The sequence below is a fragment of the Paraburkholderia sp. FW306-2-2C-D06C genome (assembly GCF_058781505.1).
On sequence record NZ_JBYSWU010000026.1, the window covers coordinates 1 to 54,092 of the forward strand.

The 54,092-nt window shown below is 64.6% G+C and carries 62 protein-coding genes and 1 pseudogene (1 of these 63 running past the window's edge); 25 read left to right on the top strand and 38 right to left on the bottom strand.

Annotated elements, in window-relative coordinates; translation table 11 throughout:
* Positions 1-229 precede the first annotated feature (229 nt).
* From AC3WLT_RS20120 to nifH, 21 genes and pseudogenes are all read right to left on the bottom strand, one after another.
* Positions 230-436 carry a hypothetical protein gene (locus AC3WLT_RS20120; RefSeq protein WP_492593449.1) on the bottom strand — a complete coding sequence of 69 codons (207 nt, stop codon included), beginning with the start codon at positions 434-436 and terminating at the stop codon, positions 230-232.
* Positions 437-609: 173 nt separating this feature from the next.
* A complete protein-coding gene (locus tag AC3WLT_RS20125; protein WP_492593450.1) occupies positions 610-1,014 on the bottom strand; it encodes a type II toxin-antitoxin system HicB family antitoxin in 405 nt (134 codons plus the stop codon).
* A gap of 43 nt (positions 1,015-1,057) precedes the next feature.
* Positions 1,058-1,333: a hypothetical protein gene (locus tag AC3WLT_RS20130; protein ID WP_492593546.1), complete on the bottom strand. Its 276-nt coding sequence runs from the start codon at positions 1,331-1,333 to the stop codon at positions 1,058-1,060.
* 427 nt (positions 1,334-1,760) lie between these two features.
* Positions 1,761-2,324, bottom strand: a pseudogene (locus AC3WLT_RS20135) (TOBE domain-containing protein); the annotation flags it as partial.
* Positions 2,325-2,341: 17 nt separating this feature from the next.
* A complete protein-coding gene (locus AC3WLT_RS20140; protein WP_492593451.1) occupies positions 2,342-3,133 on the bottom strand; it encodes an ATP-binding cassette domain-containing protein in 792 nt (263 codons plus the stop codon).
* A gap of 12 nt (positions 3,134-3,145) precedes the next feature.
* A complete protein-coding gene (gene modA, locus AC3WLT_RS20145; RefSeq protein ID WP_492593452.1) occupies positions 3,146-3,895 on the bottom strand; it encodes a molybdate ABC transporter substrate-binding protein in 750 nt (249 codons plus the stop codon).
* 19 nt (positions 3,896-3,914) lie between these two features.
* Positions 3,915-4,589 (bottom strand): molybdate ABC transporter permease subunit, encoded by a 675-nt coding sequence (gene modB / locus AC3WLT_RS20150; protein ID WP_492593453.1) that lies wholly within the window; start codon positions 4,587-4,589, stop codon positions 3,915-3,917.
* Between the two features lie 85 nt (positions 4,590-4,674).
* Positions 4,675-5,667: an LLM class flavin-dependent oxidoreductase gene (locus AC3WLT_RS20155; RefSeq protein WP_492593454.1), complete on the bottom strand. Its 993-nt coding sequence runs from the start codon at positions 5,665-5,667 to the stop codon at positions 4,675-4,677.
* Between the two features lie 102 nt (positions 5,668-5,769).
* Complete coding sequence (locus AC3WLT_RS20160) at positions 5,770-6,402, bottom strand: globin family protein (protein WP_492593455.1); 633 nt, start codon at positions 6,400-6,402, stop codon at positions 5,770-5,772.
* Between the two features lie 161 nt (positions 6,403-6,563).
* Complete coding sequence (locus tag AC3WLT_RS20165) at positions 6,564-7,142, bottom strand: nitrogen fixation protein NifQ (RefSeq protein WP_492593456.1); 579 nt, start codon at positions 7,140-7,142, stop codon at positions 6,564-6,566.
* 11 nt (positions 7,143-7,153) lie between these two features.
* Complete coding sequence (gene fdxB / locus AC3WLT_RS20170) at positions 7,154-7,459, bottom strand: ferredoxin III, nif-specific (protein ID WP_492593457.1); 306 nt, start codon at positions 7,457-7,459, stop codon at positions 7,154-7,156.
* Between the two features lie 27 nt (positions 7,460-7,486).
* A complete protein-coding gene (locus AC3WLT_RS20175) occupies positions 7,487-7,687 on the bottom strand; it encodes a CCE_0567 family metalloprotein (protein ID WP_492593458.1) in 201 nt (66 codons plus the stop codon).
* A gap of 46 nt (positions 7,688-7,733) precedes the next feature.
* Positions 7,734-8,231 (bottom strand): NifX-associated nitrogen fixation protein, encoded by a 498-nt coding sequence (locus AC3WLT_RS20180; RefSeq protein ID WP_492593459.1) that lies wholly within the window; start codon positions 8,229-8,231, stop codon positions 7,734-7,736.
* The gene (gene nifX / locus AC3WLT_RS20185) at positions 8,224-8,637 is read right to left on the bottom strand and encodes a nitrogen fixation protein NifX (RefSeq protein WP_492593460.1); all 414 of its coding nucleotides are present in this window, start codon (positions 8,635-8,637) and stop codon (positions 8,224-8,226) included. Before nifX ends, AC3WLT_RS20180 begins: the two co-directional genes overlap by 8 nt.
* Positions 8,638-8,659: 22 nt before the next feature.
* Positions 8,660-10,051, bottom strand: coding sequence for a nitrogenase iron-molybdenum cofactor biosynthesis protein NifN (gene nifN, locus AC3WLT_RS20190; protein WP_492593461.1), 1,392 nt, complete (start codon positions 10,049-10,051; stop codon positions 8,660-8,662).
* Positions 10,052-10,075: 24 nt separating this feature from the next.
* Positions 10,076-11,557, bottom strand: a complete 1,482-nt coding sequence (nifE, locus tag AC3WLT_RS20195) for a nitrogenase iron-molybdenum cofactor biosynthesis protein NifE (protein WP_492593462.1) — start codon at positions 11,555-11,557, stop codon at positions 10,076-10,078.
* Between the two features lie 165 nt (positions 11,558-11,722).
* Positions 11,723-12,205 (bottom strand): hypothetical protein, encoded by a 483-nt coding sequence (locus tag AC3WLT_RS20200; protein ID WP_492593463.1) that lies wholly within the window; start codon positions 12,203-12,205, stop codon positions 11,723-11,725.
* Between the two features lie 78 nt (positions 12,206-12,283).
* Positions 12,284-12,631 carry a hypothetical protein gene (locus AC3WLT_RS20205; protein WP_492593464.1) on the bottom strand — a complete coding sequence of 116 codons (348 nt, stop codon included), beginning with the start codon at positions 12,629-12,631 and terminating at the stop codon, positions 12,284-12,286.
* 16 nt (positions 12,632-12,647) lie between these two features.
* On the bottom strand, positions 12,648-14,207 hold the full coding sequence (gene nifK / locus AC3WLT_RS20210) for a nitrogenase molybdenum-iron protein subunit beta (RefSeq protein WP_492593465.1): 1,560 nt from the start codon (positions 14,205-14,207) through the stop codon (positions 12,648-12,650).
* Between the two features lie 92 nt (positions 14,208-14,299).
* The gene (nifD, locus tag AC3WLT_RS20215; RefSeq protein WP_492593466.1) at positions 14,300-15,763 is read right to left on the bottom strand and encodes a nitrogenase molybdenum-iron protein alpha chain; all 1,464 of its coding nucleotides are present in this window, start codon (positions 15,761-15,763) and stop codon (positions 14,300-14,302) included.
* Between the two features lie 103 nt (positions 15,764-15,866).
* A complete protein-coding gene (gene nifH, locus AC3WLT_RS20220; RefSeq protein WP_492593467.1) occupies positions 15,867-16,748 on the bottom strand; it encodes a nitrogenase iron protein in 882 nt (293 codons plus the stop codon).
* A 433-nt stretch (positions 16,749-17,181) separates the two neighbouring features.
* Here nifH and AC3WLT_RS20225 point away from each other — a divergent pair, with 433 nt between their 5' ends.
* The 6 genes from AC3WLT_RS20225 to AC3WLT_RS20250 all read left to right on the top strand — a co-directional run bounded on the left by AC3WLT_RS20225 (position 17,182) and on the right by AC3WLT_RS20250 (position 20,445).
* Positions 17,182-17,601: a group II truncated hemoglobin gene (locus AC3WLT_RS20225; RefSeq protein WP_492593468.1), complete on the top strand. Its 420-nt coding sequence runs from the start codon at positions 17,182-17,184 to the stop codon at positions 17,599-17,601.
* A 36-nt stretch (positions 17,602-17,637) separates the two neighbouring features.
* On the top strand, positions 17,638-18,246 hold the full coding sequence (locus tag AC3WLT_RS20230) for a hypothetical protein (protein WP_492593469.1): 609 nt from the start codon (positions 17,638-17,640) through the stop codon (positions 18,244-18,246).
* 76 nt (positions 18,247-18,322) lie between these two features.
* Complete coding sequence (locus AC3WLT_RS20235) at positions 18,323-18,886, top strand: ankyrin repeat domain-containing protein (RefSeq protein ID WP_492593547.1); 564 nt, start codon at positions 18,323-18,325, stop codon at positions 18,884-18,886.
* Between the two features lie 75 nt (positions 18,887-18,961).
* The gene (locus AC3WLT_RS20240) at positions 18,962-19,729 is read left to right on the top strand and encodes an ankyrin repeat domain-containing protein (RefSeq protein WP_492593470.1); all 768 of its coding nucleotides are present in this window, start codon (positions 18,962-18,964) and stop codon (positions 19,727-19,729) included.
* Between the two features lie 11 nt (positions 19,730-19,740).
* On the top strand, positions 19,741-20,190 hold the full coding sequence (locus AC3WLT_RS20245; protein WP_492593471.1) for an ArsC/Spx/MgsR family protein: 450 nt from the start codon (positions 19,741-19,743) through the stop codon (positions 20,188-20,190).
* 18 nt (positions 20,191-20,208) lie between these two features.
* Positions 20,209-20,445, top strand: a complete 237-nt coding sequence (locus AC3WLT_RS20250; protein ID WP_492593472.1) for an FmdB family zinc ribbon protein — start codon at positions 20,209-20,211, stop codon at positions 20,443-20,445.
* A 156-nt stretch (positions 20,446-20,601) separates the two neighbouring features.
* Here the strand turns inward: AC3WLT_RS20250 and AC3WLT_RS20255 are convergent, their stop codons facing one another.
* The 15 genes from AC3WLT_RS20255 to nifA all read right to left on the bottom strand — a co-directional run bounded on the left by AC3WLT_RS20255 (position 20,602) and on the right by nifA (position 30,705).
* On the bottom strand, positions 20,602-20,976 hold the full coding sequence (locus tag AC3WLT_RS20255; RefSeq protein ID WP_492593473.1) for a ribonuclease HepT family protein: 375 nt from the start codon (positions 20,974-20,976) through the stop codon (positions 20,602-20,604).
* Positions 20,973-21,188 (bottom strand): NAD(P)-binding protein, encoded by a 216-nt coding sequence (locus tag AC3WLT_RS20260; protein WP_492593474.1) that lies wholly within the window; start codon positions 21,186-21,188, stop codon positions 20,973-20,975. Before AC3WLT_RS20260 ends, AC3WLT_RS20255 begins: the two co-directional genes overlap by 4 nt.
* Before the next feature lie 8 nt (positions 21,189-21,196).
* Positions 21,197-21,493 (bottom strand): 2Fe-2S iron-sulfur cluster-binding protein, encoded by a 297-nt coding sequence (locus AC3WLT_RS20265; RefSeq protein ID WP_492593475.1) that lies wholly within the window; start codon positions 21,491-21,493, stop codon positions 21,197-21,199.
* A gap of 56 nt (positions 21,494-21,549) precedes the next feature.
* Entirely contained in the window at positions 21,550-22,392 is an 843-nt protein-coding gene (locus AC3WLT_RS20270; RefSeq protein ID WP_492593476.1) for an SIR2 family NAD-dependent protein deacylase, read from the bottom strand.
* Between the two features lie 10 nt (positions 22,393-22,402).
* The gene (locus tag AC3WLT_RS20275) at positions 22,403-23,566 is read right to left on the bottom strand and encodes a DegT/DnrJ/EryC1/StrS family aminotransferase (protein WP_492593477.1); all 1,164 of its coding nucleotides are present in this window, start codon (positions 23,564-23,566) and stop codon (positions 22,403-22,405) included.
* Positions 23,553-23,831 carry a hypothetical protein gene (locus tag AC3WLT_RS20280; RefSeq protein ID WP_492593478.1) on the bottom strand — a complete coding sequence of 93 codons (279 nt, stop codon included), beginning with the start codon at positions 23,829-23,831 and terminating at the stop codon, positions 23,553-23,555. The genes AC3WLT_RS20275 and AC3WLT_RS20280 overlap by 14 nt, the downstream gene beginning before the upstream one ends.
* Before the next feature lie 84 nt (positions 23,832-23,915).
* Positions 23,916-24,134, bottom strand: coding sequence for a putative nitrogen fixation protein NifT (gene nifT, locus AC3WLT_RS20285; RefSeq protein ID WP_481362997.1), 219 nt, complete (start codon positions 24,132-24,134; stop codon positions 23,916-23,918).
* Positions 24,131-25,321 (bottom strand): cysteine desulfurase family protein, encoded by a 1,191-nt coding sequence (locus AC3WLT_RS20290; RefSeq protein ID WP_492593479.1) that lies wholly within the window; start codon positions 25,319-25,321, stop codon positions 24,131-24,133. Before AC3WLT_RS20290 ends, nifT begins: the two co-directional genes overlap by 4 nt.
* A 22-nt stretch (positions 25,322-25,343) precedes the next feature.
* Positions 25,344-25,715 (bottom strand): DUF3024 domain-containing protein, encoded by a 372-nt coding sequence (locus tag AC3WLT_RS20295; protein WP_492593480.1) that lies wholly within the window; start codon positions 25,713-25,715, stop codon positions 25,344-25,346.
* Positions 25,712-25,987 (bottom strand): nitrogen fixation protein NifZ, encoded by a 276-nt coding sequence (locus AC3WLT_RS20300; protein ID WP_492593481.1) that lies wholly within the window; start codon positions 25,985-25,987, stop codon positions 25,712-25,714. The genes AC3WLT_RS20295 and AC3WLT_RS20300 overlap by 4 nt, the downstream gene beginning before the upstream one ends.
* Entirely contained in the window at positions 25,984-26,364 is a 381-nt protein-coding gene (locus AC3WLT_RS20305; RefSeq protein WP_492593482.1) for a nitrogen fixation protein NifZ, read from the bottom strand. Before AC3WLT_RS20305 ends, AC3WLT_RS20300 begins: the two co-directional genes overlap by 4 nt.
* 131 nt (positions 26,365-26,495) lie before the next feature.
* On the bottom strand, positions 26,496-26,900 hold the full coding sequence (locus AC3WLT_RS20310) for a HesB/IscA family protein (protein WP_492593483.1): 405 nt from the start codon (positions 26,898-26,900) through the stop codon (positions 26,496-26,498).
* A 50-nt stretch (positions 26,901-26,950) separates the two neighbouring features.
* Positions 26,951-27,145: a 4Fe-4S binding protein gene (locus tag AC3WLT_RS20315; protein ID WP_007177249.1), complete on the bottom strand. Its 195-nt coding sequence runs from the start codon at positions 27,143-27,145 to the stop codon at positions 26,951-26,953.
* Between the two features lie 40 nt (positions 27,146-27,185).
* Positions 27,186-28,781: a nitrogenase cofactor biosynthesis protein NifB gene (gene nifB / locus AC3WLT_RS20320; protein ID WP_492593484.1), complete on the bottom strand. Its 1,596-nt coding sequence runs from the start codon at positions 28,779-28,781 to the stop codon at positions 27,186-27,188.
* Between the two features lie 205 nt (positions 28,782-28,986).
* Positions 28,987-30,705, bottom strand: coding sequence for a nif-specific transcriptional activator NifA (gene nifA, locus AC3WLT_RS20325; protein ID WP_492593485.1), 1,719 nt, complete (start codon positions 30,703-30,705; stop codon positions 28,987-28,989).
* 319 nt (positions 30,706-31,024) lie between these two features.
* Between nifA and AC3WLT_RS20330 the strand changes: the two genes are divergently transcribed.
* From AC3WLT_RS20330 to AC3WLT_RS20385, 12 genes are all read left to right on the top strand, one after another.
* Positions 31,025-32,275, top strand: a complete 1,251-nt coding sequence (locus AC3WLT_RS20330) for an IscS subfamily cysteine desulfurase (RefSeq protein ID WP_492593486.1) — start codon at positions 31,025-31,027, stop codon at positions 32,273-32,275.
* A 70-nt stretch (positions 32,276-32,345) separates the two neighbouring features.
* Positions 32,346-32,792, top strand: a complete 447-nt coding sequence (iscU, locus tag AC3WLT_RS20335) for a Fe-S cluster assembly scaffold IscU (protein ID WP_492593487.1) — start codon at positions 32,346-32,348, stop codon at positions 32,790-32,792.
* Between the two features lie 28 nt (positions 32,793-32,820).
* Complete coding sequence (gene erpA / locus AC3WLT_RS20340; protein WP_492593488.1) at positions 32,821-33,195, top strand: iron-sulfur cluster insertion protein ErpA; 375 nt, start codon at positions 32,821-32,823, stop codon at positions 33,193-33,195.
* A gap of 7 nt (positions 33,196-33,202) precedes the next feature.
* Positions 33,203-33,526 carry an iron-sulfur cluster assembly protein IscA gene (iscA, locus tag AC3WLT_RS20345; protein WP_492593489.1) on the top strand — a complete coding sequence of 108 codons (324 nt, stop codon included), beginning with the start codon at positions 33,203-33,205 and terminating at the stop codon, positions 33,524-33,526.
* A gap of 23 nt (positions 33,527-33,549) precedes the next feature.
* The gene (gene hscA, locus AC3WLT_RS20350) at positions 33,550-35,424 is read left to right on the top strand and encodes a Fe-S protein assembly chaperone HscA (RefSeq protein WP_492593490.1); all 1,875 of its coding nucleotides are present in this window, start codon (positions 33,550-33,552) and stop codon (positions 35,422-35,424) included.
* Positions 35,425-35,441: 17 nt separating this feature from the next.
* Positions 35,442-35,777, top strand: coding sequence for a 2Fe-2S iron-sulfur cluster-binding protein (locus tag AC3WLT_RS20355; protein WP_492593491.1), 336 nt, complete (start codon positions 35,442-35,444; stop codon positions 35,775-35,777).
* A gap of 272 nt (positions 35,778-36,049) precedes the next feature.
* Positions 36,050-37,186, top strand: a complete 1,137-nt coding sequence (gene nifV / locus AC3WLT_RS20360) for a homocitrate synthase (RefSeq protein WP_492593492.1) — start codon at positions 36,050-36,052, stop codon at positions 37,184-37,186.
* Positions 37,187-37,340: 154 nt separating this feature from the next.
* On the top strand, positions 37,341-37,679 hold the full coding sequence (nifW, locus tag AC3WLT_RS20365; protein WP_492593493.1) for a nitrogenase stabilizing/protective protein NifW: 339 nt from the start codon (positions 37,341-37,343) through the stop codon (positions 37,677-37,679).
* Positions 37,680-37,695: 16 nt separating this feature from the next.
* Positions 37,696-38,544: an electron transfer flavoprotein subunit beta/FixA family protein gene (locus AC3WLT_RS20370; RefSeq protein ID WP_492593494.1), complete on the top strand. Its 849-nt coding sequence runs from the start codon at positions 37,696-37,698 to the stop codon at positions 38,542-38,544.
* Entirely contained in the window at positions 38,541-39,644 is a 1,104-nt protein-coding gene (locus AC3WLT_RS20375; RefSeq protein WP_492593495.1) for an electron transfer flavoprotein subunit alpha/FixB family protein, read from the top strand. Before AC3WLT_RS20370 ends, AC3WLT_RS20375 begins: the two co-directional genes overlap by 4 nt.
* Positions 39,645-39,736: 92 nt before the next feature.
* Positions 39,737-41,047, top strand: a complete 1,311-nt coding sequence (locus tag AC3WLT_RS20380) for an FAD-dependent monooxygenase (protein WP_492593496.1) — start codon at positions 39,737-39,739, stop codon at positions 41,045-41,047.
* Positions 41,044-41,343, top strand: coding sequence for a ferredoxin family protein (locus AC3WLT_RS20385; RefSeq protein ID WP_492593497.1), 300 nt, complete (start codon positions 41,044-41,046; stop codon positions 41,341-41,343). The genes AC3WLT_RS20380 and AC3WLT_RS20385 overlap by 4 nt, the downstream gene beginning before the upstream one ends.
* 120 nt (positions 41,344-41,463) lie before the next feature.
* On the opposite strand, the gene AC3WLT_RS20390 is transcribed toward AC3WLT_RS20385, so the two are convergent.
* Complete coding sequence (locus AC3WLT_RS20390; protein ID WP_492593498.1) at positions 41,464-42,921, bottom strand: NCS1 family nucleobase:cation symporter-1; 1,458 nt, start codon at positions 42,919-42,921, stop codon at positions 41,464-41,466.
* Between the two features lie 654 nt (positions 42,922-43,575).
* Here AC3WLT_RS20390 and AC3WLT_RS20395 point away from each other — a divergent pair.
* The gene (locus tag AC3WLT_RS20395; protein WP_492593499.1) at positions 43,576-45,204 is read left to right on the top strand and encodes a hypothetical protein; all 1,629 of its coding nucleotides are present in this window, start codon (positions 43,576-43,578) and stop codon (positions 45,202-45,204) included.
* Positions 45,205-45,303: 99 nt separating this feature from the next.
* On the opposite strand, the gene gcvA is transcribed toward AC3WLT_RS20395, so the two are convergent.
* Entirely contained in the window at positions 45,304-46,197 is an 894-nt protein-coding gene (gene gcvA, locus AC3WLT_RS20400) for a transcriptional regulator GcvA (RefSeq protein WP_492593500.1), read from the bottom strand.
* Between the two features lie 203 nt (positions 46,198-46,400).
* Here gcvA and AC3WLT_RS20405 point away from each other — a divergent pair, with 203 nt between their 5' ends.
* The 6 genes from AC3WLT_RS20405 to tkt all read left to right on the top strand — a co-directional run.
* The gene (locus AC3WLT_RS20405; protein ID WP_492593501.1) at positions 46,401-47,246 is read left to right on the top strand and encodes a transketolase; all 846 of its coding nucleotides are present in this window, start codon (positions 46,401-46,403) and stop codon (positions 47,244-47,246) included.
* Positions 47,243-48,241: a transketolase family protein gene (locus AC3WLT_RS20410; RefSeq protein WP_492593502.1), complete on the top strand. Its 999-nt coding sequence runs from the start codon at positions 47,243-47,245 to the stop codon at positions 48,239-48,241. The genes AC3WLT_RS20405 and AC3WLT_RS20410 overlap by 4 nt, the downstream gene beginning before the upstream one ends.
* Before the next feature lie 66 nt (positions 48,242-48,307).
* Positions 48,308-49,072: an SDR family NAD(P)-dependent oxidoreductase gene (locus tag AC3WLT_RS20415; protein ID WP_492593503.1), complete on the top strand. Its 765-nt coding sequence runs from the start codon at positions 48,308-48,310 to the stop codon at positions 49,070-49,072.
* Positions 49,073-49,215: 143 nt separating this feature from the next.
* The gene (locus AC3WLT_RS20420) at positions 49,216-50,259 is read left to right on the top strand and encodes a TRAP transporter substrate-binding protein (protein WP_492593504.1); all 1,044 of its coding nucleotides are present in this window, start codon (positions 49,216-49,218) and stop codon (positions 50,257-50,259) included.
* Complete coding sequence (locus AC3WLT_RS20425) at positions 50,256-52,124, top strand: TRAP transporter large permease (RefSeq protein WP_492593505.1); 1,869 nt, start codon at positions 50,256-50,258, stop codon at positions 52,122-52,124. The genes AC3WLT_RS20420 and AC3WLT_RS20425 overlap by 4 nt, the downstream gene beginning before the upstream one ends.
* 105 nt (positions 52,125-52,229) lie before the next feature.
* Positions 52,230-54,092, top strand: the 5' portion of a protein-coding gene (gene tkt, locus AC3WLT_RS20430; protein WP_492593506.1) for a transketolase. It continues 126 nt past the right edge of the window; 1,863 of the gene's 1,989 nt are visible here — the first part of the coding sequence; the start codon lies at positions 52,230-52,232; the stop codon falls past the right edge of the window.

Consider the following 54,092-nt stretch of genomic DNA (forward strand, 5'->3'; position numbering starts at 1 on the left):
CACAGTTGCTTCGGTCATAGGACGTTGTTTCCGTTATCGTCTCATGACCTCGGCACACTAAAATTCTGACAGGCTCATCGTGAGCAGGCCCCATTCCGCTACTCCGGCACCATTGGACCCTCGTACCGGGACGATGCCGCGCCACCGCAAGAGAAACCGACGCTTCGCCGGTTCTTCCGCTTCCGCCGTCTCAGGGCGGAACAATATCTTCCTTATGAGTCACCGACGTTCAAGGTCGCATAAAGCCGCTTCCAGCACCCAGCCATTTTCTTGCGTGCCTGACCCATTGCTTCGGCGCTCTGTATTGAGGCCCTTCGACGACTTGCTTTTCATTTTCCGGGGCCACCGGCATGCCATCATCCGTCGCATTCGCTGCGGCCTCTCTCTGTCTTCTGCTTTCTGCCAGTTCTTCGGCATTTACCTGGTCATCAATCATGATGCACTCCTACTATGGAACAAACTGGTTCGCCAACAGGCAATTGGCGCCGCCCTCGATAGTCGGGACGACGCGACACATCGTAAGTTCGGGTTTGATTCTTGACGCCCGTCGTAGCGCGAGCGGTGTCATCCGTCCACGAACACCCACCGGGAAACCGGCGTACAGGACAATTACCTTTCGTATCGGTTCTCAAGTTCATGTACGACAGCCTGCGTCATGAACGTGGAGCGCGTCATGTGACGTTCTTTTGCTGCTGCATCGACTCGCTGCAGCAGACTCTCGAGCAGACTGAATTGAACGCCCACGGCTTTCGAGGTAACCCGCGCCAGATTGATCTCGGTGAACATCCAGATCCCTTGTCCGTCGTCCATGTCGAGCGTATGCAATTCCGACGTACTGCAGGTAGGAGCGGGTATGAGTTGCTCGCTGCGGTCGTACATCAATTCGATAACCTCCTGCGCGTTGCGTTTCAGTTCATCGAACGAATTGCCACGCGCAGCGGCGCGGGGAAAATCGGGAAAACTGGCGCGAAAGCCGGTATCGCCGTCGCGGTGCACATAAAGCGGATATTGCATGACCTGCTCCACTCAAGCGGTGGACTGACTGGCATTCGGTGTGTCAGAGTCCGCTCGCCTCAACCTTGCCATCGACGCGGTCCTTGCCGTATTGCATCGCGAGGTCGATGGCGTCTTCCGCGGTGGTGGGACTTACCGTGTCGAACAACGTTGCATAGCGCCGGGCCTTGACCTCGCTGGACGGAATGGTGTCGATTCGCACGATCGATGAGAACTGCCTTGGACCTTTGGCATACGGGTCACGATGCAGCGGGAATACCTGGTGAGAGTACGCACGTAGCTCGTACCCTCTGTATTCGATGGTGGGAATGGTCGTGATGACGCGCGCTCCTTAAGCGATACCGACCGTCATGGAACCATGCCTGTCCGGATGCGAAAAACGTACGGCCATGTACATCTGGATCACTTCACCATGCGCTCAATGCCGTCGAAAAGCAAACTAAATCTTGACGGCACAAAGGGGGAAGCCGGCGTCTTGCCGGCTTCCCCGCGACGACCTGCTCATGCAGGGCATCGTTTTCGTGCTTGCGCGTGAGCCGCGCGTCGCTATCGCCTACGCGATGTCGGGTGTGTCCCACCGACGCATCTTCAGTATTGCGGCGTTTCACCCGCATTTCCGGCAGAAATTCGTCGCGTGTCGTCAAGTGGCCTTTCACCCTCAGGCGTCGGCGGGCTCGCACAGAGGTGGAGAATATCCCCGCTTCGTTGACGACACAGCCTGCAGTTGCACGCGGACGTGCCGAAGCTCACGCCGACGCGACGGCCACCATCACCGAGTAGGCCTTGAATACCGCTGTTGCCTGCTGCCCAACAGCTAGCGCAAGCGCATCCACTGCATCGTTCGTCACGCTGGCCGTCAGATTCACACCGCCCGGAAGCGTCAGCACCACCAGCGACGACACCGCGCCGCGCTCGAGACGAGAAATCGTCCCGGCGAACTGGTTGCGCGCCGACAGCACGTAGCCGGCAAAATCGACCACCAGCACGACCGCCGAAGACTTGATCAGCGCAATCGCCTCCTTGCCCACGGTGAGCTTGAGACGATCGGCCGCAGCGGTGGTCATCGTCGCGACGATTTGCTGGCCGCCGGCGATCGTGACCGAGACCTGAGTGGTCACCGGCCCCGGCTCGATCGCATCGATCGTCCCGACAAACTGGTTGCGTGCGGTCGTTTTCATTGCCATTCTCCTGAGAAGGCCGGCCAGCGCCGGCAGTTGGTTAAGCCACGCGTCCTGCTCGCGCAGGAAGTTTCGATTGATGGTTCGGAGCTTACGCCAAACCCCCGGAAGATCGGCGGCAACCGGCGTCAGCGATCGATTCGCGTGCATTAGCCGTCGACCGGTGCCTGGAGCAGCGCACGCACGCGTCGTTCGCGCGCCGTGAGCGGCGCGGCATCCAGTTCCGGCTCCAACGAGCGGCGCATGATGTCGCGGCCTTCGCCGCTGCGCATGTCGACCTCGCGGACCACCTGGCCGTGCTCGACGACAAAGGCGACATCGGCGAGCGCAAGCACATCGTCGACATCGTGCGTGATCATCACGACGGGCATCTTCCAGCGCCTGAACACATCGGCGAGTTGTCCGCGCAAGTCATGGCGCAGCAGTGGGTTCAGCGCGGCAAAGGGCTCGTCCAGCAACAACAGCTCCGGCCCGCACGCGAGCGCACGGGCCAGCGCCACGCGCTGCTGCTGCCCGCCCGACAATACAGCCGGGCGGCTGCGCGCCAGTTGGGTGAGTTCGAAGCTCTGCAGCAGCGCGTCGACCCGCGCGGCGCGATCGCTCGACAGGCCGCGCCGCCACCAGTTTGTCAATCCGAAGGCCACGTTCTCGCGCACCGACAGATGCGGAAACAGCGCGTAGTGCTGGAACAGATAGCCTACGCCGCGCCGGTCCGGCGGCAGGTCGATACCGAGCGTCGAATCGAACAGCACGCGCCCGCCGACGCGCACATGTCCCCGGTCAGGCCGCAATAGCCCGGCGATCGCCTGCAGCGTGAGCGACTTGCCGGCGCCCGAAGCGCCATAGAGCGCCACCACCGGCGCTTCGGACGCGAAGCGAGTCGCCAGCGTAAAGCGGCGCGTGCGATCCGAAACGGTGGCGGTCAGATCGATGTCGATCATTCGCGAGCCTCGTCAGGATTTAACGAAGCCGTAGCGCGCCAGCACGTTCTGCGCTGCCGGGGTCGACAGATAGGCGATGAAATCTTTCGCGAGCGGCTGCTGGCGGCTCGCGCTGACCGTGATGACCGGATAGGTCACCGGCTCGTGACCCTCCACGGTCAGCGCGATCCGGACCTTGCCGGGCGCCAGCATGGCGTCCGTGCGGTAGACGAAGCCGGCCTCGGCCTCGCCACGCGACACGTAGTCGAGTACCTGACGCACGCTCTCTGCCTGCACGAACTTCGGCTCCAGCGCGCCCCACCGCCCAGCCCTTTCCAGAGCCTGCTGCGTGTAGCGCCCGACGGGCACGGTGGCCGGCTTGCCGAGCGCAATGCGCTTCACCGCGGGACTCGACAGATCGGCCAGCGTCTTCACGAGCGGCGCTCCCTCCACCGGTACGATCAGCACCACCGAATTGGCGGCGAAGTCCTGCTTCGTGCCCGCATCGAGCAGTTGAGCATCGATGCCACGCGCGACAGTTTCCTGATCCGCACTGGCGAATACATCGACGGGCGCGCCTTGCCTGATCTGCTGAAGCAATACGCCGGAGGCCGCGAAATTGAAGCGCACGGTCACGCCGGGATGGGTCGCCGCGAACTTCGCGCCGATCTCGTTGAACGCGTCGGTCAGGCTTGCGGCGGCGGAGACGGTAAGTTGCTGGGCCGAAGCGGGCAACGGCAGCGCTGCGAGCAGCGCGATAGCGAGGAAACGGACAAAGCGCATCGGAGGATTTCCCCGGTAGTCAGCGAAGGGAGAAGAAGCGGTTCGACGCAAGCATCACCGCGATGGACAGCACGGACGTCACCAGCACGAGCAGCAGTGCGGTGTGGTCCTGGCCGCTCTGCATCGCGTCGTAGATCGCCATCGAAAGAGTCTGGGTTTGCCGGGGAATGTCGCCGGCCACCATCAAGGTCGCGCCGAACTCGCCCATGGCGCGCGCAAACGCGAGCAGCGTGCCGGCCAGAATGCCGGGCCACGCGAGCGGCAACGTGACGCGAATGAATACCGACAGCGGCGACTGCCGAAGCGTGCGCGCCGCCGCTTCGAGCGTGGGGTCGACGCCGGCAAACGAAGCACTGGCCGACTTCAGCACCAGCGGCAACGCCACCACGGCCGCCGCCGCAACCGCGCCGTGCCAGTTGAACACGATCGTGTAGTCGAAGTGCTCGTCAAGCCATGCGCCGGCCACACTGCGCCGGCCCGCCGCGACCAGCAGGCCGTAGCCGATCACGGTCGGCGGCAACACCAGCGGCAACATGCACACGGCCTCGAGCACCGAGCTGCCGGGAAAGCGCCGGCGCGCAAATATCCAGCCGAGCGCAATGCCCGCGGCAAGCGCGAGCACGGTGGCGACCCCGGCCACTTTCAGCGACAGCAGCAACGGCGACCAGTCTATGTTTTGTAGGGAATCCGACATTGGCGACACGGTTCGTTGTGAAGTGAACGACATGACGCCTTGAACGCAAGATGCAGGCCAGTGCGCGGGCGTTCAAGCATGCGCGTTACCTGCGGCTCAGCCCCAGTTCCTCCGCGAACAACGCCAGTGCGGCTCGTGCCTTAGCCGGATCGTGCGTCGCCGGCTTGAGCAGCAGGCGGTGTGGTCCCAGCCGCTCGCTCAAGCGGCGCACCTGCGCCGCGCAATGCGCGGGGTCGCCGATCACCGCATTCGCGAGGATCACCTCTTCGCGCGCGTCAGCTGCGAACATCGGCGGTAACGCGCCGGCTTCGAACTGCACCTGCATCAGCCGGGGATAAGACCGCACGCATGCCACGCCGTGCTCGAGCGCATCACGCTGGTCAGGCTCGCAATGAAAGAAGCGCGCAATCGCAAACGGAAAATCGCCGCGCTGCGCACGCTGCGTCGCCACCTGGTCGGCGACGCGCGCCAGATCGGCCGACGGCGTCGCCATCAGCCCATATCCGTGCTCAGCGGCGAGGCGCAGCGAATCGGCGCTGAGGCTCGCCAGCCAGACCGGCACCGGCTGCTGCAGCGGACGCGGCTGCAACGCGACGTCGTTGCAATGGAAGAAGCGCCCGTCGAAGCTCGTCGCCGGCTCGCTCCATAAACGCTGTATCAACGCGAGCGCTTCGTGCATCCGCGCGCGTGCGTCATCTGCCGACGCGATCCCCGCAGCCCGGTACTGCACCGGAAACGGGCCGCCACGCGCTACGCCGAATTCGATGCGCCCTCCGCTCAGCAGATCGAGCGTGGCGATATCCTCGGCGACGCGCAGCGGGTCGTTCAGCGCCAGCAGCGATGCGCCGGTGCCGAGACGGATCGTCGAGGTACGGGCCGCGATGCCGGCAAGCAGCACCGTCAGCGCACTGCCGATCGCGTATGAACTGTAATGGTGCTCGGCGACCCACACATCGTGGTAGCCGAACGCTTCGGCCGCCATCGCATTACGCACGGTTTGCGTCAGCGCATCGCGCGCATCGCCGTCGGGGTTCTCGACATTGAGGAAAAGACCGTAGCGTTGTGTGGAATCCGACATAACAGCTTCTCTCGTGGGAAGACCGACATCAAAGGCAAGTTTTGCGCCCACCGCTCGCGATAGGTGAAATCACGGCGGCGACGACGACGGTTGGCATAGGCGTCATGGCGAGCGCCGCGTGGCATGGCCCGCAAGCGGCTCGCCCGCTGCCGGCGTGAGAAACCAGCTACGCACCGTGTCGTAGGGATAGCGCGTCAGGCCGGCGTGGCGCGCGTGCGGCGCCAGCAGATGCACGGACAGCGGCTCCGCCCAGCTCCAGAAGTCGGCGCGCAGCGCGGGCGGGAAAGCGACATCGTCGAACGCGTGCCACAGTTGCACCAGCCAGAGTTCGCGGCCCTCCTCGTCAAGCAGCAACGGCAGCCCGGAGCCCGCCTGCAGATGCGCATGCCGCTCGCTGTAATGCAGCGGCCCGCCGCAGGACTCGACCACGAAGTCGGCCACCCGCGATGCGACACAATCGAAGCAATGACCCGCACGCGCGAACAGCGGCGTCAGTCTGAGCCGCTGCATATGGTGTAGCACCAGATCGCGCAGCCCCGCTTCGTCGCAGATCGCGAGCAGCCGGTGCGGCGGTTGAGGCAGCGCGGGCACGCAGGCGGGCGGCAACGCCCGGGCGCGCGGCCCATGCTGCTGCGACTCCACCACGGGCCATTGCAGCGTCAGGTAGCAGGCCCGGGTGCAGGGTGTCCAGCGAGCGCGGGGCGCCTGGGACGCGGCAGGTCGGAACGAATCCATGAGTGTGTACGGTTTGTGGTTCGGTTTGTCGGTTGTATACCTGGATACATAACGATGGACATGCTTAAGCAAGTCCCACGCCTTCTCACTGCGAATCTGCCGAAGACGCCTGGCAAGCTGGACCCGCAACGTACCTGCCCGAAGGGTCCGGGCGGTTCTGTCTACTCGGCTCCAAAGCAAAGCCCGTGGTCCGTACAGACGCCACAACTGGGTGCCTTGCAGATGAGCAGACCCTCGCGTTCGCACAGTTGCTTGTAGAAGAACTTCTTCCACTTCATGTCTTGCGTATTCTTCGCCGCGAGCCGCGGAAACCAGTGGCCGATCAACGCGGACAACTCGCGCCGCGACGGCAGAAGCAGGTCTTGCCAAAGGTGGTTTTGTCCGAGGCTTGCGCAGGCCAAAGCATGGGCGACGCAGTTCGCCTCCTCTGCCGGGCCGGCGCGGGGATCGGCATGGTCGTTGAGCAACGCCACCAGATCTTCGAGTTCGTCGTCACGCGGCTCGACGCGACGCCCGCTCGCAGACCCAGCCCATGAGAGGCACGCAAGGCCGAGCGCCGGCCCCGCGCCCGGGAACCAGCGGGCAAGCATCCGGCGCGTCTGGTCGGCGTCCAGCCCGGGCATCGGCAGCACATCGACACCGTGGCGCTCGAACGCGCTCGACAGCACGCCGGCCAGTGCCAGCACGGTGGGATCGCCCGCCTCCACCGCGCACGCCATCAGGGTTGCATAGGCGTTCATCGCGGCATCGCTCAGAGCACGGCCGCCGCGTGCGTGTAGCACTTTTTCGGGCAGATCTTCGCGCACGCGGTGCAGCCGATGCACAGTTCCCGATGCGCGATCGTCATCACCTTCTTTTCGTACTCGTCGTCTTCGTCGTCGCCGTCCAGCGCGATATGCGCGCCGTCCTCGTCGAGCCCGACGAGTTCCAGCACGCCGCGTGGACAGACACGGAAACAGCGTCCACAACCAATGCATTTTTCTTCGTCGAGCGTGTTGACGAAGGTCGGCGTCCAGGTGGCGCCGCTCGGCAGCGTAACGCTGAAGGTATCGCTCATGGTGTGCCTCCGTGGTTACGCGCTGGTTCAGGCCGCTGCCGCAGCGGCAGCCTTGCGGGCTTCCATCAGCGCGGCATGGGCGTCGTGGCAACGCTGGGCGACAGCGAGAATGTTCTCCCAGTTGGTCGGCAGTTCCTCGGACAGGTCGTGCAGGTCCATCTTCGCCTGGGTGGCCTGCGCGTTGAGTTTCTTCAGGCGCGCCTTGAGTTCGTCAGCATCGGTACTCATCGTCATGTTCCCTTCAGGTTCCCTTCATGATCACTTCACGATTGCTTCAGGCGCCGTACTGTGCGACGGCGGGGTACGTCCTGATCATCTCGACCGCTTCGTCGAGAAACTTTCCGCCCGCCTCGGCGAGCTTCTCCAGCGAAGCGAAGCCAAACCGGTGCACGTCGCGCAACTGCTTGTTGACGACGACGAGCCGCCCCGCGATCAACACCATGCGGCCAAAGCCCTCGTGGCTCATCTTCATCATCGGCGAGACCATCTGGCCGGTCTGACGCTCGATCGCCACCGCAATCGCGCTGTAGAAAATCTCGAGCCGCCACAGCGTTTCGGGATCGGGGTCGCCCATGATCGGAATCGCGCGGCGTTCTTCCGGTGTGTGGATGTACGGCTTGAGCAGTTGCAGGTCGGACTTGCCGTCCCACGCGCCGTGGGTGTCCTGCGCGCGCAACTGCTTGACGAGCTGCTGCACGAACGGTGCCGCCAGCAGCGTGTCGTCGCTGGCCGTGCCCGGAACTGCAGATGATTCAGCGGTGGCTTCAGCCATGAGATACCCCGTCGTCTTCAAAGTCGTATACACGTTCGCCATCCTTCGCCAGCGCCTTGCGCAGCCACGGCGGCGGCGTGCCCTTCAACACCTGTTGCAGCTTGCCGAGGATCTCCTCGATGGACTCGGGCTGCGGCACCTTGATCGGGTGAATCTTCAGCGCGACCACGCGCGCCGCGCCCGAACCGCCGATCGCGGCGACGTACAGGATCGCGCAATCCTTGACGGCTTCGAGCTTGGGCGCGAGCTTGTCTTCGTCGCCGTCCTCTTCGAGCTTGCCGCCGAAGTCGAACGCCTCGACGAACCGGTAGCCGTGCGGCGTGACGTTGTAAGTGACGATGCTCTTCGCCCAGCCAAAATGCGCATCGACGTACTGCCTGTCCTGAGTGGCGAACGCGATCTTCATGCTGTGTGCTCCTTGAGGTGGATCAGGCGCCGGCCGCGACGACCGGAATGTTCACTTCCCGCGCCGGATCGCGCGCGGCCAGATCGATCGCGGCCTGCGGCAGCGGCCAGTCGCCCGGATGGTGATGCGGAATCTGCTCGATCATCAGATTGGCGATTTCGAAGATCAGGTTCATCGTGCCGCGGTAGCCGACGTAGCGGCGATGCGCGTTGCCCACCCGGTCGAACACCGGAAAGCCGATCCGCAACAACGGCTTTTGCAGATGCGCGGCCATCTGCCGGCCGTGCGAATGGGTGATCAGCAGGTCGCAGTCCGTCGCGGCGCGTTCCATGTCTTCGAGATCGCCGATCACGACCTGATCGGCGGGCAACAACGCGTGCGCGGGCGATCGCGTGGTGCTGATGCAGCAGCGCAATTGCGCGCCCATCTCATGCAGCAGGCTGCCGACCGCGAGCAGCAGATCGGGCTCCGCACCGATCGCGACCTTGATGCCGCCGGTGTAGAAATGGCCGTCGAGCATCGCATCGAGCAACTGGCTGCGCTGACGGCGGTATTTCGCGGGAACGGGCCGCCCGGAGCGCTGCGCGAGCAGTTGCAGCAGGCGGTCGTTGGGCTCCAGTCCGGTGAGCCGCTCGAACACTTCGAACGGGGTGCCGGCGATCGCGTGCAGTGCCCGCGCACCGTCGCGCGTCTGCTCGCCCACGCCGATCGTGAATGCCGATGCACCGGCGGCCCGGATCTGCTCGAGCGTGGTCCCACCCAGTGTGGTGCCGCGCCAGTCCGGCGCGATATGGCCGTCGAGCGAACCGGAAATGTCGGGCAGCACAATGACATCGAAGCCGAACGCTTCGACGATCTCGCGCAGTTCGTCGATGTCGCCAGGCGACAGATGGCTGCCGGGCAGCAGCGTGACCTGATTGGCCACCGTCGGCAACGGCTTGACCAGCGCGTTGACGATGCCGGTAATGGCATGCCGGTAGCCGTCTTCGAATGCGCCGACATAGTCGGGCGTCGACACGTAAACGATTTCGGTGTCGTCGAGTTCGGGCTTGCGCTTGCGCACCGTGACGAGATAGCCCTCGACGTCGTCGCCCTTGGTCTCGGTAAGACCCGTTGAACAGATCGCGATGATCTTCGGCGCGGCGCGCTTGCGGATGTTCAGCAGCGCGGCCTCGATGTTCTCGTAGCCGCCGAGCACAGTGGTGACTTCGTTCATGGCGGTGGTCTGCAGCGGGATCGCCTCCTTGAAGTGGCGCACCAGCAGCACGAGGCCAAACGAAGTGCAGCCCTGCGAGCCGTGCATCACCGGCATGCAGGCATCGAGCCCGAGAAAGGCGAGGCTCGCGCCCAGCGGCTGGCTCATCTTGAGCGGGTTGACCGCACAGGCTTTCTTTGATTCGACGACTTCGGCCATGGCATGTTCTCCGGATCGGGGGCGTCAGGCCGGCACGCCGGGTTCGAAGCTCATCGCCCACGCCGCCGCGCTCGACAGCGGGCGCGCAGCTTGCGCTTGCACCGCACCGAGCGTCTCGCCGTCGTCGCCCCACGGAGCCGGGATGCGCACCTGTTGCCACACCGGGTTGTAGATCGCGCGGTCGATCTCATGCACCAGTTCGACGATGCCCTCGTAGCCGCCATACGGGTGATGGCGCTCCTGATTGATGTCGAGCCACGGCATGCGCGCCTTCAGCGCGACGAACTGCGAGCGGCCGCCCGACAGCATGATGTCGGCGCGGGCGTCCTTGAGCATCGCGTACATCTCGCGCGGCGTCATGTCGTCGATCATGTGCGCGTCGTCGCCCATGATCTCCTTGATCTTGTCCTTGTCTTCCTTCGTGCTCTTCTTGATGCTGGTGCCGACGATTTCCAGCCCGGCTTCCTGAAGCGCGGCCACCACCGACCACGACTTCACGCCGCCCGTGATGAGCAGCACCCGCTTGCCGGTGAGGCGCGCCTTGTAGTGCGCGATACGCTCCCAGGCGCGTGCTTCCTCGACGGCGATCAGACGTTCGGTGCGCTCCAGCAGATCGTTTGGCGCGCCCTGCTGCACGAGCAGGCTGGCGATCTGGCGCAGCGTGTCGCTCATGTCGCCGATCCCATAGAACGAGCCCTCGAAGTAAGGGATGCCATAGCGCTGCTGCATCTTCGTCGCGATGTTGATCATCGACTTCGAGCAGACCATCATGTTGACCCTGGCGCGATGCGAACTGGCGATCTCGTGGTAGCGCCCATCGCCGGAGATGCACGAGAGGATGCGGATGCCCAGCGCGTCGAGCAGGGGCCTGGTCTGCCACAGTTCGCCCGACAGGTTGTACTCGCCGATGATGTTGATGTCGTACGGCGTCGTGTACTCGGGCTCTCGCGTGCCGATCACATAGTCGAGGATCGCCTCGCCGCCGAGCTTGTTACCCAGGTTCTTCGGCCCGGCGAAGCCTGGGGAATTGACCGGGATCACCGGCTTGCCGAATTTTTCGGTGGCGCGCTTGCAGACTGCCTCGATGTCGTCGCCGATCAGCGCGGTGACGCAGGTCTGATAGACGAACACGGCCGGCGGATCGTATTTCTCGATGATCTCGCGCACGCTCCTGAACAGCCGCTTCTCGCCGCCGTACACCACGTCGAGTTCGTTGATGTCGGTGGTGAAGCCGGTGCGATAGAGTTGCGAGCCGGACGAAGCGGCGTGCCGGTTGTCCCACGAGTTGCCTTCGCAGGCAATCGGCCCGTGCACGAGGTGCGCGACGTCCACCACCGGCTGCAATGCGATCTTCGCGCCGTCGAATGCGCACCCGCCTGCCGCGGCGCCCGGCGAAAGCTGCTTCGTGCAGCCCTTCTTGCGCTCCTTGTCGCTCTTGCCTTGATTCTTGTCGCAACCGGGTTCGTCGAATACTTCGGCGATCTTGGCATTGAGCGAAGCAGACATGACAGGCTCCTGATGGATGGACGTTTCTCTAGTGGCAAGTTCCATACCACCGGGGAATGTCCTCAAAACGGTTCAATTGGCCCTGAAGCACGCTGCTTGCGAGCATCGTCATGGCGGGTTTGAACGGTTTGCGACAGACGGTTTGCGACACAGACAACGGGCAGCTCAGTTATCGTCGGCCAGCACTTCCAGCGCCACCAGTTGCCCGTACAGTGCGCGCCGCGCCGGCCAGTTCGATTCGCCCGCGAGACGTGGGTCGGCGCCTTCGAACGCGCCGATCGCGTCACGGTCGTTCCAGTAGATCAAACAACGCCCGCCGCGCGCGGCCAGCGCAGCCGCCAGCGCATCGCGTTCAGACACCGGCTCGCGCCGGCACACGCCCCGGCCGAGCAGATAATCGGCGCGGTAGAGCAAGGTGTCCCAGCCATACTCGTCGCCCACCGCGCAGATCGACGGGTACGCTGCCCGTCCGTTTGCATCGGGAAGGTGATCGACCAGCGCGAGCAGTTCGCGCGGCGTTACCTCGTCGTAGATCTCGGCAGGGCTCAACGGGTCGGACGCCGCCACCTTGCGTGCAAAGTCGTCGTCATCGTAGGCGAACCACGCGCGCGGCGCTGCTGAGTCTGATTGCTCGACAACATAGATCACATCCCGCTCCCTCGCTGAGGTTCGTCAGACTGGCTGGCTGCATGCAGCGCAGCAACTTTGTTTTCAGCGGTGTCCCGGCTACTCCACACCCTCCGCCGCGGTCTTCGCCCACACCGCGCGGCGCAGTCGCTGCGCGATGCCGGCCGGGCTCGCGTCGAACTGCCGCTGAGCCGCCGACATCGCACCCTGCGCAATCGCAGTCTCCTCGTGCGTCAACGGCAACCGGCCGGCCACATGCGTGGCCCCCGGCACCGACTGGGCTATCACCTGCCGGTTCGGGTGTTCAAGCAGCGGAACGAGGTGGTCGGCCTCGCGCACGCCGGCCAGACAGACCCAGCCGTCGATGACCTCGACCTTGCGGCCGTCCTGCGTCATCTTGACCAGAACCGCATCTGCCGTGCCCGATGCATCTGCTATGTCTGTCATGGCCGTGCGCTCCTCGTCAGCGGATGATGTCGTAGCTGTAGTCGGTCTTCGCCGCGACGATCGTGTTGGCGTCGAGCGCCTCGAAGAACTCGTCCAGCAGCGTGACCAACACCCGCAACGCGCCTTCATAGCCCCAGGTCGGGAAGCGATGGTAGTGGTGGCGATCGAAGATCGGAAACACCATGCGTATCAGCGGCGTTTTGGTATCGCGCTCGAGATATTTGCCGTAGGTGTTGCCGATCAGGAAATCCACCGGCTCCGTGAACAGCAGCGAGCGCATGTGCCACAGATCGCGTTTCGGATACACCTTGCAGCCCGCGCCGTACGGCGACGCGTCGAACAGCGCCTGCACCTTCGCAGCCCAGCTTTCGTTGCCGTTGGTCGCCAGCACGTGCGCCGGCTCGGCACCGAGTTCGAGCAGGAACTGTGTGTAGCCCAGCATCTGGTCCGGGTCGCCGTAGAGTGCGAAGCGCTTGCCGTGCAGGTGAGCCTGGCTATCGGCCATCGCGTCGACGAGCTGGCCGCGCTCCTTCTCCAGTTGCGCCGGAATCGGCTTGCCGGTCACGCGCGAGATTTCCATCAGGAACTGGTCGGTGCCCGCCACGCCGACCGGCGCGTTCAGCACCACGACTTCCTGACCATGCTCGGCGATGAACTTGCTGGTCTTCTCGCAGCAGTATTCCTGGAACACGAAGGTCGCCTTCGCGTTCAATGCGCGCTCGACCTCCTCCTTGGTCGTGCCGCCTTCGTACATCCGGAACTCGCCGTCGGTCGGCGTATTCCATGTTTCGGACGGGTCGCAGATGAGGTTCACCTGCACGCCGAACAGATCGAAGATGCGGCGAATTTCCTTCATGTTGCCGACCACGTAGCCGTCGAACCCGCCGATGAAGTTGACGCTGTCATCGGGCACGCGCTCGAGCGGCGCCGTGGTGCCGGCCTTGCCGTCCCAGAAGTGCTTGAGGATGCCGAGCAGCGCGTTGTCGTAGCCGGTGACGTGGCTGCCGACGAAGGCCGGCGTGTGCGCGAACGGCACGTCGTAGTCTTCCGGCACGCTGCCCTTCTGCTTGCTGTTCTTGATGAACGCGTCGAGGTCGTCGCCGATCACTTCCGCCATGCAGGTCGTCGAGACCGCGATCATGTCGGGTTTGTACAGGTTGTACGCGTTGGCGAGGCCGTCGATCATGTTGTTCATGCCGCCGAACACTGCCGCGTCCTCGGTCATCGACGAGCTGACGCACGACGTCGGCTCCTTGAAGTGACGCGAGAAGTGCGAGCGGTAATAGGCGACGCAGCCCTGCGAGCCATGCACGAAACTCAGCGTCTTGTGAAAGCCGTTCGCGACGTACACCGCGCCGAGCGGCTGGCAAGCCTTGGCCGGGTTGACGGTGAGCGAGTCGCGCGCAAAATTCTTCTGCTTGTAGTCCTCGGTCCTGGTCCACTCGACGATCTGCTTGACCTGCTCGTCCGGATGGTTGAATTCGAAGTTTTCCTTTTTCGTGCGGAAAATTTCCTGGTACTCGGGCTCACGGAACAGCAGTTCGTGATCGAGAATCTTGTCTGCGGATTGGGGCATGGGATGCTCCTGATATGCAATTCAATGGCTTGCTGGCCGGTGATCGGGCCGCTGATCGGTGCGGTAGCCGGCGCTTTGCCGGCCGCCGGGGCTTAGGCGCTTTTCTTCCAGGGCGCCCTGGCGAGCCCCCACACCGGGCTGGAAATGGCCATGTCCATGTCGCGCGCGAAAATGGCGTAGCCGTCATAGCCGTGGTACGGGCCGGAATAATCCCAGCTATGCATCTGACGGAACGGCACGCCCATCTTCTGGAACACGTACTTTTCCTTGATGCCGGAGCCGACCAGGTCGGGCTGGATCTGCTCGACGAACTTCTCGAACTCGTAGCCGGTCACATCGTCGTAAATCAGCGTGCCGTCCTTCACGTAGTGCGTGGTGCGCTGATAGTCGTCGTTGTGGCCGAACTCGTAGCCGGTGCCGACCACGTGCATGCCGAGGTCTTCGTAAGCGCCGATCACATGGCGCGGACGCAGGCCGCCGACGAACAGCATCACCGTCTTGTCCTGCAGACGCGGCCTGAACTTCGCGTTCACCGCGTCGACCAGCGGACGATACCTGGCGATCACCTTCTCCGCATTGGCCTTGATCGTGTCGTCGAAATGGCTGGCGATTTCGCGCAGACTCTTCTCGATCATCGTCGGGCCGAAGAAGTTGTATTCGACCCAGGGAATGCCGTACTTCTCTTCCATGTGCCGGCTGATGTAGTTCATCGAGCGATAGCAGTGCAGCACGTTGAGCTTGGCCTTCGGCGTGTTCTCGAGCTCGGCGATCGAACCGTCGCCCGACCATTGCGCGATCACGCGCAGGCCGATTTCTTCGAGCAGAATCCGGCTCGACCACGCATCGCCGCCGATGTTGTAATCGCCGATGATCGCGACGTCATACGGCGTCGAAACAAAATCGGGACGCTTGTCCGGATCGGCCTTGTCGAACACCCAGTCGCGGATCGCATCGTTGGCGAGGTGGTGGCCCAGCGACTGGCTGACGCCGCGAAAACCCTCGCAGCGCACCGGCACGATGGTGTGCCCTTCATACTGCGCACTCTTCTTCTTCGAGACGGCCTCGATGTCGTCGCCGATCAGGCCGATCGGGCATTCGCTCTGGATCGAGATGCCCTTGTTCAGCGGAAACAGTTCCTGAATCTCGTCGATGATCTTGTCGAGCTTCTTGTCGCCGCCGAAGACGATGTCCTTTTCCTGGAAGTCCGAGGTGAACTGCATCGTCACGAAGGTGTCGATGCCGGTGGTGCCGATGTAGTAGTTGCGGCGCGCGGCCCACGAGTACTGGCCGCAACCGACCGGGCCGTGGCTGATGTGGATCATGTCCTTGATCGGCCCCCACACGACACCCTTCGAGCCGGCGTACGCGCAGCCGCGAATCGTCATCACGCCCGGCAATGACTTGATGTTGGATTTCACGCCACAGTCGGGCTTGCCGTCCTCGAAGGTGCCCAAATGCTTGGCGCGCCGTTTGGCCATCTTCTCCGGATAGGCCTTCAGCACTTCATCGATCAGGGCCTTGTTCGTGGCCTTGCGCTCTTCAACAGTGACGCTCATGGGAATGCTCCATAGGGTGAATATCAAACCCGGCAGCGGGTAGCAGGCACGGCCCGGGTCATCGCGTGAAGCAGAAACCCGGGCCGTGCGCAGCGGCGCCCGCTTAGGCAGTCAGCTCCGCCGCGGTCTTGCCGACTTGCGATTCGTCGATGGACTTCATGATTCCGTGTTCCATCAACAGGTCTTCCAGTTGATCCATCGTGATCGGCGTCGGGATCGTGCCGTTGCCCGCGTTGTTGTGCACCTTGGTGGCCAGCTGGCGGTACTCTTCCGCCTGTCTGGATTCCGGCGCGAACTCGATCACCGTCATGCGGCGCAGCTCGGCGTGCTGCACGATGTTGTCGCGCGGCACGAAGTGAATCAGCCTCGAACCGAGCATCTTCGCCAGCGCTTCGGCGAGTTCGAGTTCCTTGTCGGTCTGACGCTCGTTGCACACGAGGCCGCCCAGGCGCACGCCGCCGCTGTTCGCGTACTTCAGAATGCCCTTCGAAATGTTGTTGGCCGCGTACATGGCCATCATTTCACCGGACATCACGATGTAGATTTCCTGCGCCTTGTTTTCACGAATCGGCATGGCGAAGCCGCCGCACACCACGTCGCCGAGCACGTCGTACGACACGTAGTCCACGCCGTCATAGGCGCCGTTTTCTTCGAGGAAGTTAATCGAGGTGATCACGCCACGGCCCGCGCAGCCGACGCCCGGTTCCGGACCGCCGGACTCCACGCAACGGATGTCGCGGTAACCGATCTTCATCACGTCCTCGAGTTCGAGGTCCTCCACCGAGCCGGCTTCGGCCGCCAGCGACAGGATGGTGTCCTGCGCCTTGGCGTGCAGGATCAGGCGGGTCGAGTCCGCCTTGGGATCGCAGCCGACGATCAGGATCTTCTGGCCGAGTTCGGTCAGGGCTGCCAGGGTGTTCTGCGAGGTGGTCGACTTGCCGATGCCACCTTTACCGTAGAACGCGATTTGCCGAAGTTTGGACATTGCATTTCTCCATTCAGGAAGAAGGGTTGAAACCAGGGTTGCGTAACCGCGACCATGTCAGCCTGTCGTGCCTGTATGGGTCTTCTTATATCGAGTCACGCATCGGCCGGACCTGTGTCCGCGCTGGACCCCAAATGCAGCTTCCGTGCCATGTCGCCAGTGGTACTGCGCCGCGTCCGTGCCGCCGCGCTGCACGGTTCGTTCGGGACTTTTCCGGACGCCTGTTTTGTCTTGTCGGTTTCGCGACAAACCACGCGAACTTCGTCGCGAATCAAACCGTGCGGGCGCGTTTGTCGGGCGATTTCTGTCGCATTGGCCTGCATGCAGCCGGTCAATCGCCGCGTTTTCGCCTGGTGATGTCCCGGTGGTGGCCCGGTGATGGCCTGGTGATGGCCTGGATTCGGCCTGGTTCGGTTATTGCATTGATCGCACCATGGACACACCTGCCACCCACTCTTCGCTGCAAGCGCCACGCGCGACGCACTTCGACCGTCTAGGCGGCGAGCCCGCCGTCATCCGTCTGGTCGACAACTTCTATCGGCACATGGATACGCGGTCCGACGCGCAACGCATTCGCGCGATGCATCACCCGGACCTGTCGTCGACGAAGGCCGTGCTGGTGCTGTATCTGTGCGAATGGCTCGGCGGCGGCAAACGGTACTCGGCACAGCGCGGCCATCCACGGCTGCGCATGCGTCATGCGGCATTCGCGATCGGCAGCGCCGAACGCGATGCATGGCTGGCCTGCATGCGCGCCGCGCTCGACGAGACGGGTGTCGATCCGGCGCTGCGCGACGAACTGATGCAGGCGTTTTTCAAAACCGCCGACTGGATGCGCAACACGCAGACGTGAATCCCTCTTCAACGCTGTTTAACCCAAGGATCTGTGATGACCGAAACGCTCGCCCACAAGGAGATCGACGACACCGCGTTCGCCCGTCTCGAACGCGAAGGCCGTCTGCTCAACCCGGTGCTCAAGGGGCTGACGAACAAGTTCGGCCGGGTCGGCTTCCGCGGCGAACTCGCGCTGCGCTTTGCCCCGAAGCTCGCCGACGAAGCGCGGCCGCCGGAGCTGACCTGCGATCAGGTGATGGCCTGCGCGACGATCGGCGAGAAGCACTTGCCGTTCTTCGCCGGGTATCTGCTGAGCTTCGAGCATCTGAAGGACGTGGCCGAGGTGCTCGGCGACACCCTGTCGGCGGGTGGCAAGTACTTTCTGTTTTGCGACAACATCGACCTGAGCAAGCGGTATCAGGTGCCGTACAAGGGCGCGATGTTCTATGTGCTGCCGATTCTCGAGTCCACCGTCTACAACGAAATGCTCGAGCTGCTGTACCTGGAAAAGAACGAACTGAAGAAGAAGGACACAGGCGGCAAGCTCGACGCGGTAGCGGACGCGGCCATCAAGTTCGACGTGACCTTCGACACGATCACCTACAGCGAAGGACTTGAACTGATGGGGCCGGTGCGCAACCCCAACGAGAACCGCCCCGTCTGAAGCGCGGGTCCCGACGGCAGCCGCCCGCGCGGCTGCGCCCACCGATGTTCCCTTGCACCCGAACGCGACCATGATCATGCACACCGGCACTGCCCTCGTCGTCCGCGAACGCCCGCCCCGGCGCGTTGCCCAGAGCGCCCATGCGCGCCTCGAAACGATCGTGCCCGCTGCACTTTCCAGCTGGCTGGCGTACCACGGCTTCCCCGATCTGCATTCGCGCAGCGTGAACGGCGAAACCCCGTTGATGCGTGCTGCGCAGCACGGCGAAGACGCGGTGGTCGAAGCGTTGCTGGCATTCGGCGCACGCGCCGACGCGCTCGATGACGACGGCAACCATGCATTGTGGTTCGCGTGCCTGCACGGCGGCCCCGCGACCATCCTGCGGCTGATCGAAGCCGGCACACCCATCGACCATGCGAACGACGACGACATCACCTGCCTGATGCAGGCAGCGGCGAGCGGCCGCCTCGACGTCCTGCAGATGCTGCTTGCGCATGGGGCGAGCGCGGAACTGTGCGCGCCCGATGGCCGCAGCGCGCTCGACATGGCGGCCGACCTCGGCCTGCAACTGCTGCGCGCGGCGCGCCAGATGGAAGGAGCGGGCACGCCATGTATTTCCGCGGCACCGGAGCTCCTTTGAAATGCGGGCCATCGGTCAACAAGCGCATCGGCACCGAACCCGGTACGGCCGCGATCGCCGGCAGGAGATCGCAAGATGAAAGGCCAACGCGTGTTTCGTCGCCTCACGTTCGACGAGCTCCGTGCGTGGCTGGCGCGACGGCCAGACGCGCTGCTGCTCGACGCGCGCGACGCCGCCAGTTACGCACACGATGGCTGGCCCGGCGCCGTGCGCCTCTCGCCCGGGAACCAGGACGCACTGCTGCTGCGCACCGACCGGCAGCGGCCCGTGCTGATCTATTGCTACAAGGGCAACGCCAGCCAGGTGTGGGCGCAGATGTTCGCGGACTTCGGCTTTACCGATGTATGCGACCTGGTCGGCGGCCATCGCGCGTGGGTGGCCGGCGTCGATCGGTCGAACCCGTCAGGCAAGGTGCTCACGCCCGAACTCGCCGCGTGGCTCACGCTTGAAGGCTTCATCGGCACGCAAGCGCGCGGTGCGCACGGCAACACGCCGCTGATGACCGCCGCATGGCGCGGCGCGTCGGCCGTCGTCGGGCAACTGCTCGCGTCCGACGTTGCACTCGACGCCGTCAACGACGACGGCAACAACGCGCTGTGGTTCGCCTGCGTGACCGGCAATCCGTCACTCGTCACGCGCCTCGCTGCGGCCGGTGTGCCGATCGATCATGCGAACGCGACCGGCGCCACCTGCCTGATGCTCGCGGCCTCGTCAGGCAAGGCCGACGTGGTGCGCACGCTGCTCGGGCTGGGCGCCGATCCGGCGGTGCGCTCCCAGGACGACTTCACTGCCCTCGACATGGCGGCCAGCCTCGACTGCCTGCAACTGCTGCGTCAAACCTGAGAACCCTGACGATGGCCCACCTCACCTTCTACGAAAAACCCGGCTGCGCCGGCAATGCACGCCAGAAAGCCCTGCTGCGCGCGGCCGGCCACACGCTCGACGTGCGCAACCTGCTGAGCTGGCCGTGGACCGCCGAAGCGCTGCTGGCGTTCATCGCGCCGCTGCCGGTCAGCGAGTGGTTCAACCGCGCGGCACCGCGCATCAAGTCGGGCGAGGTCGTGCCGGCAACGCTCGACGCCGATGCCGCGTTGGCGCTGCTGCTGGCCGAGCCGCTGCTGATCCGCCGGCCGCTGATGCAGTGCGACGCGCGCCGCATGGTCGGCTTCGATGCGGCCCAGGTGCATGCCTGGGTCGGGCTCGGCGCGCACGCACCGGCCCCGGACACGCCACTCGAAGGCTGCGCCGCAATGACGGTCCACAGCGCAGACCAACACGCGATCCGCTGCGCCCCACCCACCTGAAACGGAGATCAGAGCACCATGCCCCTGTACGACTACCGCTGCGCGGCCTGCAGCCATGCATTCGAAACGCTGGTGCGCGCCGGCCACACGCCGGTCTGCCCGCAATGCGGCAGTACCGCGCTCGCCAAGCAGGTCAGCGCGCCGGCCGCGCCCGGCAAGAGCCGCGCGATCATCTCCTCCGCGCGGCGCCAGGCGGCGCGCGAAGGGCACCTCAGCAACTATTCGCCGGCCGAGCGCAGCAAGCTGCTGCGCTGAGCCGAACGGGGAATCGATCATGGATCTCGTCTACCAGACCACCATGCTGACGCAGGGCGGACGCGGCGGCCAGCCGTGGGGAGAGCGCAACGCGTTCTAGCGGGGCTCCCGTTGATGCCAGCACGAAGGCCCGGTTTGACGGTTCGCGTCGGCGGCTCACATCGTCATCTTGAACAGCGCCGGCTGGCTTCGGCGATGCACCCGCAGCCACAGCAGCGTGGCCGGCACCAGCGCTTCGCAGGCGAACCACAGCGCGTCGTCGAGCACCGCGCCGGGTGGCAGTCTCAGTTGCGCGCCCATCGCCTGCCAGCCGGACCAGTCGATCTCCGGCATCGCGGCCCGAACCGCCGGGGCGATGCCCGCCGCACTGTCGGCCAGAATCCGTAACTGCCGCTGCACCTCGGCACGCGTGCCCCGCGAACGCAGCAACTCGTCACGCTCCACGCCTTCGGTCAGGATCATCGCCGCCGTGCCGGACTGCTCGATGATCGCCAGCCGCGCGCTGGTTTCGATCGCTGCGCTGCGGGTCATGCCGGCACCGCCGCAGGATCGATGTCCGGGCAGGCGTGTACGAGACGCGCGTTCAATTCGAGCGCGAACTCGCGCCAGGCGGCCGCGAGATCGAGCGCTTCGATGACCACGACGGCAACGTCCTGCGCATGCAGTGCGCGCGCCAGCGCGAGGCCGCAGAGACCCGCGCCGATGATGGCCACGTCGGCCACCAGCGATTCGATCGTGGTCATCTCGCCGCTCAGACGAAGCTCAGCAGTTCGACGGTCACCGGCTCTTCGCCGAGCACGGCCTGACACGCGAGGCGCGACTTGGAGCCGATGCCGACGAGCGTATCGAGCTTGTCGTTTTCGAGCCGCTGGATCTTCGACAGGCTCTTGCGCCCTTCCTGCACGAACAGGTGGCACGATCCGCAGTCGGCCTTGCCGTCGCACTTGTGCGCGATGCGCTCGCCGACGGCGAGCAGTGCCTGCAACAGGGTCGCGCCGGCGGCGACGTCATAGGTCTTGCCCGAAGGCAGTACGGTCAGTGTAGTCATGATGGTGAGCTTGATAAAAGGCGACAGAGAAAGAACAACGGATAAGCGGCCACGCTTCACGCGGCCAAGGCGGGTTGCAACGCATCCACCAACGCTTCGGCGAATCCGGCCAGCGGCATCGCGATGCGCGTGATGCGCTGCTCTTCGAGAAAGCGCGCTTCCATCCGCGTCGGCTCGTCGGGCAGCACGGCCCAGTGCGTGTCGGAAGAACGCTTCATGATCTGGCGCGCGAAGCTGCGCGTGAGCTGGTCGTCGAAACGGCAGCCCAAAAACAGAAAGCTGCGGCCGCTGCGCCATGCCTGCACCGCGGGCGGAATCGGCGTCTGAATGTCGATCTCGGTCAGCACTTCGACGAAGTCGCTGTCGGAGACCAGGTAGTTCGACGCGGGCGCGTGGCCGCCGATCGGCTTGTAGAGCAGCGCGCCCGAGGCCGGCACCGCATGCAGGAAGGTGCCGTCCGGCGCATACGCGCCAAACCACTGGCCGAAATGTTCCGACTGCGACAAACCCTGCACCTGAACCCAGCCGCCTTGCGGCCGCGCCTCGTCGAGGGCGGTGGCAAACGTGTCGTCGTACCAGCAGTCGACATACAGCCCCGCGCCACTCGCCGCGAGCACCCGGTGCAGCGCCGACGGCGCCGGCGTGGTGGCGAACGCATCGTTCATCAGGTTCACCACCGACTTGCGATGCTTGAAGTTCTCGATGAACTGCGCCGCCTGGGTAAGCCGCTTGCGGATCTTGTGCGGCACGCTGACTTTCGCGGTCATGATCTCGGCCAGTGCGCCGGGCGTGGCGGGCACGGCCGAATCGGGACACAGCGCGAGCAGCGCCGGGCCGAGGTAGGGAATGACGCCGCCGCCCTGGAGCTGGCGAGCGATGGTCTGGACTGAAACGGTCATGGAGTGAGCCTCACAGATAAATGGCGGCGCCGGCGCCCACGTTGGTCGCGGTGTCTTTCAGCGTCTTGACGATGTACTTGACCTGGTCGGCGTCGAGCAGCGTGTGCAGCGGCAGCGCCAGCGCGCGGTCGCCGATGCGCTCGGTGTCGGGCAACAGACCGCGCTTGCGACCGATCGCATCGCCCGCGTTCATGTAGTGGAACTGCTGATGCAGCGGATGGCTGTAAGGCGCCGTCTCGATGCCGCAGGATTTCATGTCGTCGATCATCTGGGCACGCGCGCTCTGCGTAAAACGCTTGCCCAGGTGGACGACATAGAGCATCCAGTTCACTTCTTCGACGTCCTCGGCCACGTAGGGCGGCTTGATCCCTTCGAAGCTCTGCATCTGCTCGTGATACCACGTCTCGACCTGCTTGCGCTGGGCGAGGCGTGTGTCGAGTTCGGCCAGTTGCGCGAGGCCAAGCGCGGCGGTCAGATCGCTGATGCCGGCCTGCAGCGGCACCCACGAGCCGACCGAAACGGACGCGCGGTCGGTGACGCGCCGCTCGCGCAGATAGCGCAGTTCGTGGACGAGTTCGTGATCGTCGGTGACGAGCATGCCGCCCGCTCCTGTGCACAGCGCGGACGGGCCGGAAAAGTCGAAAACGGACACGTCGCCGAAACAGCCGGCGTTGCGGCCGCGGTAGCGCGAGCCGAGCGCCTCGGTACTGTCTTCGATCAGCCGCAAGCGATGCGCGTCGGCCAGTTCCCGCAGCGGCCCCCACGCGGCCGGGTGACCATTGGTATTGCCGGCGAGGATCGCGCGCGTGCGAGGGCCGATCTTCCGCGCGGCTTTTTCGGCGCTCAGACAACCGCTCCAGTAGTCGATGTCGGCGAACACCGGCACGGCTCCCGCCAGCGTGATCGCCTGCGCCACCTGGTGCCAGGTGTGCGATGCGCAGACCACCTCGTCGCCCGGGCCGATCCCCATCGCGCGCAACGCAATCCAGGTCGCGAGCGTGCCGCTCGCCACCGCGACCGCATGCGTGCGGCCCACCCAGCCCGCGAACGCGCGCTCGAACGAGTCGAGCATCGGCCCGTCGCTCCAGCGCGAGGACTGCAGCACGGCGTTGACGAAGTCGATCTCGCGCGCCGCGCAAGCCGGTTCGCTCAGCGCGATCTCATCGATTTCCATGAGCCTCGTCCTCGGTCAGGATCAACGCATCGGCCTCTTCGGGCCGCTGCGTGATCGACCAGCAATGTCCATTCGACGCCGCGAGATAGACGCTGCGCGCGCCCAGTTTCAGCGCGGCGGTCTCGTCGCGCATGTCCATAGCGTCGACCAGCAGCGTGCGCACTTCGGGATGACGTTCGCGGCATTGCGCGGCGGCGTCCCGCAGCGTCGGCGCCGCGCCGATCAGCGCGCCGGCGTTGTGCAGTTGTTCCGGCGTGACGCTCATCTCAGTGCGCGCCGGGCCGCGCCAAGTGCACTGAGAGCCCCCTCGGGGGGCAGCGAACGAAGTGAGCGTGGGGGTCGTTTCATCTCAGTCTCCCGAGCCGGCGATGCGCCGCGCTTCAACGGTGATGGGCAGCGGCGTGTCGTCGGCCATCGAAGGCAATTCGAGCTGCCAGCCGTTCGCGAGCGTGACGAGACCGCCCCACATCCCGGGCAGCGCCATCGCGACAATGGGCTCCTCCAGGTCCTTCTTTGGCACGTAGGCGCTCAGCGCGCCCTTGCTGTCCTTGCGGATCATGACTTTCATGGTTGCGGACTCCGGAGATTGACGACAGGTTCAAGCGAGGCTCGAGCGGGATGCGCTGCTTCCTCCAGCAGCGGACGAAGCAGCGGCGGCAGATGGGCGAGCACGTACTGGATGTCCTGCGCCGTGGTGGTTTCGCCGAGCGACAGCCGCACCGCCGCCAGTGCCTCATCGCGCGGCACGCGCATCGCTGTCAGCACATGCGAAGGCTCGCTGCCGCCCGACGAGCAGGCCGAGCCCGACGACGCGGCGACACCCAGCCGCTCGAGCCGCTGCAACACGACCTCGGCGGAAAGCTGGCCGAAGCGCAGGTAGCTGGTGCCGGGCAGGCGCGCTGCCTGCGCCGAAAAAACGTGGACGTCCGGCAGCGCACGCCGCAGCCCTTGCTCCAGTGCGTCGCGCAGCGCGGCCACGCGCGCCGCTTCGCTCGCCAGGTCGCTGAGACGCTCGAGCGCCGCCGCAAAACCGGCGATGGCCGGCAGGTTCTCGGTGCCGCCGCGCCGATGCCGCTCCTGGCTGCCCGGTACCTGCGGCACCAGCGTCACGCCGTGGCGCACCAGCAGTGCGCCGATGCCCTTCGGCCCGCGCAGCTTGTGAGCCGACAGCGACACCGCATCGATCCCGCTCTGCGCGAAATCGAATGGCAGCCTGCCGACGAACTGCGTCGCATCGACATGGAGGCGCGCGCCGGCCGCGTGCACGAGGTCGCGTACTTCGGCGACCGGCATCAAGACGCCGGTCTCGTTGTTGGCCGCCATCAGCGAGACCACTCCGACGTCGGGTCCGATCAGTGCGGCGGCGCTGTCGAGGTCCAGCATGCCGCCGGGCCGTACGGCGATGTAATCGACCGCCACGCCGCGCGCAGCCAGCGCACGCGCCAGCTTCAGGTGCCCTGCATGCTCGACCGCGCTGAATACGACACGGTGCCGGCCCTCCGGCGCCGCCGCGTGCAACCCGCATACCGCCAGATGATTGGCCTCGGTGGCGCCGCTGGTGAACACCAGCTCGGCCGGCTTGCAACCGAGCGTTCGCGCGATCGTCGCGCGGGCCGCCGCGAGCGCACCCTTCGCCTGCTGCCCGAGCGCATGCTGCGACGACGCGTTGCCCCACACATCGGTCAGGATGGACAGCATCGCCTGCGCCACGGCAGGGGCCGGCGGCGTGGTCGCGTTGTGGTCGAGATAGATCATCGCCCGGCTCCGTTGGTTTGCTTCACGGCCAGAAGACACGTTCGCGGTCGATGCACAGCGCGTCCAGCAGTTCGGCCAGATCGGTGCTGTCGTGCTGGAGCATCCACCGGTGCGACGCGTGATCGCGCGCGCTCAGGTGCCACATGCCGTCTTCATCGCGCGTGAGCCAGGCAATGTCGATCAGCCCGCCATTCGCGTCGACATTGCGCGAACAGCACGGGCTCTCGATACGAAACCCCTGCCCCTCGCGCAGCACACGCGGCAGCACATAGCGATAGCGGGTACGCTCGCGCAGCGCCTGCTCGATCTGGCGCCGGGTCAGGTCGAACAGGCGGCCCGCGCACAAGCCGTCGCGCCGCGGCGCCGCTTCCGGCGCGTTAGCCCGAACCGTCATGACATGGCTCCTTGTTCGGATAGCAGGCCAGCGGGCACAGGCGCAATCTCATCCTCCGTGCATCCGACAACGCGGTTGCCGAACTCCACCAGGTAGACCGGCTCGCCGCTCTCCACCAGCTGACCGACATTGACGATTTCGCCGACCGTACCCGCCTCGGCCAGACATTCGTCCTCGCCGCGCTCGGGGAAGCTGCCGTCGTTGCACAGGTCGTCCAGCGCGATCACGCGCATGCCCCACTGATAAGCGGGCTGAACCGGTTCGATGCTCATGCCGATGGCTCCTGTGGTTGCGACGTGTCCGGCTGAACTCGCGTGCCGATCTTGCGTAGCGCTTCGGCCCGCTCGCCCAGACCTTGCAGCACGTCGTCGGGCAGGTTGTCGAGCGTGCATAGCTCTTTCGCGCGCATGCCGACACGGTGGCCGCTGTCGACGAAATCCACCGCATAGATGTAGAACTGCTGCAGGAAGGTGTTGATGCTGGTGACGTAGCCGATCTCGCCCTTGTTCACCAGCACTTCGCCGATGTCCTTGCCGTTGTACGTGCCATCGTTGCGGATCACCGAGCGTGCGATCACGCGCTCGCCATAGTTGAAGCGCGGGGGAAACGCGACCTCGATCAGGTCGTCGTCGCGGTTGATGTCAGCCATGGTCCACTCCTGCTGATCGTTGCGTCTGTCCGGTGGTCGTCAAGCTCGTGACCTCGTTCGACTGCCGGCGCAAACGCGGTCATGGCATCGTCGAGAGCACGATCGCCGGCATCCATCGCCATCGCTCCTCTTCAGGAGACCTGACGCGGCAGCGGCGGGCGCCCGCGGCCAATCGCGCCGATCTCGATGGTCGCCACGCCGGGTGGCGCCGACTCCGCACTGCTGCAACCGCAGGCCGCCTGGTTCGGATTGAAGAAGGTCAAACCGGACTGGGTCGGCGTGTCGGCGAAATCGATCGTCACGCCTTCGAGCATCAGCCGGCTCTCGGCCGGCAGGAATACCCGCAGGCCGTTGACGTCGAGTTCCTGTTCGCCCGCTTGCAGCGCCGGCTCGGCGGTGAATTCCGCGCTATAGCCGGAACAGCCGCCGGCGCTCACCACCAGCCGAAAGCCGGCGCCAGCCGGCAGACCCGAAAAGCGCACGATACGGCGCATGAACTTCTCGGCGGCGCTTGTGACAGTTACGTTGGACAGCATGATGCGCAGTCTCCTGATGGATGAATGGCCGGCCCGGCGACGAGCCGGACTCAGACCTGAACGATGCAGCCGTCCACGGGACACACGGCGACGCACTGCGGGTCGTCGAAGTGGCCTTCGCATTCGGTGCATTTCTTGGGGTCGATCACGAAAATGCCGCCTTTCTCGCTGATCGCGACGTTGGGGCATTCCGGTTCGCAGGCCGAGCAGCCCGTACAGGTGGACGCAATAATCTTGAGGGCCATGGCAGTTCTCCTGGTGTCCTGTCTTTAAGAATGTGGGGGGTCACGCTGCTGAGCCTGACGAGGTGTAAGCGCCCTGGCGGATCGAAGCATCGCCGCGGTCCTGGTGCACGATGGCACCGCTGGCGATGCGGCTGCGGTAGTCGTTGAACCAGGCGAGCGCCGCCTTTTCGATGAATTCGCCGACGTACTGATCGACCGGTTCGATACCGGCTTGCGCCAGTTCGTCCTTCGGGCACGCGCCGATCTTCGCGACCAGCACCGCGTGGCAGTCGTTGATTGCGCGCACCACCGACGGCAGTTGCTCGTCGTCGCCGTAGCCGCCCTGGCAATACAGGTCCACCCGGCGATGGCCGACGAACAGCGCTTCGGCGGCCGAGACCTCGAAGATCTGAAACTCGGTGACGTGACCGAAGTGCTCATTGACCCGGCCGCCGCCCTTCGTTGCAACCGCAACCAGCACCTTCATGTCGTCGGCGACGTCGATCTCGCGAGAGACAGCCAGCGCTTCCTGCTTCGCGTCGTGCTGGGCCTGACGTTCGGCTTCGACGCGTTGCTGATATTCACGGCGGCGCTCGAGGTCGTAGACCACTTCCATCTGCTCGATCTTGTCGAGCGTGAATTCCTCACTGCGGTCCTCGCCCAGCAGGCCGACCGCATCCGCGCGGCATTGGCGGCAATGGCGCATCAGGTTGGCGCCGCCCATGCAGGCGTCCTGCACGGCCTTGAGTTCCTGCGCAGTCGGTCCGCGCTGGCCGCTCAGGCCAAAGTGGGTGCCGTGCTCGGGCTCCGAGATCAGCGGCATGATGTTATGCAGGAACGCGCCGCGTTTCTTGACCTCGCGGTTGACCTCGATCAGGTGCTCGTCGTTGATGCCGGGAATCAGCACCGAGTTGATCTTGGTCAGCACGCCGCGTGCGGTGAGCATCTCGAGACCCTTCATCTGCCGCTCATGAAGGATGCGGGCCGCTTCGTAGCCGGTCACGCGCTTGTGCTCCCAGAAAATCCACGGATAGATTTTCTCGCCCACCGCCGGGTCGACCATGTTGATGGTGATCGTCACGTGGTCGATGTTGTACTTGCAGATTTCGTCGACGAGATCGGGCAGCGCGAGGCCGTTGGTCGACAGGCACAGCTTGATGTCCGGTGCCTGCTCCTGCAGCATCCGGAACGTCTCGAAGGTTTTCTTCGGGCTCGCCAGCGAATCGCCGGGACCGGCGATGCCGAGCACCGTCATCTGCGGAATCTCGCTTGCGACCGCCACGACTTTCTTGACCGCCTGTTCCGGCGTGAGCTTCTGCGAGACCACGCCGGGACGCGACTCGTTCGAACAATCGTATTTACGGTTGCAGTAGTTGCACTGGATGTTGCAAGCCGGCGCCACCGCCACATGCATGCGCGCATAGTGATGGTGGGCTTCTTCCGAGTAGCACGGATGATTCTTGACCTTCTCCCAGATCTCCGCCGGCATGTCGTCGGGACCATCCGACGAGCCGCAACTGGCCTTGCCCTCGCCACCGTGGGTACCGCAGCCGCCACCGGTGGACGGCACCTCGATCTTCACGCCGAGAGGTTTGATCTGGCCGATGCCGATATAGGCCGCTGCGGGCAAGTCGCCCGCATTTGAACTCGCTTGCATGGATATCTCCTCGCAACCGACGGCGGCCGCGCGCAGGCTATAAAGCCAGATCCATGCCACTCGGCAAGAACGCCTTGAATCAACGCCTCAGCCGATATTTCGCAGTTCTGTATGATCGAGGCACCGACGAATCCCCACAATTTCGTTGCGTCGTGTCGGTGTTGCGACAAATCTCACACTGTGCGAGCGAAGCCTTCCACCCTGGTCAGAAGCGGCGAACCTCAATAGCGTATTTATGCAGCGCATAGCCCATCTGCCGGGGCGTGATGCCCAGCAGCCGCGCCGCCTTCGCCTGCACCCAGCCACACCGTTCCATCGCCCAGATCAACCGCTCGCGTTCGCCTTCCGGCTTCCCGGCTTGCGATGTCGCGAACGTGCGGTCGTCCGTCGCCGGGTCCAGCTCAGCGGCAACGTCCGTGGCCGTGCCGCCGGACCAGGCAGCCGGCGCCGACGGCGCATCCAGATCGTGATGCCCGTACGGCGGCTGCGACGACGGCACTTCGGTGATCGGAATGTCAGCCAGCCGCGCGGGACGCACGGCATCTTCGCGCTCGATGTAGTGCAGCACCTTCGTCAGGCAACGATCCTCCTGGCACAGGAACTTGAACCGGTCGATCACGCCGTCACGCGTCATGGTCGCCGTGCGCTCGACACAGTTCTCCAGTTCACGCACGTTGCCGGGCCAGTAGCAGCTCGTCAGCACCCGCATCGCTTCGGTGTCGAAGCGCAGCGACTGCGAGTTTTCGCGGTTGAAACGGGCGAGAAAGTGCTGCGCCATCGCCGGAATATCTTCACGCCGCTCGCGCAGCGGCGGCAATTCGATGCTGACCACGTTGATACGGTAGTAGAGATCGGCGCGAAATTCGCCGGCCTTCACCATCCGCTCGAGGTTGCGGTTGGTGGCGAGAATCAGACGCACATCGACCTTCACCGGCGTCGTGCCGCCGACACGCTCGAACTCGCGTTCCTGCAGCACGCGCAGCAGCTTGGCCTGAAACGACGGCGAAATGTCGCCGATTTCATCGAGGAACAGCGTGCCGCCGTGCGCCAGTTCGAAGCGGCCCTTACGCTGCCCCTGCGCACCGGTGAACGCGCCCTTCTCGTGGCCGAACAGTTCGCTCTCCAGAAGGGACTCCGTCAACGCCGCGCAATTGACCCGCACGAACGCCTCGCCGCTGCGCGGCGACAGATTGTGGATCGCGCGGGCGATGACCTCCTTGCCGGTGCCGCTCTCGCCGCGCAGCAGCACGGTGGTCCGCGCCGGAGCGACCTGGCGAACCTGGGCGAACACCGCCTGCATCGCCGCCGAGACGCCGACCACCTGGTCGATCTGCTGACCGGGCTTGATCGCCTTCTGCATGCGTCTGACTTCATCCTGCATGCTGTCGTGCGCCGCGCTGACGCTGCGCTGGAGCAGCAACGCCTGCCCCATCAGCGTCGCGACGATCTTCATCAGATGCAGATCGTCGGCGAACAGCCGGCTGGCACCGGGATTCACACAATCGACGGCGAGCACACCCAGCGTGCGCCGGTCGGCGTGGATCGGCGTCGCGAGCATCGCGATGCACACCCCCGGCATCTGGTCCGCGCCGCCGGTGCGATTCAGGAACACCGGTTCATCGTTCACGTCCGGCACGATCACGCCGATGCCGCTCTTGAACGCGCGGCCGACGATGCCTTCGCCGGGACGAAACTGCAGACGCTGCTGCTCGTCGCGCGAAAGACCCGCGGCGCACAGGCCGCGCAGTTGACCGTCGGGTTCGGCCAGCACCACAAAAGCGCGCCGCCACTCCATCGTGTGCACAAGATAGTTCAGGGACTCGCGGAAGGTTTTTGCCACATCGAGCGACGAAACCAGCGTCTTGCTCACCTCGTAGACGCCGACCAGCGCTTGCCGGGCAACGGCTGCCTGAATGTTCACCATGGATTTCTCCTTCGTGCGCTGCGCGCTTTCGATGCACCAGCGCAAGGCGCTAGATCGACGCAAAGGCACAGCGTCGGAATCAAGCAATTTCTACGCCTGACGATTCAGCGATCGTGCATGTCAATCCCGCGTGCGGAACGACAAATCCGACAAAGAGAACAGCGGGAATCCTCGTTCGTCGCGCGCATCGATACAAAGACAACAGCGAGACAGCAGCAAGACCACAGCGACCCCGCTGAAAGACGCCACTCAGGCATGAAAGTCCGGTGGCATGGAAGTTGCCCTGAAGGTCGTACTACCCAGCCTTCAGGAGCCTGTGATGTCGGATCTCCAACGCGTCAGCACCGGCCTCCGTCCGCGCGGCGCCAACCCCGTGTACCTGGATCATGCTGCCACCACGCCGGTCGATCCGCGTGTGGTCAGACGCATGCTGCCGTACCTGACCGAGATGTACGGCAATCCCGCCAGCCGTTCGCACGCCTATGGCTGGGTCGCCGAGGAAGCGGTCGAACTGGCCCGTGAGCAGGTCAGCTCGCTCGTCAACGCGGACCCGCGCGAGATTGTCTGGACCTCGGGCGCGACCGAATCGAACAACCTCGCGATCAAGGGCGCGGCGCACTTTCATCGCGCCAAAGGCAATCACCTGGTGACGCTCGCGACCGAGCACAAGTCGGTGCTCGACACGATGCGCGAACTCGAGCGCGAAGGCTTCGAGGTCACGGTGTTGCCGGTGCAGGAAAGCGGCCTCGTGGACCTCGCCGTGTTCGAAGCGGCGCTCAAGCCGGGCACCGTGCTGGCGTCGGTGATGTTCGTCAACAACGAGACGGGCGTGATCCAGGACATCGCCGCGATCGGCGCGCTCTGCCGCGCCCGCGGCGTCCTGTTGCACGTGGATGCCGCCCAGGCCGCCGGCAAGGTGCCGATCGATCTCGCCGCCTTGCCGGTCGATCTGATGTCGTTCTCGGCTCACAAGATTTACGGTCCCAAAGGCATCGGCGCGCTGTATGCGGGACGCCGGCCGCGCGTGCGGATCGCGTGCCAGATGCATGGCGGCGGCCACGAGCGCGGCATGCGCTCCGGGACGCTGCCCACGCATCAGATCGTCGGCATGGGCGAGGCGTTCTGGCTCGCGCGCGAAAACATGGCGTCCGACAACGCGCGCATTCAGGCGCTGCGCGACCGGCTGTGGAGCGGCTTCCAGAAGATCGACGCGGTGGCACTCAACGGCGCTGTCGAGCGCCGCGCGCCCCACTATCTCAACGCGAGCTTCAACTACGTCGAAGGCGAATCGCTGTTGATGGGGATCAAGGAAATTGCAGTTTCGTCGGGCTCGGCCTGCACGTCCGCGAGCCTCGAACCCAGTTACGTGCTGCGGGCGATGGGCCGCAACGACGAACTCGCGCACAGCTCGATCCGTTTTTCGATCGGCCGCTTCACCACGGCCGACGAGATCGATTTCACGATCGATCTGATCACCCAGGTCGTATCCCGGCTGCGCGCGATGAGCCCGCTCTGGGACATGGTGCAGGCCGGCGTCGACCTGCAGACGATCCAGTGGGCAGAGCACTGACGTCCTCGCTCCACCTGAGCACATGGACACCCGAATACTCGAGCATTCAACAACCTGCGCGGAGCACCTCATGGCATACAGCGACAAGGTCATCGATCACTACGAGAACCCCCGCAACGTCGGCGCGTTCGATCCGGACGCTGCGAACGTCGGCACCGGCATGGTCGGCGCACCGGCGTGCGGCGACGTGATGCGGCTGCAGATTCGCGTCAACAGCGAAGGCGTCATCGAAGATGCGAAGTTCAAGACCTACGGCTGCGGCTCGGCGATCGCGTCGAGTTCGCTCGTCACCGAGTGGGTGCGCGGCCGCACGCTCGACGAAGCGCTCGCGATCAGGAACACGCAGATCGCCGAGGAACTGGCGCTGCCACCGGTCAAGATCCACTGCTCGATTCTCGCCGAGGACGCGATCAAGGCGGCCGTAGCCGACTTTCGCTCACGTCAGGCGATTCAAGGCGCAGCAGCCGACGGCCTGCAACTCGCCGAGCAACCGACCTGCTCGTCCAACCCGAACTGAGTCCATTCAAAGCCTGAGAGGAATCTCCATGGAAACGCTCGCCCAACCTGCTCCCGCCACCTCCGGCGTCATGCCCGGTCTGCTCGAATTCACGCCTCAAGCCGCCGCGAAAGTCGCCTCGCTGATCGCGGAAGAAGGCAATCCCAACCTGAAGCTGCGGCTGTACGTGTCCGGCGGCGGCTGCTCGGGCTTTCAGTACGGCTTCGCGTTCGACGACCAGGTGGCGGACGACGACATGCAGACCGTCACCGACGGTGTCACGCTGCTGGTCGATTCGATGAGCCTGCAATACCTGCCCGGCGCGCGCGTCGACTATGAAGACGGCCTCGAAGGCTCGCGCTTCGTCATTCACAATCCCAATGCGCAGAGCACCTGCGGCTGCGGCAGCTCGTTTTCCGTGTGAGGCAATCATGGCAATCTCACTGACGCCCGCCGCCGCGAGGCATGTCGAGAAATCGCTGCGCAAACGCGGCAGCGGCATAGGACTGCGCGTCGCGGTCAAGACGAGCGGCTGCTCGGGCTTCGCGTACGCGCTGGAATTCGTCGACGCGGCCAACGACGAGGACCAGCGCTTCGAAGCGCACGGCGTGACCGTGGTCGTCGATCCGCGCAGCCTGACCATGCTCGACGGCACGGAACTCGACTTCGTGCGTGAAGGGCTCAACGAAGGCTTCAAGTTCCACAACCCGAACGCCAAGGCGAACTGCGGTTGCGGCGAAAGCTTCGCGGTCTGACACACGAGCACAAGGACGCGCACATGGCCCTCCTGCAGATCGCCGAACCCGGACAAAGCGCCGCGCCGCACCAGCACCGTCTGGCGGCGGGGATCGACCTCGGCACCACGAACTCGCTGGTCGCCACCGTGCAGAGCGCGGTGGCCCGGGCATTGCCCGACGAGGACGGTGCATGGCTGTTGCCGTCGGTCGTGCGCTACACGCGAGCCGCTGAGCCGGAGGTCGGCCGCCCGGCTCAGACGCGCCAGGCCGAGGACCCGGTCAACACGATCGTTTCGGTCAAGCGCTTCATGGGACGGCGCCTTGCCGACCTGCCGGAAGCCGACTCACTGCCCTACCGCTTCGTCGACCAGACGGGCATGGTCGGACTCGCCACGGCTGCCGGCGAGCGCTCGCCCGTGCAGGTGTCGGCTGACATTCTGCGGACCTTGCGGGTACGCGCCGAAGCGTCGCTGGGCGGCGAACTGGCGGGCGTCGTCATCACGGTGCCGGCCTATTTCGACGACGCGCAGCGCCAGGCAACCCGGGACGCGGCACGCCTCGCCGGCCTGACGGTGCTGCGGCTGCTCAACGAACCGACTGCCGCCGCGATCGCATACGGCCTCGACCACGCAGCCGAAGGCGTGTTCGCGATCTACGACCTTGGCGGCGGCACCTTCGACATCTCGATCCTGCAGTTGTCGAAGGGTGTGTTCCAGGTGCTGGCCACTGGCGGCGACTCGGCCCTCGGCGGCGACGACTTCGATCGCGCCATCGCGCAGTGGTTCTGCAAGCGGCACGGTGTCGCCAGCCTCGCCATGCTGGCTCCCTCCGCTCAGCGCAGTCTGATGATGGCCGCACGCGCGGCGAAAGAGACGTTGTCGCAGGCCGGGACGGCAGTCATCGCGCTTGCGCAGGCCGATCGCAGCATCTGGCACGCGGCGTTGTCGCGCGAGCAGTTCGCCGAACTGGGCGCCGCGCTCGTCGCACGGACCCTCGCCGCTACGCGGCGCGCGCTGCGCGACGCGAAGCTCGGCCTTGCCGATATCGACGGCGTGGTGCTGGTCGGCGGTTCGACGAGGATGCCGCTGGTGCGGGACGCCGTGCAGGAATTTTTCGGTCGCGAACCGCTTGCCGACATCGATCCCGACCAGGTGGTCGCGCTCGGCGCGGCGATCCAGGCTGATGTGCTGGCCGGTAACGGCAATGGCGACGGCTGGCTGCTGCTGGACGTCTGTCCGCTGTCGCTCGGCATCGAAACGATGGGCGGGCTGGTCGAGAAAATCATCCCGCGCAATTCCACGCTGCCGACCGCGCGCGCGCAGGAGTTCACCACGTTCAAGGACGGACAGACGGCGATGTCGCTGCATGTCGTACAGGGCGAACGGGAGAGCGTCGCGGACTGCCGTTCGCTCGCCCGCTTCGAGTTGCGCGGTATCCCGCCGGCGGTTGCCGGAGCGGCGCGCGTGCGCGTGAGCTTCCAGATCGACGCGGACGGCCTGCTCGCGGTCACCGCGCGGGAACAGACCACCGGCATCGAGACGCAAGTCGAGGTCAAGCCGTCCTACGGACTGACCGACATCGAGATCGCCGCGATGCTGCAGCAGGCCATCGAGGCGTCGTTGCCCGACATGCAGTTGCGCACGTTGCGCGAAGCGCAGATCGACGCACGCCGTCTGCTCGATGCAACCGAAGCCGCGCTGGACAGCGATGCTGCGCTGCTGTCCGCCGACGAACTGGCAGCCGTGCGGCGCGCGATGTTCCGGGTCGGCGAGGCGCTGGAGACCGATGCGCCCGTCGATCTGCTCAAGGCTGCGTCGACGGGTCTCGCGTCCGTGACCGAAGAGTTCGCTGCACGACGCATGAACGCGTCGATCCGCAACGCACTCGCCGGACGCAACCTCGATACCCTCGTCTGAGCCGGGAACCCGACCCCATGCCGCGCATCCGCATTCTTCCCCACCCCGATCTCTGCCCGCACGGACAGGACCTCGACGTGCGGCGCGGCACGTCGCTGTGCGAGAGCCTGCTCGCGTCCGGCGTCGCGATCGAGCACGCTTGCGAGATGGTCGCTGCGTGCGCCACCTGCCATGTGTACGTGCGCGAGGGCGGTGCGTCGCTGGCGCCTCCTGACGACGAGGAGAACGACCAGCTCGACCATGCGTGGGGCCTCGACGCGCAATCGCGTCTCGCATGCTGCGTGAAGCTGCGCGACGCCGACCTGACGATCGAACTGCCGCGACATACACGCAACCTCGCGCGCGAGCATTGAGGGGATGCATCGCGTTGATCCCGTCAGCGCCGCGTGGCTGATCGCGCGCATCGCGTTGGGCATCGCGTTTGGCAGCGCTTTCTGCAGTGCTGCGTTCATCGCTACACCTGGCTGTTCGAAACAGAACATTCGCGACAGGTCTTCGTTGGGACCGTTTCATCGGAACACCGATGAATCCCGGAAAGCACCCACTGCAGGCGCCAATACAAGACAACCGCGCATGGCACAGCACTTGCAAACAGTGTGATCAAAGGCCAAAAGGACAACTTCTCATGTCGAATCCGATCATCAACGACACCACGCTGCGCGACGGCGAACAGACCGCTGGCGTCGCCTTCACGGTTGCCGAAAAATGCGCGATTGCCGAGGCGCTCGCACGCGCCGGCGTACCCGAGCTTGAAATCGGCATCCCTGCGATGGGTGCCGAGGAAATCGATTGCATCCAGACCATCGTCGCGCTGAATCTCGACGCCGATCTGATGGTCTGGGGCCGTCTCACCGACGCGGACCTGGCGTCGGCCCTGCGCTGTAATCCCGACATCATCCACCTGTCGATTCCCGTTTCCGATATCCACCTTCAACACAAGTTGCGCCAGCCCCGCTCATGGGTGCTGACGCAGGTGAATCGCGTGATCAGCGCCGCCGTCAAAAGCGGCCGCAAGGTTTCGCTGGGCGCGGAGGATGCCTCGCGCGCGGACCCCGCGTTCCTCGCCGACGTGGCGCGGCGCGCGCAACAGTGCGGCGCGCAACGCATCCGCTTTGCGGACACGCTCGGCGTCCTCGATCCGTTTTCGACCTATGAAGCGATTGCGCGACTGCGCGACGCGGTCGATCTGGAAATCGAAATCCACGCGCACAACGACCTCGGGCTCGCGACCGCCAACACCCTCGCCGCACTGCGCGCCGGCGCAACCCACGCCAACACCACCGTCAACGGTCTGGGCGAACGCGCCGGCAATGCCGCACTGGAGGAGATCGTGATGGGTGTGCGCCATATCATGGGCCGCGACACCGGCGTCGACACGACCGCGCTATTGAGCATCTCGCGGCTCGTCGAGCGGGCTTCAGGACGCCAGGTCGCGCTGAACAAGAGCATTGTGGGCGGCGGCGTATTCACGCACGAGTCCGGCATCCACACAGACGGACTCGCGAAGAATGCCTCGACTTACGAGAGCTTCGATCCCGCCGAACTCGGCCGCGAGCGCTCGGTCGTGCTCGGCAAGCATTCGGGTTCGCAAAGCGTGCGCCAGGCTTATGACGCGCTCGGCCTGCCCGTCAGCGAAACGCTTGTCGCGCTGCTGCTCAGCCGTATCCGCCACCATGCGGCCCAGCACAAGCAGGCGCCCAGCGCCGCCGACCTGTATCGCTTCCTGATCGAGGTGCGCGACACCGCCGGGGAATTGTCATGAGCGACGACGTGGCCGGCATCACGAAGCGCGTCGCGCAACCCGAGCCGTCGGGCACGTCACCGCCGTGCGCCACGAGCGGCGCCTGCGACAGGTACTGCGCCGAGCCGACGTTCTCCCCACCCCCATCCTCATCCGCTTGCGAGGAGTAAACGCGATGGAAAGCTTTGTCCAGCAACTCAAGGCGCTGTCCTCAGCCGAGGACTTCCTGCAGTTCTTCGGCATTCCGTTCGACCAGAAGGTCGTCAACGTGAGCCGGCTGCATATCCTGAAGCGCTTTTTCCAGTACATCCGACAACAGGACGCGCTGCCGGAAAGCGACGAGCCCGCGCTGTTCGCGTCGTATCACGCGCTGCTGCTGAAGGCTTACGGCGACTTCGTCACTTCGACGCCGGCCCAGGAAAAAGTGTTCAAGGTGTTCCAGGACACCCATGGGCGACAGCACGTTTCACTCGACAGTCTGCGCGCGTCGCTGCCCGCGCGCACCGTTGCCTGACAGGCGGAGCAAGACCATGCACATCGTCGTCTGCATCAAGCAGGTCCCGGACTCGGCGCAGATCCGCGTTCATCCGGTCACCAACACGATCATGCGCCAGGGCGTCCCGGCGATCGTCAACCCGTACGACCTGTTTTCACTCGAAGAAGCGCTGCGGCTGAAGGACCGCTTCGGCGGCAGGGTCACGATGCTCTGCATGGGGCCGCCGCAGGCTGAGGATGCGCTGCGCAAGTGCATCAGCTTCGGCGCCGACGACGCCGTGCTGGTCACCGACCGTGCCTTCGCGGGCGCGGACACGCTGGCTACGTCGTACGCGCTGGCGGCAGGCATCCAGCAGATCGCGAAGGAGCAGGCGGTAGACATCGTGTTCACCGGCAAGCAGACGATCGACGGCGACACCGCGCAAGTCGGCCCCGGCATCGCCAAACGCCTCGGGCTGCAACTGCTGACCTACGTGTCGCGCATCGTCGAGACCGATCTCGACGTGCGCACGATTACCGTCGAGCGACGCGCCGAGGGCGGCGTGCAGGTGCTCAGGACCGCTCTGCCGTGCCTGATCACGATGTTGGAGAACACCAACGAACTGCGCTTCGCGACGCTGCCCGCGATGATTCACGCGGCCGGCTATCCGGTGCGCAAATGGAACCGCGAACAGGCCGGCATCGAAGACCTCAGCAAGATCGGCCTGAAGGGCTCGCCGACGGTAGTCAGCAAGGTCTTCGGCCCGACGCCGCGCAGCGAGAAAGCCGAGCTGCTCGATCTCGACGCATCGAGTCTGCGCGACGTGTCGGTGAACCTGCTGCAGAAGATCTTCACGCGCCATCCCACCCTGGAAGCCGACCTGCTGATGAAGGAGGGATCATGAACGCACCCGCCGCCCCCGCGAAGAAACCTGCCGGCCGCGCAGGACGCAACCTCGAACTGCCGGAACATCTGAAGGCCTACAAAGGCGTCTGGGTCTTTATCGAGCACGACCGCGGACATGTGCACAGCGTCTCGTGGGAACTGCTCGGTGAAGCGCGCAAACTGGCCGACACGCTCGGCAGCCGCGTGGGCGTCGCCGTGCTCGGCGGCGCGGACGAACCGCTCGAACAGTTCGCCGCGCAAGCCTTCACTTACGGCGCGGACGATGCTTACATCGTCCACGACCCGGTCTTGCACGGCTACCGCAACGAGCCGTTCACGAAGGGGCTGACCGATCTCGTCAACCGGCATCAGCCCGAGATCCTTCTGCTCGGCGCGACGTCGATGGGCCGCGACCTCGCCGGCTCCGTAGCCACGACGCTCCTGACCGGGCTGACCGCCGATTGCACCGAACTCAACATCGATCCCGCCTCGCGCGCGCTGGCGGCGACGCGCCCCACCTTCGGCGGCTCGCTGCTGTGCACGATCATGACGCTCGCGTACCGTCCGCAGATGGCAACGGTGCGCCCACGCGTGATGCCGATGCCGCCGCGTGACACCGCGCGTACCGGCAACATCGTCCAGGCAACGCTGGGGATGATCGAGACGGACATCGTTACGAGGCTGCTCGACTTTATCCCTGACGCGAGCAGCAACCGGATCAACCTGCCCTATGCGGACGTGATCGTCAGCGGCGGCAAGGGGATGAAGAACCCAGAGAACTTCAAGCTGGTGTTCGAACTGGCGAATCTGCTCGGCGGCGAAGTGGGCGCAACCCGGCCCTGCGTGCAGGCCGGCTGGGTCGAAGCGGAACGCCAGGTAGGACAGACCGGCAAGACGGTGCGGCCCAAGCTCTACATTGCCGCCGGCATCTCCGGGGCGATCCAGCACCGCGTGGGCATGGAAAGCGCGGACGTGATCGTGGCGATCAACACCGACCCGAACGCGCCGATCTTCGATTTCGCGCACTACGGCATTGTCGGCAACGCGCTGCAAGTGTTGCCCGCGCTGACGCAGGCTTTTGCGGAGCATTTGTCCCGGCGCCGCAAACAGGCTGCGTGAGGAGCGCCCCCAACCCTGTCGCTGCGCGCCATGCCCCCCGAGGGGGTATGAGAAAACTTGGGGCGGCCCGGCATTTTCTCAGGAGAATCACGATGAAAAAACCTTCACAGTTCGATGCGATCGTGGTCGGTGCCGGTCCGTCCGGCAACGCCGCCGCTTACACGATGGCCAAGGCAGGCCTGAAAGTGCTGCAGATCGAGCGCGGCGAATATCCCGGCAGCAAGAACGTGCAGGGCGCGATCCTGTACGCGAAGGCGCTCGAAGAGATCATCCCGGACTTCCGCGACGACGCGCCGCTGGAGCGCCACATCATCGAGCAGCGGATGTGGATGCTCGACGACACATCGTTTGTCGGCACCCATATGCGCAGCGAGGAGTACAACAAGCCGCCCTACAACCGCTACACGATCATCCGCGCGCAGTTCGACAAGTGGTTTTCATCGAAAGTGCGCGAAGCCGGCGCACTGCTGATCTGCGAGACCACGGTGAAGGAACTCATCATGGACGGCGATCAGGTCGTCGGTGTGCAGTGCGATCGCGAGCATGGCGATGTCTACGCGGACGTGGTGGTGCTCGCCGACGGCGTGAATTCGACGCTCGCGCGCAAGGCGGGCTTTCATGGAGAGATCGAGGCCGGCAACGTCGCGCTCGCGGTCAAGGAGATTCTCTTCATGCCCGAGGAGACGATCCGCCAGCGCTTTAACATCGGCGAGGACGACGGCGTCGTGATCGAGATGGCCGGCAGGATCACCGACGGCATGATGGGCACCGGCTTCCTTTATACCAACAAGGAATCGCTCACCATCGGCGTGGGCTGCATGCTAAGCGACTTCAAGAAAAACCCCAACCGCACGAGCCCCTACGTGCTGCTCGAAAAGATGAAGCGGCACCCGTCGATCGCACCGCTGATCGCGGGCGGCGAGATGAAGGAGTATTGCGCGCATCTGATTCCGGAAGGCGGTTTTCACGCGATCCCGCAGGTCTACGGCAACGGCTGGATGATCGTCGGCGACTCGGGTGGTTTCGTGAACGCCGCGCACCGCGAAGGCTCGAATCTCGCGATGACCACAGGGCGCCTCGCCGCCGAAACGGTGATTCACGCGAAAGCTGCGGGTCACGGCTACCGCGCGGGCACGCTCAAGGCCTACAAGGCCGCGCTCGATCAGAGCTTCGTGATGAAAGACCTGCACAAGTACCGCGACATGCCGGCCGTGCTGCACCAGAATCCGCAGTTCTTCACGACCTACCCCGACCTCGTGGCGCGCGCCGCGCGCACGATGATCACGGTCGACGGCAAGGACAAGAAAAGCAAGGAGCGCGAAATCTTTTCGAGCTTCCGCAAAGCCCGTTCGCTTGCCGGCATGGTGGGTGACGCCTACAAACTCCTGAGGGCCTTCCGATGAGCACCCTACCCGTCAACGTAGAGGACAAGCTGTTCCAGAACCGTTACCGCGTCGATGCAGGACGGCCGCACATCCGCATCAAGGATGCCGACGTCTGCCTGAGCGAGTGCAGCGCGAAGAGTTGCACCTTCGTCTGCCCCGCGTCGTGCTACAAGGCCGAAGGCAACGGCGCGGTGACGCTGATCACCGACGGCTGCCTCGAATGCGGCAGTTGCCGCATTCTCTGTACCGACCACCAGAACATCGAGTGGGACTACCCGCGCGGCGGTCACGGCATCCTGTTCAAGTTCGGTTGAGGGACACGTCATGGCAGACAGCGCAATGCTGTCGTTGTGTCAGCGAGGTGGGCTGTCCGTTGGAAGCCGATGCGATGGGGCTGGACGCGGGTCACCACGTCCAGCTACCCATCAAGACCCTCAAGCGCGGGTCGGTGCGACCGCGGTACGCGGCCGCAGCGTGGCCATGATCAGGTACATGCCGCCGCCGATCAGCACGCCGAAGAACCAGCCATAGGTATTCCACCAGACCGGCAGCAGGTTGGTGAAGTTGGGCAGGAAGGTCGAAAACACGCTGCCGACCGCCGTCGCGGCCAGTGCGTTGACGTTCCAACCGCCTTCGTAGCGGTACTCGCCGTGCTCCTGGTAGAGCGCCGCGACGTTGATGTTGCCTTTGGCGACCAGATAATAGTCCACCAGGATGATCCCGAGCAGCGGGCCCATCGTGGCGCCGATGGCGTTGACGAAGTGCGCGGCGTTGCCTTCCCACGGCGCGAACGGGTAGAGCACCAGCGCGATGACCGCGGCGATGTAGCCGCCCTTCTTGAAGCTGACCCGCTTGGGGAACACGTTGGAGATGTCGAACGCCGCCGAGACGAAATTGGCCACCACGTTGATGCCCAGCGTGGCGACTGCGAAGGTCAGCGCCGCGATGAGCGCCAGCACCCAGCTGTCGAACCTGGCTGAGATCTGCTCGGGGTGCAGCAGCACGTCGCCGTACACCTTGAACGCGGCGATGGTGGTGACGCCGGCGACCAGCGAGAACGCGATCAGGTTGACCGGCAGGCCCCACAGATTTCCTTTCTTCACGGCGTTGCGGTTCTTCGCGTAGCGCGAGAAGTCGCAAAAGTTCAGGTACAGCGCCGCGAAGTAGGTAATCCAGGTCGCGCCCACTGCCATCAGCGCCCAGAACGAGCCGGGCTCGCCGCTGACGCCGGCGTCCCTGGTCTTCTCGAGCAGCACGTTCATCGGAATGCCATGGTCGAACGAGAAGCCGCGTGCCTTGACGCAGAGGCCTATCGCCAGGATCAGCATTGCGACCCACACCGCCGGTCCGGCCCAGTCCTGGAATTTGCGCACCGTTTCCATGCCCTTCTGGATGATGAGCAGTTGCAGCGCCCAGATGATCACGTAGCAGATCACCTCCAGCCCCGAGTGGCCGAGGAAGTGCGAGCCCTTGTGGAACGCCATCAGGCTGTCGCTGCGGATCAGCAGCGCGAGCACCGCGCCCGAAGCCGCTGCCGTCTGCGCGCCGTACCAGAAGCAGGCCACCACGGCGCGCACCAGCGCCGCCAGGTTAGCGCCCCACACGCCGAAGGAGGCTCGCGCCAGCACCGGGTAAGGCACGCCGGTCTTCTCGCCGGCGTAGCCGATCAGGTTCATCAGCGCGAAGATCACCAGCGAGCCGAGCCCGATCGCCAGCACGAAGTTGATAAAGCTGCCGCACAGCAGGAACAGGCTGGCGGCGAGGTAGTAGCCCCAGAGGCTGTGCACGTCCGAGGTCCAGACGTTGAAGATGCTAAAGGCACCCCAGTTGCGCACCCTGGCGGGCGCGAGATCTTCGTTGTACAGGCCGGGAGAAGGGTTGTGAATTTCCATCTGTGATCTCCTTTGAGTTCGTGGAACTGAGGAAACACCGCCAGACGCCCCTGGGCGGCGGCGCCCCCGCGTCTGAAACAAGCTCGTATGCAAGAACTGTATGTACTTTGCCGCACAGTTATGAATGGGTTAACCCTTAATCCAGATACATGCCGGCGCAAGCCAACCGTTCGATCCCACGCACAATGAACGCAATCGCAAGTTCGTCGTTGCTGTCTATATGACCGCGCCGATCAATAAAATTGTGCGCCACTCACCGTTGCTGCGTCCGGTCCTCATCCATCAGCGGCCATTCGATTGGCGACGATGCAAGTCGCTTCATCGGCCAATGGATGCGACTGTGCCTTGTGTCCAATTCCACTCGAGCGACTGCGTTAGGGGCTAGTGGCCGAGCGGCTGCGATCGGTCTGCGCGTTCGATCCGTTCGTGAAAATGTGAAGCAGCTTAGGGTTTCCGAGCTTGTTGGCACGTATCGCCTTGGCTAGAACAAAGAGAGTTCGCCAATCAACTCCTCCTGTCAGAGTCGTCCGCGGCGACCCGAGCCCTCTCAAACAGCAATGTCACCGCGACGGGCAACACCGCCTGGCCGCCCAGCACCACCATTTGCGACGATCTCGCGTGAGGTTTGCCCTTCGCCCTGCGGAGGAGGTCATCATGCATCACAAGCAGCTAATCAGCGCATGCGTGCTCGCGGCCCTCGCGGCCGCTCCGGCGCTTGCCCAACACGAAGAACACGCCGCTGCGGAGACGGGTGGCGGGAAGTTCGGCACCGTGAAGTTCCCCACTTCATGCAGCCCTGCGGCACAAGTCCAGTTTGAGAAGGCACTGGCGATGCTGCATTCATTCTTTTACCCGTCGACGCTCAAGGCGTTCGAGGCCGTGACCCAGATCGATCCGCAATGTGCAATAGCGTACTGGGGCCTTGCGATTGCCCAGCGCCAGAATCCGCTGGTCCCGCCTTTCGACGAGGCGGCACTCAAGCGCGGCTGGGAAGCAGTGGAAAAGGGCTTGGCGCTGGATCCCAAGACCGAACGGGAGCGCGACTGGCTACTGGCAGCCGAGGCGTTTTACAAAGACTACGACAAGGTCCCCCAAAGCCAGCGGACGTTGGCGTACGAGCACGCGATGGCGCGCTTGACGCAGAAATATCCCGACGATTCGGAAGCCGCGATTTTCTACGCGCTTGCGCTCAACGAGGCCGCGCAGCCCAGCGACAAGACGTACGCTAATCAACTCGAGGCTGCAGCGATCCTGGAGAAAATCTACCGTGAGCAGCCCGACCACCCCGGGGTCGCGCACTACTTGATCCACAGCTACGACTACGCACCGCTCGCGCAACGCGGGCTGCCGTTTGCCAACAAATACGCGCAAATCGCCCCGGCGGCGCCGCACGCACTGCACATGCCCTCGCACATCTACTCGATGCTCGGCATGTGGGAACCATCCATCAAGTCGAACGAAGCGGCGCTGAAGGTAATGCAGGAAGAAGCCGCCAGAAGCTGGCCGGGCGCCACCCACCCATCGGCACCCCATTCATGGGATTTCATGGAGTACGCCTATCTACAGCTGGGCCAGGACGCGCGTGCACGACAAGTCCGTGACGACGCCAATGCTGCCACGAAATTTCCATTTGACCGAGTGGCAACCTATACCGCGCTGGCAGCCATTCCGGCACGCTACGCACTCGAGCGCGGCGCCTGGCAAGAGGCGGCCACGCTCGAGCCGCGCGCCAGCCGCTGGCCGCAAGCCGAGGCAATCACGTATTTCGCCCGCGCGCTAGGCTGCGCTCGCAGCGGGAAGGCGGACATGGTGCAGACGAATATCGACATGCTCACGCAGTTGCGCGCCAAGCTCGAACAGTCAAACCAGCCATACTGGGCCGAGCAGGTCCAGGTGCAGATCCTGGCCGCTTCGGCGTGGCTGGCGCATGCCCAGCGCAAGGACGATCAGGGGCTCGAGCAGATGCGCGCCGCGGCCGACCTGGAGGACAGCAGCGAAAAGCACGTCGCGATGGAGAACAGGCTTTACCCGATGCGCGAGCTGCTGGGCGAGATGTTGCTCGATCTGAAGCGACCTGCCGATGCGCTGAAGGAGTACGAGGCATCGATGCAAGCAACCCCCAACCGGCTGCGTGGCCTGTATGGCGCGGCGAAGGCGGCAGACCTGGCGCACGATAAACAGAAGGCGCAGCTCTACTACGGGAAGCTCGTCACGCTCACGCAAAACGCGGACACGGTCCGGCCGGAGGTACGCCTGGCCAAGCTGTATCTTGACCAGCATTAAGGCGGCCAGCATTGACCGATGCACCTTGAAAGCTGTCGTTGAGGCTTCCCCAACATCAGCCGCAATAACAGGAATAGCAAGCGCCTTTCCACCCGCCACTTAGTCTGCCTCAAGCTCCGCAAACAGCCAGTCCTGAAAGCTGCGCAGCTTCGGCAAATCCGCACGCGACTTCAACAGATTGAGCGTGTAGCCATTGACCTTCAATCCTTCGAAGCCCAGCGGCGCCACCAGCGTGCCCGTCTGCAATTCCCGTTGCACCAGCAGCAGGCTCTCGAGACACACGCCCATGCCATCGGCCGCCGCGCTGATTGCCATGAAAGAGCGGTCGAAGCGTGGGCCGCGTGTGATGTCGAGGACGATCCTCCGATACATGCGCATCCAGTCCCGCCACCCCACGAGACACCCTTCGCTATGGATCAGCGTGTGATGCCGCAGATCCGCCACGCTGCGAATCGGATGCTCGCCATTCGCAAGCCGCCGTGAGCACAGCGGCACGATGGTTTCGAGTGGCAAGTCGAGCACCATGGTGCCCGCCGGCTGCAGCCGCCGCGCGCCATAGCGGATATCGATATCGACGGATTCCTTGATCAGGTCCACCGGCGCCGACGAAGCGTTCAGGCGAACGTCGATGTCCGGATGCAACGCGCTGAAACGCGCAAGGCGCGGCATCAGCCATTGCGTCGCGAAGCTCGGCGTCGCGTGCACGGTGAGGATATCGCTCTTCTCGACCCGGCCGATGTCGCGCGTCGCCTTGTCGATGCGTGCGAACGCCGCGCCGATTTCCTCTGCGTATTGGCGGCCCGTGTCAGTGAGGATCACTGCGCGATGCACGCGATGAAAGAGCCGCACGCCCAACTGGTCCTCGAGGAGCTTGATCTGATGACTGATCGCGGAAGGCGTCACGAACAGTTCGTCTGCCGCAAGTGCGAACGACGAAAGGCGCGCAGCGGCCTCGAAGGCCTGAATGGATTTGAGTGTGACCCGGTTGTGCATCGCAGCACCTGCATGAATTCAATTCACCGATGAGCCACTTTAATTCGTTTGAGCCGATCTGTTCAAGCGGATACGCTTTTACTCACTCGCAGCGCTCTTGAAACAAGGGATTACCCGAATCTGCGAGCACGACGAAATATCCCGCCACGAACCACCTGGCGTCTGGCTTCTGACAAGCCGGGCGCTGCCAGAAGGAGACACGCGTGAATACGAGCGAAGCCGGGCGCACCGCCCAACTCGCGGAACACGCCTACCGCATCCGCCGCAATGCGCTGCTGATGGGCGAAGTACAGGGCCAGGGCTATATCGGCCAGGCGCTCGACATCGCGGACGTGCTGTCCGTCGCCTACTTTGGCGCGATGCGCTACCGCCCCGAAGATCCCGAATGGGAAGGACGCGACCGCTTCCTGCTGTCCAACGGCCACTACGCGATTGCGCTTTACGCAGCGCTCTTCGAAGCCGGCATCCTGCCCGCCGATGAACTCGAAACCTACGGCAGCGACGATAGCCGTCTGCCAATGTCGGGCATGGCGAGTTACACGCCCGGCATGGAAATGTCCGGCGGCTCCCTCGGCCAGGGTCTCACGATCGCCGTCGGCCGCTGCCTCGGTCTGAAGCGCAAGGGCTCGGACGCTTTCGTGTACACGCTCTTCTCCGACGGCGAACTCGACGAAGGCGCGATCTGGGAAGGAATCATGTCCGCTGCGCACTGGAAGCTCGACAACCTGATCGCCATTGTCGACGTGAACAACCAGCAGGCCGACGGTCCGTCGACGCAGATCATGGCGTTCGAGCCGCTCGTCGAGAAGCTCGAAGCCTTCGGCTGGTACACGCAGCGCGTGGACGGCAACGATATCGAAGCCGTCGCGCGCGCGTTCGACAACGCCCGCAATCGCGACAAGCCGCAGCCGCGCATCATCGTCTGCGATACGAAGATGGGTTGCGGCGTGCCGTTCCTCGAAGAACGCGAGAAGAACCATTTCATCCGTGTCGATGCGCATGAGTGGAAGCTCGCGCTCGAAGCACTCGACGCCGGGAGACAAGCATGAGCACCCTCGAAAAGAAGCCGCGCCTGAAAACCTCCGCGATGATCGCGTCGATTGCGTCCGAAGGCCAGGCCACGCGTTCCGCGCCGTTCGGCCACGCGCTCGCCGAACTGGCGCGCACGAAGACGAACGTGATCGGCATGACGGCCGACCTCGGCAAATACACCGACCTGCACATCTTCGCGAAGGAATTCCCCGAGCGTTACTACCAGATGGGCATGGCCGAGCAATTGCTGATGGGCGCCGCGGCGGGCTTCGCGCACGAAGGCGCACAGCCCTTCGTCACGACCTATGCCGTGTTCGCCACGCGCCGTGCGTACGACTTCATTCACCAGACGATTGCCGAAGACAACCTCGACGTGAAGATCGTCTGCGCGCTGCCGGGCCTGACGACAGGCTACGGCCCGAGCCACCAGGCGGCGGAAGACCTCGCGCTGATGCGCGCGATGCCGAACATGACGGTGATCGATCCGTGCGATGCGCTCGATATCGAGCAGATGGTGCCCGCGATCGCCGCGCACAAAGGCCCTGTGTATGCGCGTCTGTTGCGGGGCAACGTGCCCGTCGTGCTTGACGAATACGACTATCGCTTCGAGCTCGGCAAGGCGAAGCTGCTGCGCGACGGCAACGACGTGCTGCTGATCTCGTCGGGCATCATGACAATGCGCTCGCTCGAAGTCGCGGAAGCGCTCGCGGCCGACAACATCGGTGTCGGCGTGCTGCACGTGCCGACCATCAAGCCGCTCGATACCGCGACGATCCTGCGCGAAGCAAAGCGCACCGGCCGCATGGTAATCGTTGCCGAGAACCACACGGTGATCGGCGGGCTGGGCGAAGCGGTTGCGCGCACGCTGCTCGGCGCGGGCGTCACGCCACCGTTCCGGCAGATCGCGCTGCCCGACGAGTTCCTCGATGCCGGCGCACTGCCCACACTGCACGACCGCTACGGCATCTCGACGGAAACGATGTGCGACACCATCAAACACTGGCTCGGCTAGGCAACGCCGCCAGCCGCCACAACGACCCTACTGGATTCACTCATTTACTATCAGGAGAACAGCATCATGTCAGAGTCGCGTCTTCTCGACGGCAAGGTCGCCGTCATTTCCGGTGCGGCATCGCTCCGCGGTATCGGCATGGCCACCGCGCGGATGTTTGCGAAGCACGGCGCAAAGGTCGCCATCCTCGACCTCGACGCCTCGGCGGCACGCGACGCGGCGGCATCGATCGGCCCTGAGCATCGCGGCTACGCCTGCAACGTCACCGACCGGCAGGCGTGCCAAAGCGTCGTCGAACAGATCGTCGCCGACTTCGGCGCGATCGACGCGCTCATCAACAACGCGGGAATCACCCAAGCGGTCAAGCTGCTCGACATCGACTCGGAAAGCTGGGACCGTATCCTCGACGTGAACCTGCGCGGCGTGCTGTATCTTTCACAGGCCGTCGTGCCGCAGATGAAGAAGCAGAAGAGCGGTTCGATCGGCTGCATGTCGTCGGTATCGGCGCAACGCGGCGGCGGCATTCTCGGCGGCCCGCACTACTCGGCCGCGAAAGCGGGTGTGCTCGGCCTCGCAAAAGCGATGGCGCGCGAACTCGGCCCCGACGGCATTCGCGTGAACTGCGTGACGCCCGGCCTGATCCAGACCGACATTAACGCGGGCAAAATCGACGACGACAAGCGCGGCGAGATTCTCGCGGGCATTCCGCTGAACCGTCTCGGCGTACCCGACGATGTCGCGGGCGCATTCCTGTTTCTCGCGTCGCCGATTTCGTCGTACATCACGGGCGCCGTCATCGACGTGAACGGCGGCATGCTGATTCACGGTTGATGCAGTACAAGCGCGTGCGGCTGGGTCCGGCCAGCCGCACGTGTAAAACAGTGGCCGGGCACAGACAAGCGCGCCGCAGAGCGTGTCGTCGCAAAAAGACAACTACACCGATACATCACCAATCCGTATTGGAGGAGCACATCATGAGAACCCGCTCGATCATCCGCAGCGGCATAAACCGACGCACGTTCCTGAAAGCGAGCGCGAGCGTTGCCGCCGCCGCACCGCTCTGGGGCTTGTCGCCGCGCCGCGCATCGGCCGCCGACTTCTCGTACAAGCTCGCGACCGGCCAGGACCCGACGCACCCGGTCAACGTCCGCGCGCAGCAGGCGTGCGACAAGATTCGCGCCGCGACGGGCGGCAAGCTCGACATCAAGGTCTTCCCCGCGAACCAGCTCGGCTCGGATACCGATCTGCTGTCGCAGGTGAGAAGCGGCGGTGTCGAGTTCTTCAATCAGGCCTCGTCGATTCTCGCGACGCTTGCGCCCGCCGCAGGCATCGTCAACACGGGCTTTGCGTTCCCCGACTACGACACCGTGTGGAAAGCGATGGACGGTGATCTCGGCGGCTACATCCGCTCGCAGATCGAAAAGACGGGCATCGTCACCGTGTCGCGTCCGTGGGACAACGGCTTCCGTCAGGTGAGTTCGTCGACGCGCGTCATCAAACAGCCGGAAGACCTGAAGGGCTTCAAGATCCGCGTGCCGCAGGCGCCGATGCTCACGTCGCTCTTCAAGGCGCTCGGTGCCGGCCCTGCACCGATCAATTTCAATGAGCTGTATTCGGCGCTGCAAACGGGTGTCGTCGAGGGACAGGAGAACGCGCTTCCCATCATCGCGACAGCCAAGCTCTACGAAGTGCAGAAGTCGATCAGCCTCACGTCGCACGTGTGGGACGGCTACTGGATTCTCGGCAATCGCCGCGCGTGGGAAAAACTGCCCGCCGACATGCGCGCCATCGTCACGCGCGAATTCGAGGCGGCGGGGATGCTGCAACGCGCGGACATCGCGAAGCTGAACGGCACGCTGCGCAATGACCTGAAGGCCAAGGGCATCAACATCGTCGATGTCGATCGCCAGTCGTTCCGCGATGCCTTGCGCAAAACGAGCTTCTATAGCGACTGGAAAGCGAAGTATGGCGACCAGGGCTGGAGCCTGCTCGAAAAGTACGTCGGAAAACTGGTATGAACACCATGCACACCGTTACTTTCCCTCATCCGTCGCCGCGCCGTATCGCCGGCGCGATCGATACCGTGCTCGGGCACATCGTGGAGATTCCGGCTGCGCTGCTGGTGGTTGCTGAAATCTTCGTGCTGCTGGCGGGCGTGACGAGCCGCTATCTGCTGCACACGCCGCTCGTCTGGTCCGATGAACTCGCGTCGATGCTGTTCCTGTGGCTCGCGATGCTCGGCGCCGTGGTCGCCTTGCGGCGCGGCGAGCATATGCGGATGACAGCGCTCGTCGGCAAGGCGTCGCCTTCCGTGCGCGCGTTTCTCGACGTGGTGGCCATCGCCGCGCCGCTCGCCTTCCTGCTGCTGGTGATCGGCCCCGCTGTCGACTTCGCGCAGGACGAAGGCTTCATCACGACGCCCGCGCTCGACATCTCGAATGCGTGGCGCGCGGCGGCGCTGCCGGTCGGCTGCGCGTTGATGCTTGCCGTCGCGTGTCTGCGCCTGATCCGCACGGCCAACTGGCAAATGACGGTCGCCGCGCTCGCGCTGGTGGCCGCGATTGCGGGCGGCTTCGTCGCGGTGAGTCAGCTGCTGCACGATCTGGGCAACGTGAACCTGCTGATCTTCTTCGTGGGCCTCGTCGCGTTGTGCGTGCTGTCCGGCGTGCCGATCGCATTCTCGTTCGGGCTCGCAACGTTCGGTTATCTCGCGCTGACGACGAGCACGCCGCTTAGCGTCGTCGTCGGCCGCATGGACGAAGGCATGTCGCATCTGATCCTGCTGTCGGTGCCGCTCTTCGTGTTCCTCGGGCAACTGATCGAGATGACGGGCATGGCCAACGCGATGATCGCCTTCCTCGCGAGTCTGCTCGGCCATGTGCGCGGCGGGCTGTCGTATGTGCTGGTCGGCGCGATGTATCTGGTGTCGGGCATCTCCGGCTCGAAGGCCGCCGACATGGCAGCTATCGCACCCGTGCTGTTCCCGGAGATGAAGGCGCGCGGCGCCAAGCCTGGCGATCTGGTCGCGCTGCTCGCCGCCACCGGCGCACAGACCGAGACCATTCCGCCGAGTCTCGTACTGATCACGCTCGGCTCGGTGACGGGCGTGTCGATCTCCGCGCTCTTCACGGGCGGCATGCTGCCAGGCATCGTGCTCGCCATCACGCTGTGCGCCGTCGTCTGGTGGCGCTACCGCAGCGACGATTTGTCGGGCGTGCGTCGCGCAACGCGCGGCGAGGTGCTGCGCAAACTGGCTATCGCCACGCCCGCGCTTGCGCTGCCGTTCGTGATTCGCCTCGCCGTTGTCGAAGGCGTCGCGACGGCGACCGAAGTGTCCACGATCGGCATCGCGTATGCAGTGCTCGCGGGCCTGCTGATCTATCGACGCTTCGAATGGGCGCGCCTGAAGCCGATGCTGATCGACACGGCCGCGCTGTCCGGCGCGATCCTGCTGATCATCGGCGCGGCAACGGGCATGGCATGGGCGCTCACGCAGTCCGGCTTCTCGGGCCAGCTCGCGCAGACGATGGCAGCCCTCCCCGGCGGCACCGCGATGTTCATGGCCGCGTCGGTGCTCGTGTTCGTCGTGCTCGGCAGCGTGCTCGAAGGCATTCCCGCCATCGTGCTGTTCGGCCCGCTGATGTTCCCGATCGCCCGGCACATGGGCATTCACGACGTGCACTACGCGATGGTCGTGATCCTGTCGATGGGCGTGGGTCTGTTCGCGCCGCCGTTCGGCGTCGGTTACTACTCGGCGTGCGCGGTGAGCCGCATCCATCCTGACGAAGGCATGAAGCCGATCGTCGGCTATATCGCGGCGCTGGTGATCGGCCTGATCGTGGTCGCCGCCGTGCCCTGGATTTCGATCGGGTTCCTGCACTGACGCACTGCGCTGCGTCTGGCAACCGACGCAGCGCCCTTTCCACTATCCATTTTTTTCACTCAAGCGATAGCCGCCGCCTGACGGGCGCAGCGGCAAGGAGAAGTCATGTCCGCACTCATGCCGTTGCGCGAAACGCTGCCGCTCGCCAACGCGATCCGCTTTCTAGCCATCGACGCCATCGTGCGCGCCGGCGAAGGACATCAGGGCGTGCCGCTCGGCATGGCCGAAATCGCGACGGCGCTGTTCACGCAGCATATGAAGTTCAACCCCGCCGATCCGCAGTGGCCCGACCGCGACCGCTTCGTGCTGTCGAACGGACACGGCTCGATGCTGCTCTATGCGCTGCTGCATCTGACGGGATATGCGCAGTTCGGCATCGACCAGATCAAGACCTTTCGCGAGATGGGTTCGCATTGCGAAGGCCATCCAGAATTCGATCCGGCCGCTGGGATCGAAGTGACGACGGGGCCGCTCGGACAAGGCATCGCGAACGCGTTCGGCATGGCCGTCGCAGAGGCTTATCTGAATGCGAAATTCGGTCCCGGCATCGTGAACCACTACACGTATGCATTCGTCGGCGATGGCTGTCTGCAGGAAGGCGTCGGCCAGGAAATGATTTCGCTTGCGGGGCATCTGAAGCTCGGCAAGGTGATTCTCTGCTGGGACGACAACCGCATCACCGATGACGGCAGCACGTCGCTGTCGATCAGCGAGGACGTGAGCGAACGCTTTCGTGTCGCCGGCTGGCATGTGATCGAAGTCGACGGACACGATATGGAGACTGTTTCAGCAGCGCTGGCGGAAGCGAAACGCGATCCGCGTCCGTCTATGCTCGCCTGCCGCACCGTCATCGGGCGCGGCATTGCACGCCTGCAGGGGCAACGCGGCGGACACAGCGGCAAACTCTTGGAAGCCGATGCGGACGTGGCGCGCAACGAACTCGGCTGGCCGCATGCGCCGTTCGAAATCCCGCACGACGTACTCAAGGCATGGCGCGCCGCCGGCCGAAGCAGCGAAAACGAATATCGCGCATGGCACGAACGTCTGGCCGCATTGCCCGACGATGCGCGCGCCGAATTCGAGCGCATTCAGGCAGGCCGCCTGCCCGAGGGCTGGCAGCACGTGCTTGACGACTATCGCAAGCAGGCTGTCGAACGCGGGGAAGCCCAGGCGGGCATCATGATTTCTGCCGAGATCAACGATCTGCTCGCGCTATTGCCGGAACGCATGGTCGGTTGCGCGGACCTCGAAGCGCCGACCAGCCACAAGCGCAGCCTGCATGCGTTCACCGCCGAGCATCGCAGCGGCGCATACGTGCACTGCGGCGTGCGCGAGCATGTGATGGGCGCGATGGCGAACGGCATGGCTGCGCACGGCGGCGTGATACCGCTTGCCGTCACTTACCTCGCCTTCTCCGACTATGAGCGGCCCGCCATGCGTATGGCCGCGCTGATGGGCCTACCCGTGAAGTTTGTATTCAGTCACGATTCGATTGGCGTCGGCAAGAACGGGCCGACGCATCAACCGGTGGAGATTCTTGCATCGTTGCGCGCGATGCCGAACATGTATGTGTTCCGTCCCGCCGATGCCGTCGAAGCCGCCGAATGCTGGGCGCTCGCGTACGAACATCGCAGCGGGCCGAGCACGATGGTGTTCGCGCGGCAGACGCTGCCGCTCGTGCGCACGCGTCATAGCGCCGACAATCTGTGCGCACGTGGCGGCTATGTGCTTGCCGAGGCCGAAGGCGGCAAGCGGCGTGTCACGTTGCTCGCGACAGGGTCGGAAGTCGCGCTCGCCGTCGCTGCGCGCGCACAGCTACAAAAGGAAGGCGTGCCGACCGCCGTCGTTTCGCTGCCGTGCTGGGCGTTGTTCGACGAGCAGGACCGCGGGTATCGCGACGCGGTGCTCGGCGTGAATACCGTGCGCGTCGGCATCGAAGCCGCCGTGCGCTTCGGCTGGGACCGTTAT

What these genes read in the sequence shown, in the direction of transcription:
- AC3WLT_RS20120 (WP_492593449.1), bottom strand. Translation starts at nt 436, where the DNA reads ATGATTGATGACCAGGTAAATGCCGAAGAACTGGCAGAAAGCAGAAGA.
- AC3WLT_RS20125 (WP_492593450.1), bottom strand. Translation starts at nt 1,014, where the DNA reads ATGCAATATCCGCTTTATGTGCACCGCGACGGCGATACCGGCTTTCGC.
- AC3WLT_RS20140 (WP_492593451.1), bottom strand. Translation starts at nt 3,133, where the DNA reads ATGATCGACATCGATCTGACCGCCACCGTTTCGGATCGCACGCGCCGC.
- modA (WP_492593452.1), bottom strand. Translation starts at nt 3,895, where the DNA reads ATGCGCTTTGTCCGTTTCCTCGCTATCGCGCTGCTCGCAGCGCTGCCG.
- modB (WP_492593453.1), bottom strand. Translation starts at nt 4,589, where the DNA reads ATGTCGGATTCCCTACAAAACATAGACTGGTCGCCGTTGCTGCTGTCG.
- AC3WLT_RS20155 (WP_492593454.1), bottom strand. Translation starts at nt 5,667, where the DNA reads ATGTCGGATTCCACACAACGCTACGGTCTTTTCCTCAATGTCGAGAAC.
- AC3WLT_RS20160 (WP_492593455.1), bottom strand. Translation starts at nt 6,402, where the DNA reads ATGGATTCGTTCCGACCTGCCGCGTCCCAGGCGCCCCGCGCTCGCTGG.
- AC3WLT_RS20165 (WP_492593456.1), bottom strand. Translation starts at nt 7,142, where the DNA reads ATGAACGCCTATGCAACCCTGATGGCGTGCGCGGTGGAGGCGGGCGAT.
- fdxB (WP_492593457.1), bottom strand. Translation starts at nt 7,459, where the DNA reads ATGAGCGATACCTTCAGCGTTACGCTGCCGAGCGGCGCCACCTGGACG.
- AC3WLT_RS20175 (WP_492593458.1), bottom strand. Translation starts at nt 7,687, where the DNA reads ATGAGTACCGATGCTGACGAACTCAAGGCGCGCCTGAAGAAACTCAAC.
- AC3WLT_RS20180 (WP_492593459.1), bottom strand. Translation starts at nt 8,231, where the DNA reads ATGGCTGAAGCCACCGCTGAATCATCTGCAGTTCCGGGCACGGCCAGC.
- nifX (WP_492593460.1), bottom strand. Translation starts at nt 8,637, where the DNA reads ATGAAGATCGCGTTCGCCACTCAGGACAGGCAGTACGTCGATGCGCAT.
- nifN (WP_492593461.1), bottom strand. Translation starts at nt 10,051, where the DNA reads ATGGCCGAAGTCGTCGAATCAAAGAAAGCCTGTGCGGTCAACCCGCTC.
- nifE (WP_492593462.1), bottom strand. Translation starts at nt 11,557, where the DNA reads ATGTCTGCTTCGCTCAATGCCAAGATCGCCGAAGTATTCGACGAACCC.
- AC3WLT_RS20205 (WP_492593464.1), bottom strand. Translation starts at nt 12,631, where the DNA reads ATGACAGACATAGCAGATGCATCGGGCACGGCAGATGCGGTTCTGGTC.
- nifK (WP_492593465.1), bottom strand. Translation starts at nt 14,207, where the DNA reads ATGCCCCAATCCGCAGACAAGATTCTCGATCACGAACTGCTGTTCCGT.
- nifD (WP_492593466.1), bottom strand. Translation starts at nt 15,763, where the DNA reads ATGAGCGTCACTGTTGAAGAGCGCAAGGCCACGAACAAGGCCCTGATC.
- nifH (WP_492593467.1), bottom strand. Translation starts at nt 16,748, where the DNA reads ATGTCCAAACTTCGGCAAATCGCGTTCTACGGTAAAGGTGGCATCGGC.
- AC3WLT_RS20225 (WP_492593468.1), top strand. Translation starts at nt 17,182, where the DNA reads ATGGACACACCTGCCACCCACTCTTCGCTGCAAGCGCCACGCGCGACG.
- AC3WLT_RS20230 (WP_492593469.1), top strand. Translation starts at nt 17,638, where the DNA reads ATGACCGAAACGCTCGCCCACAAGGAGATCGACGACACCGCGTTCGCC.
- AC3WLT_RS20235 (WP_492593547.1), top strand. Translation starts at nt 18,323, where the DNA reads ATGCACACCGGCACTGCCCTCGTCGTCCGCGAACGCCCGCCCCGGCGC.
- AC3WLT_RS20240 (WP_492593470.1), top strand. Translation starts at nt 18,962, where the DNA reads ATGAAAGGCCAACGCGTGTTTCGTCGCCTCACGTTCGACGAGCTCCGT.
- AC3WLT_RS20245 (WP_492593471.1), top strand. Translation starts at nt 19,741, where the DNA reads ATGGCCCACCTCACCTTCTACGAAAAACCCGGCTGCGCCGGCAATGCA.
- AC3WLT_RS20250 (WP_492593472.1), top strand. Translation starts at nt 20,209, where the DNA reads ATGCCCCTGTACGACTACCGCTGCGCGGCCTGCAGCCATGCATTCGAA.
- AC3WLT_RS20255 (WP_492593473.1), bottom strand. Translation starts at nt 20,976, where the DNA reads ATGACCCGCAGCGCAGCGATCGAAACCAGCGCGCGGCTGGCGATCATC.
- AC3WLT_RS20260 (WP_492593474.1), bottom strand. Translation starts at nt 21,188, where the DNA reads ATGACCACGATCGAATCGCTGGTGGCCGACGTGGCCATCATCGGCGCG.
- AC3WLT_RS20265 (WP_492593475.1), bottom strand. Translation starts at nt 21,493, where the DNA reads ATGACTACACTGACCGTACTGCCTTCGGGCAAGACCTATGACGTCGCC.
- AC3WLT_RS20270 (WP_492593476.1), bottom strand. Translation starts at nt 22,392, where the DNA reads ATGACCGTTTCAGTCCAGACCATCGCTCGCCAGCTCCAGGGCGGCGGC.
- AC3WLT_RS20275 (WP_492593477.1), bottom strand. Translation starts at nt 23,566, where the DNA reads ATGGAAATCGATGAGATCGCGCTGAGCGAACCGGCTTGCGCGGCGCGC.
- AC3WLT_RS20280 (WP_492593478.1), bottom strand. Translation starts at nt 23,831, where the DNA reads ATGAGCGTCACGCCGGAACAACTGCACAACGCCGGCGCGCTGATCGGC.
- nifT (WP_481362997.1), bottom strand. Translation starts at nt 24,134, where the DNA reads ATGAAAGTCATGATCCGCAAGGACAGCAAGGGCGCGCTGAGCGCCTAC.
- AC3WLT_RS20290 (WP_492593479.1), bottom strand. Translation starts at nt 25,321, where the DNA reads ATGATCTATCTCGACCACAACGCGACCACGCCGCCGGCCCCTGCCGTG.
- AC3WLT_RS20295 (WP_492593480.1), bottom strand. Translation starts at nt 25,715, where the DNA reads ATGACGGTTCGGGCTAACGCGCCGGAAGCGGCGCCGCGGCGCGACGGC.
- AC3WLT_RS20300 (WP_492593481.1), bottom strand. Translation starts at nt 25,987, where the DNA reads ATGAGCATCGAACCGGTTCAGCCCGCTTATCAGTGGGGCATGCGCGTG.
- AC3WLT_RS20305 (WP_492593482.1), bottom strand. Translation starts at nt 26,364, where the DNA reads ATGGCTGACATCAACCGCGACGACGACCTGATCGAGGTCGCGTTTCCC.
- AC3WLT_RS20310 (WP_492593483.1), bottom strand. Translation starts at nt 26,900, where the DNA reads ATGCTGTCCAACGTAACTGTCACAAGCGCCGCCGAGAAGTTCATGCGC.
- AC3WLT_RS20315 (WP_007177249.1), bottom strand. Translation starts at nt 27,145, where the DNA reads ATGGCCCTCAAGATTATTGCGTCCACCTGTACGGGCTGCTCGGCCTGC.
- nifB (WP_492593484.1), bottom strand. Translation starts at nt 28,781, where the DNA reads ATGCAAGCGAGTTCAAATGCGGGCGACTTGCCCGCAGCGGCCTATATC.
- nifA (WP_492593485.1), bottom strand. Translation starts at nt 30,705, where the DNA reads ATGGTGAACATTCAGGCAGCCGTTGCCCGGCAAGCGCTGGTCGGCGTC.
- AC3WLT_RS20330 (WP_492593486.1), top strand. Translation starts at nt 31,025, where the DNA reads ATGTCGGATCTCCAACGCGTCAGCACCGGCCTCCGTCCGCGCGGCGCC.
- iscU (WP_492593487.1), top strand. Translation starts at nt 32,346, where the DNA reads ATGGCATACAGCGACAAGGTCATCGATCACTACGAGAACCCCCGCAAC.
- erpA (WP_492593488.1), top strand. Translation starts at nt 32,821, where the DNA reads ATGGAAACGCTCGCCCAACCTGCTCCCGCCACCTCCGGCGTCATGCCC.
- iscA (WP_492593489.1), top strand. Translation starts at nt 33,203, where the DNA reads ATGGCAATCTCACTGACGCCCGCCGCCGCGAGGCATGTCGAGAAATCG.
- hscA (WP_492593490.1), top strand. Translation starts at nt 33,550, where the DNA reads ATGGCCCTCCTGCAGATCGCCGAACCCGGACAAAGCGCCGCGCCGCAC.
- AC3WLT_RS20355 (WP_492593491.1), top strand. Translation starts at nt 35,442, where the DNA reads ATGCCGCGCATCCGCATTCTTCCCCACCCCGATCTCTGCCCGCACGGA.
- nifV (WP_492593492.1), top strand. Translation starts at nt 36,050, where the DNA reads ATGTCGAATCCGATCATCAACGACACCACGCTGCGCGACGGCGAACAG.
- nifW (WP_492593493.1), top strand. Translation starts at nt 37,341, where the DNA reads ATGGAAAGCTTTGTCCAGCAACTCAAGGCGCTGTCCTCAGCCGAGGAC.
- AC3WLT_RS20370 (WP_492593494.1), top strand. Translation starts at nt 37,696, where the DNA reads ATGCACATCGTCGTCTGCATCAAGCAGGTCCCGGACTCGGCGCAGATC.
- AC3WLT_RS20375 (WP_492593495.1), top strand. Translation starts at nt 38,541, where the DNA reads ATGAACGCACCCGCCGCCCCCGCGAAGAAACCTGCCGGCCGCGCAGGA.
- AC3WLT_RS20380 (WP_492593496.1), top strand. Translation starts at nt 39,737, where the DNA reads ATGAAAAAACCTTCACAGTTCGATGCGATCGTGGTCGGTGCCGGTCCG.
- AC3WLT_RS20385 (WP_492593497.1), top strand. Translation starts at nt 41,044, where the DNA reads ATGAGCACCCTACCCGTCAACGTAGAGGACAAGCTGTTCCAGAACCGT.
- AC3WLT_RS20390 (WP_492593498.1), bottom strand. Translation starts at nt 42,921, where the DNA reads ATGGAAATTCACAACCCTTCTCCCGGCCTGTACAACGAAGATCTCGCG.
- AC3WLT_RS20395 (WP_492593499.1), top strand. Translation starts at nt 43,576, where the DNA reads ATGCATCACAAGCAGCTAATCAGCGCATGCGTGCTCGCGGCCCTCGCG.
- gcvA (WP_492593500.1), bottom strand. Translation starts at nt 46,197, where the DNA reads ATGCACAACCGGGTCACACTCAAATCCATTCAGGCCTTCGAGGCCGCT.
- AC3WLT_RS20410 (WP_492593502.1), top strand. Translation starts at nt 47,243, where the DNA reads ATGAGCACCCTCGAAAAGAAGCCGCGCCTGAAAACCTCCGCGATGATC.
- AC3WLT_RS20415 (WP_492593503.1), top strand. Translation starts at nt 48,308, where the DNA reads ATGTCAGAGTCGCGTCTTCTCGACGGCAAGGTCGCCGTCATTTCCGGT.
- AC3WLT_RS20420 (WP_492593504.1), top strand. Translation starts at nt 49,216, where the DNA reads ATGAGAACCCGCTCGATCATCCGCAGCGGCATAAACCGACGCACGTTC.
- AC3WLT_RS20425 (WP_492593505.1), top strand. Translation starts at nt 50,256, where the DNA reads ATGAACACCATGCACACCGTTACTTTCCCTCATCCGTCGCCGCGCCGT.